The 55703-nt window shown below is 67.1% G+C and carries 57 protein-coding genes, 1 tRNA gene and 2 pseudogenes (2 of these 60 cut by a window edge); 30 read left to right on the top strand and 30 right to left on the bottom strand.

Features of this window, described 5'->3' with window-relative positions; translation table 11 throughout:
• Nucleotides 1-194: the 3' portion of a hypothetical protein gene (locus tag MXA07_RS04785; protein ID WP_247730909.1), read on the top strand. The gene continues 70 nt to the left of window position 1, outside the view; only the last 194 of its 264 coding nucleotides appear in the window; its start codon lies off the left edge, out of view; its stop codon occupies nt 192-194.
• Between the two features lie 385 nt (nt 195-579).
• Entirely contained in the window at nt 580-1236 is a 657-nt protein-coding gene (locus MXA07_RS04780; protein ID WP_247730908.1) for a DUF3800 domain-containing protein, read from the top strand.
• Nucleotides 1237-1714: 478 nt separating this feature from the next.
• Here MXA07_RS04780 and MXA07_RS04775 read toward each other — a convergent pair whose 3' ends face one another.
• On the bottom strand, nt 1715-1912 hold the full coding sequence (locus MXA07_RS04775; RefSeq protein ID WP_247730907.1) for a hypothetical protein: 198 nt from the start codon (nt 1910-1912) through the stop codon (nt 1715-1717).
• Between the two features lie 163 nt (nt 1913-2075).
• Here MXA07_RS04775 and MXA07_RS04770 point away from each other — a divergent pair, with 163 nt between their 5' ends.
• Nucleotides 2076-2699 (top strand): hypothetical protein, encoded by a 624-nt coding sequence (locus MXA07_RS04770; protein ID WP_247730906.1) that lies wholly within the window; start codon nt 2076-2078, stop codon nt 2697-2699.
• A gap of 99 nt (nt 2700-2798) precedes the next feature.
• Here MXA07_RS04770 and MXA07_RS04765 read toward each other — a convergent pair whose 3' ends face one another.
• The 4 genes from MXA07_RS04765 to MXA07_RS04750 form a co-directional block, all read right to left on the bottom strand.
• Nucleotides 2799-3395, bottom strand: coding sequence for a hypothetical protein (locus MXA07_RS04765; protein ID WP_247730905.1), 597 nt, complete (start codon nt 3393-3395; stop codon nt 2799-2801).
• Between the two features lie 136 nt (nt 3396-3531).
• Nucleotides 3532-3705 (bottom strand): hypothetical protein, encoded by a 174-nt coding sequence (locus MXA07_RS04760; protein ID WP_247730904.1) that lies wholly within the window; start codon nt 3703-3705, stop codon nt 3532-3534.
• Nucleotides 3706-3730: 25 nt separating this feature from the next.
• Nucleotides 3731-3937, bottom strand: a complete 207-nt coding sequence (locus MXA07_RS04755; protein WP_247730903.1) for a hypothetical protein — start codon at nt 3935-3937, stop codon at nt 3731-3733.
• A gap of 240 nt (nt 3938-4177) precedes the next feature.
• Nucleotides 4178-5182 carry a bile acid:sodium symporter family protein gene (locus tag MXA07_RS04750; protein WP_343217258.1) on the bottom strand — a complete coding sequence of 335 codons (1005 nt, stop codon included), beginning with the start codon at nt 5180-5182 and terminating at the stop codon, nt 4178-4180.
• Nucleotides 5183-5300: 118 nt separating this feature from the next.
• Between MXA07_RS04750 and MXA07_RS04745 the strand changes: the two genes are divergently transcribed.
• A complete protein-coding gene (locus MXA07_RS04745) occupies nt 5301-6065 on the top strand; it encodes a pirin family protein (protein ID WP_247730902.1) in 765 nt (254 codons plus the stop codon).
• Between the two features lie 135 nt (nt 6066-6200).
• On the opposite strand, the gene MXA07_RS04740 is transcribed toward MXA07_RS04745, so the two are convergent.
• Nucleotides 6201-6275, bottom strand: a tRNA-Arg gene (locus tag MXA07_RS04740).
• A 101-nt stretch (nt 6276-6376) separates the two neighbouring features.
• On the opposite strand from MXA07_RS04740, the gene MXA07_RS04735 reads away from it, so the two are divergent.
• The 6 genes from MXA07_RS04735 (at nt 6377) to MXA07_RS04710 (ending at nt 10393) form a co-directional block, all read left to right on the top strand.
• Nucleotides 6377-7138: a creatininase family protein gene (locus MXA07_RS04735; protein ID WP_247730901.1), complete on the top strand. Its 762-nt coding sequence runs from the start codon at nt 6377-6379 to the stop codon at nt 7136-7138.
• Nucleotides 7139-7302: 164 nt separating this feature from the next.
• Nucleotides 7303-7542: a PRC-barrel domain containing protein gene (locus MXA07_RS04730; protein WP_247730900.1), complete on the top strand. Its 240-nt coding sequence runs from the start codon at nt 7303-7305 to the stop codon at nt 7540-7542.
• A gap of 309 nt (nt 7543-7851) precedes the next feature.
• Nucleotides 7852-8421 carry an AAA family ATPase gene (locus MXA07_RS04725; protein ID WP_247730899.1) on the top strand — a complete coding sequence of 190 codons (570 nt, stop codon included), beginning with the start codon at nt 7852-7854 and terminating at the stop codon, nt 8419-8421.
• Nucleotides 8418-8837, top strand: a complete 420-nt coding sequence (locus MXA07_RS04720) for an RNA-binding domain-containing protein (RefSeq protein WP_247730898.1) — start codon at nt 8418-8420, stop codon at nt 8835-8837. The genes MXA07_RS04725 and MXA07_RS04720 overlap by 4 nt, the downstream gene beginning before the upstream one ends.
• Before the next feature lie 208 nt (nt 8838-9045).
• Nucleotides 9046-9987, top strand: coding sequence for a DUF7351 domain-containing protein (locus MXA07_RS04715; protein WP_247730897.1), 942 nt, complete (start codon nt 9046-9048; stop codon nt 9985-9987).
• A 76-nt stretch (nt 9988-10063) separates the two neighbouring features.
• Nucleotides 10064-10393 carry a DUF7344 domain-containing protein gene (locus tag MXA07_RS04710; RefSeq protein ID WP_247730896.1) on the top strand — a complete coding sequence of 110 codons (330 nt, stop codon included), beginning with the start codon at nt 10064-10066 and terminating at the stop codon, nt 10391-10393.
• A 183-nt stretch (nt 10394-10576) separates the two neighbouring features.
• Here the strand turns inward: MXA07_RS04710 and MXA07_RS04705 are convergent, their stop codons facing one another.
• The 3 genes from MXA07_RS04705 to MXA07_RS04695 form a co-directional block, all read right to left on the bottom strand.
• Entirely contained in the window at nt 10577-11974 is a 1398-nt protein-coding gene (locus MXA07_RS04705) for a signal recognition particle protein Srp54 (protein WP_247730895.1), read from the bottom strand.
• A 698-nt stretch (nt 11975-12672) separates the two neighbouring features.
• Entirely contained in the window at nt 12673-13170 is a 498-nt protein-coding gene (locus MXA07_RS04700) for a type II toxin-antitoxin system VapC family toxin (RefSeq protein ID WP_247730894.1), read from the bottom strand.
• 6 nt (nt 13171-13176) lie between these two features.
• On the bottom strand, nt 13177-13482 hold the full coding sequence (locus tag MXA07_RS04695) for a hypothetical protein (protein WP_247730893.1): 306 nt from the start codon (nt 13480-13482) through the stop codon (nt 13177-13179).
• A gap of 718 nt (nt 13483-14200) precedes the next feature.
• Between MXA07_RS04695 and MXA07_RS04690 the strand changes: the two genes are divergently transcribed.
• The 3 genes from MXA07_RS04690 (at nt 14201) to MXA07_RS04680 (ending at nt 16539) form a co-directional block, all read left to right on the top strand.
• Nucleotides 14201-14419, top strand: a complete 219-nt coding sequence (locus MXA07_RS04690; protein WP_247730892.1) for a type II toxin-antitoxin system HicB family antitoxin — start codon at nt 14201-14203, stop codon at nt 14417-14419.
• A gap of 61 nt (nt 14420-14480) precedes the next feature.
• Nucleotides 14481-14891, top strand: a complete 411-nt coding sequence (locus MXA07_RS04685) for an HIT family protein (RefSeq protein ID WP_247730891.1) — start codon at nt 14481-14483, stop codon at nt 14889-14891.
• 151 nt (nt 14892-15042) lie between these two features.
• On the top strand, nt 15043-16539 hold the full coding sequence (locus MXA07_RS04680) for a dihydrolipoyl dehydrogenase (RefSeq protein WP_247730890.1): 1497 nt from the start codon (nt 15043-15045) through the stop codon (nt 16537-16539).
• Nucleotides 16540-16708: 169 nt separating this feature from the next.
• On the opposite strand, the gene ftsY is transcribed toward MXA07_RS04680, so the two are convergent.
• The 5 genes from ftsY to MXA07_RS04655 form a co-directional block, all read right to left on the bottom strand.
• Nucleotides 16709-18016: a signal recognition particle-docking protein FtsY gene (gene ftsY, locus MXA07_RS04675; RefSeq protein ID WP_247730889.1), complete on the bottom strand. Its 1308-nt coding sequence runs from the start codon at nt 18014-18016 to the stop codon at nt 16709-16711.
• Nucleotide 18017: 1 nt separating this feature from the next.
• Nucleotides 18018-18473 carry a prefoldin subunit alpha gene (pfdA, locus tag MXA07_RS04670; protein WP_247730888.1) on the bottom strand — a complete coding sequence of 152 codons (456 nt, stop codon included), beginning with the start codon at nt 18471-18473 and terminating at the stop codon, nt 18018-18020.
• A gap of 248 nt (nt 18474-18721) precedes the next feature.
• Nucleotides 18722-19387 (bottom strand): translation initiation factor IF-6, encoded by a 666-nt coding sequence (locus MXA07_RS04665; protein WP_247730887.1) that lies wholly within the window; start codon nt 19385-19387, stop codon nt 18722-18724.
• A gap of 1 nt (nt 19388) precedes the next feature.
• On the bottom strand, nt 19389-19667 hold the full coding sequence (locus MXA07_RS04660) for a 50S ribosomal protein L31e (protein ID WP_247730886.1): 279 nt from the start codon (nt 19665-19667) through the stop codon (nt 19389-19391).
• Entirely contained in the window at nt 19667-19819 is a 153-nt protein-coding gene (locus MXA07_RS04655) for a 50S ribosomal protein L39e (RefSeq protein WP_247730885.1), read from the bottom strand. The genes MXA07_RS04660 and MXA07_RS04655 overlap by 1 nt, the downstream gene beginning before the upstream one ends.
• Before the next feature lie 598 nt (nt 19820-20417).
• On the opposite strand from MXA07_RS04655, the pseudogene hepT reads away from it, so the two are divergent.
• Nucleotides 20418-20750: pseudogene (gene hepT, locus MXA07_RS04650) on the top strand (type VII toxin-antitoxin system HepT family RNase toxin); the annotation flags it as partial.
• Nucleotides 20751-21017: 267 nt separating this feature from the next.
• Here hepT and MXA07_RS04645 read toward each other — a convergent pair.
• Nucleotides 21018-22121 (bottom strand): hypothetical protein, encoded by a 1104-nt coding sequence (locus MXA07_RS04645; RefSeq protein WP_247730884.1) that lies wholly within the window; start codon nt 22119-22121, stop codon nt 21018-21020.
• A 199-nt stretch (nt 22122-22320) separates the two neighbouring features.
• The gene (thpR, locus tag MXA07_RS04640) at nt 22321-22926 is read right to left on the bottom strand and encodes an RNA 2',3'-cyclic phosphodiesterase (RefSeq protein WP_247730883.1); all 606 of its coding nucleotides are present in this window, start codon (nt 22924-22926) and stop codon (nt 22321-22323) included.
• Nucleotides 22927-23031: 105 nt separating this feature from the next.
• Between thpR and MXA07_RS04635 the strand changes: the two genes are divergently transcribed.
• From MXA07_RS04635 to MXA07_RS04620, 4 genes are all read left to right on the top strand, one after another.
• On the top strand, nt 23032-23844 hold the full coding sequence (locus MXA07_RS04635; protein ID WP_247730882.1) for a tetratricopeptide repeat protein: 813 nt from the start codon (nt 23032-23034) through the stop codon (nt 23842-23844).
• Between the two features lie 23 nt (nt 23845-23867).
• Complete coding sequence (locus tag MXA07_RS04630; RefSeq protein WP_247731706.1) at nt 23868-24158, top strand: DUF424 domain-containing protein; 291 nt, start codon at nt 23868-23870, stop codon at nt 24156-24158.
• Nucleotides 24159-24325: 167 nt separating this feature from the next.
• On the top strand, nt 24326-25033 hold the full coding sequence (locus MXA07_RS04625; RefSeq protein ID WP_247730881.1) for a hypothetical protein: 708 nt from the start codon (nt 24326-24328) through the stop codon (nt 25031-25033).
• Between the two features lie 228 nt (nt 25034-25261).
• A complete protein-coding gene (locus MXA07_RS04620) occupies nt 25262-26137 on the top strand; it encodes a hypothetical protein (protein WP_247730880.1) in 876 nt (291 codons plus the stop codon).
• A 107-nt stretch (nt 26138-26244) separates the two neighbouring features.
• Here the strand turns inward: MXA07_RS04620 and MXA07_RS04615 are convergent, their stop codons facing one another.
• Nucleotides 26245-32601 carry an outer membrane protein assembly factor BamB family protein gene (locus MXA07_RS04615; protein WP_247730879.1) on the bottom strand — a complete coding sequence of 2119 codons (6357 nt, stop codon included), beginning with the start codon at nt 32599-32601 and terminating at the stop codon, nt 26245-26247.
• An 849-nt stretch (nt 32602-33450) separates the two neighbouring features.
• Here MXA07_RS04615 and MXA07_RS04610 point away from each other — a divergent pair.
• The gene (locus MXA07_RS04610) at nt 33451-33720 is read left to right on the top strand and encodes a thioredoxin family protein (RefSeq protein ID WP_247730878.1); all 270 of its coding nucleotides are present in this window, start codon (nt 33451-33453) and stop codon (nt 33718-33720) included.
• A 140-nt stretch (nt 33721-33860) separates the two neighbouring features.
• Nucleotides 33861-34658, top strand: a complete 798-nt coding sequence (locus MXA07_RS04605; RefSeq protein ID WP_247730877.1) for a hypothetical protein — start codon at nt 33861-33863, stop codon at nt 34656-34658.
• Between the two features lie 58 nt (nt 34659-34716).
• On the opposite strand, the gene npdG is transcribed toward MXA07_RS04605, so the two are convergent.
• The 8 genes and pseudogenes from npdG to MXA07_RS04565 form a co-directional block, all read right to left on the bottom strand.
• Complete coding sequence (gene npdG, locus MXA07_RS04600; RefSeq protein WP_247730876.1) at nt 34717-35385, bottom strand: NADPH-dependent F420 reductase; 669 nt, start codon at nt 35383-35385, stop codon at nt 34717-34719.
• A gap of 135 nt (nt 35386-35520) precedes the next feature.
• Nucleotides 35521-35778 (bottom strand): hypothetical protein, encoded by a 258-nt coding sequence (locus MXA07_RS04595; protein WP_247730875.1) that lies wholly within the window; start codon nt 35776-35778, stop codon nt 35521-35523.
• Between the two features lie 107 nt (nt 35779-35885).
• Complete coding sequence (locus tag MXA07_RS04590; protein WP_247730874.1) at nt 35886-36308, bottom strand: GtrA family protein; 423 nt, start codon at nt 36306-36308, stop codon at nt 35886-35888.
• Nucleotides 36309-37843, bottom strand: a pseudogene (locus MXA07_RS04585) (sulfatase family protein).
• A gap of 197 nt (nt 37844-38040) precedes the next feature.
• The gene (locus MXA07_RS04580) at nt 38041-39720 is read right to left on the bottom strand and encodes an FAD-dependent oxidoreductase (protein ID WP_247730872.1); all 1680 of its coding nucleotides are present in this window, start codon (nt 39718-39720) and stop codon (nt 38041-38043) included.
• 147 nt (nt 39721-39867) lie between these two features.
• Entirely contained in the window at nt 39868-40092 is a 225-nt protein-coding gene (locus MXA07_RS04575; RefSeq protein WP_247730871.1) for a hypothetical protein, read from the bottom strand.
• Between the two features lie 131 nt (nt 40093-40223).
• The gene (locus MXA07_RS04570) at nt 40224-41186 is read right to left on the bottom strand and encodes a TIGR01548 family HAD-type hydrolase (RefSeq protein WP_247730870.1); all 963 of its coding nucleotides are present in this window, start codon (nt 41184-41186) and stop codon (nt 40224-40226) included.
• A 115-nt stretch (nt 41187-41301) separates the two neighbouring features.
• A complete protein-coding gene (locus MXA07_RS04565) occupies nt 41302-41736 on the bottom strand; it encodes a UPF0146 family protein (protein WP_247730869.1) in 435 nt (144 codons plus the stop codon).
• Between the two features lie 42 nt (nt 41737-41778).
• Between MXA07_RS04565 and MXA07_RS04560 the strand changes: the two genes are divergently transcribed.
• Both MXA07_RS04560 and MXA07_RS04555 read left to right on the top strand, forming a co-directional pair.
• The gene (locus MXA07_RS04560) at nt 41779-42300 is read left to right on the top strand and encodes an archaemetzincin family Zn-dependent metalloprotease (protein WP_247730868.1); all 522 of its coding nucleotides are present in this window, start codon (nt 41779-41781) and stop codon (nt 42298-42300) included.
• Nucleotides 42301-42563: 263 nt separating this feature from the next.
• Entirely contained in the window at nt 42564-44237 is a 1674-nt protein-coding gene (locus tag MXA07_RS04555; protein WP_247730867.1) for a hypothetical protein, read from the top strand.
• A gap of 111 nt (nt 44238-44348) precedes the next feature.
• Here MXA07_RS04555 and MXA07_RS04550 read toward each other — a convergent pair whose 3' ends face one another.
• Nucleotides 44349-45125: an ABC transporter ATP-binding protein gene (locus tag MXA07_RS04550; protein ID WP_247730866.1), complete on the bottom strand. Its 777-nt coding sequence runs from the start codon at nt 45123-45125 to the stop codon at nt 44349-44351.
• A gap of 200 nt (nt 45126-45325) precedes the next feature.
• Here MXA07_RS04550 and MXA07_RS04545 point away from each other — a divergent pair, with 200 nt between their 5' ends.
• Together MXA07_RS04545 and MXA07_RS04540 are read left to right on the top strand one after the other, a co-directional pair.
• On the top strand, nt 45326-46069 hold the full coding sequence (locus tag MXA07_RS04545; RefSeq protein ID WP_247730865.1) for a hypothetical protein: 744 nt from the start codon (nt 45326-45328) through the stop codon (nt 46067-46069).
• A 144-nt stretch (nt 46070-46213) separates the two neighbouring features.
• Nucleotides 46214-46453 carry a glycine zipper 2TM domain-containing protein gene (locus MXA07_RS04540; RefSeq protein WP_247730864.1) on the top strand — a complete coding sequence of 80 codons (240 nt, stop codon included), beginning with the start codon at nt 46214-46216 and terminating at the stop codon, nt 46451-46453.
• A gap of 153 nt (nt 46454-46606) precedes the next feature.
• Here the strand turns inward: MXA07_RS04540 and MXA07_RS04535 are convergent, their stop codons facing one another.
• From MXA07_RS04535 to MXA07_RS04520, 4 genes are all read right to left on the bottom strand, one after another.
• Nucleotides 46607-48421 carry a ribosome biogenesis/translation initiation ATPase RLI gene (locus MXA07_RS04535; RefSeq protein WP_247730863.1) on the bottom strand — a complete coding sequence of 605 codons (1815 nt, stop codon included), beginning with the start codon at nt 48419-48421 and terminating at the stop codon, nt 46607-46609.
• A gap of 1 nt (nt 48422) precedes the next feature.
• Entirely contained in the window at nt 48423-48740 is a 318-nt protein-coding gene (locus tag MXA07_RS04530) for an EMC6-like membrane protein (RefSeq protein WP_247730862.1), read from the bottom strand.
• Nucleotides 48741-48900: 160 nt separating this feature from the next.
• Nucleotides 48901-49743, bottom strand: a complete 843-nt coding sequence (locus tag MXA07_RS04525; protein WP_247730861.1) for a hypothetical protein — start codon at nt 49741-49743, stop codon at nt 48901-48903.
• Between the two features lie 20 nt (nt 49744-49763).
• Nucleotides 49764-50309, bottom strand: coding sequence for a DUF7344 domain-containing protein (locus MXA07_RS04520; RefSeq protein WP_425492195.1), 546 nt, complete (start codon nt 50307-50309; stop codon nt 49764-49766).
• 204 nt (nt 50310-50513) lie between these two features.
• Between MXA07_RS04520 and MXA07_RS04515 the strand changes: the two genes are divergently transcribed.
• The 6 genes from MXA07_RS04515 to MXA07_RS04490 form a co-directional block, all read left to right on the top strand.
• Entirely contained in the window at nt 50514-50969 is a 456-nt protein-coding gene (locus MXA07_RS04515; RefSeq protein ID WP_247730859.1) for a hypothetical protein, read from the top strand.
• 102 nt (nt 50970-51071) lie between these two features.
• Entirely contained in the window at nt 51072-52010 is a 939-nt protein-coding gene (locus MXA07_RS04510) for a CARDB domain-containing protein (protein WP_247730858.1), read from the top strand.
• 180 nt (nt 52011-52190) lie between these two features.
• Complete coding sequence (locus tag MXA07_RS04505) at nt 52191-53357, top strand: signal peptidase I (RefSeq protein WP_247730857.1); 1167 nt, start codon at nt 52191-52193, stop codon at nt 53355-53357.
• Between the two features lie 118 nt (nt 53358-53475).
• Nucleotides 53476-54681, top strand: coding sequence for a DUF5305 domain-containing protein (locus tag MXA07_RS04500; RefSeq protein WP_247730856.1), 1206 nt, complete (start codon nt 53476-53478; stop codon nt 54679-54681).
• A 342-nt stretch (nt 54682-55023) separates the two neighbouring features.
• Entirely contained in the window at nt 55024-55317 is a 294-nt protein-coding gene (locus MXA07_RS04495) for a winged helix-turn-helix domain-containing protein (RefSeq protein WP_247730855.1), read from the top strand.
• A gap of 90 nt (nt 55318-55407) precedes the next feature.
• A protein-coding gene (locus tag MXA07_RS04490) for a hypothetical protein (RefSeq protein ID WP_247730854.1) crosses the window boundary here: on the top strand, nt 55408-55703 show its 5' portion. 127 nt of this gene lie beyond the right edge of the window; 296 of the gene's 423 nt are visible here — the first part of the coding sequence; it begins with the start codon at nt 55408-55410; its stop codon lies beyond the right edge, outside the window.

Genomic DNA, 55703 nt, shown 5'->3' with positions numbered 1-55703 from the left:
CGAAGCACAGCGTTCGCCTCGTCGCCTGTCACGAGGGCGCGAGTTCGGATCGCTATCGGGACGTGGAGACGTACGTCTGCGGCGATTGCGTCGCGGCGCTCGGGATGCTGGAGTTCGAGAGAGTGGAACCTGGTAGTCACACCGGGAAATCGGCCGAGGATCGACGCCAGCGGGTGTGGTCGGTCGGCGGGTGATCGATACGAGACGTTTCGATGGGGACAAGCGTGAACTCCTAAACCGACCCGTTCGATGTGGAGTGGTGCGGATACCGGAGGATGGGTAGTGTATGTTTGCGCCGGATCAGGTGAATTGCGGCGGTTTTTGAACCGCCACAGTCCTGGAGTTTCGGCCCTGATGAACTGGGCGTTCTGCTCTCCTGATGACATTCGGAAGTCGACCAGTGAACGAGGTGAATCGGGGGCTGCGTATCGATTGCGCTTCGTGACGTCCTGAACGTTATTCCGGTCGAACTCGAATACGAACACGATACTTGTTCGTTACTGGGATATCGCAATCATCGAGGGATACAGCGGTCCAATACATTTATCCGGGCTAGCTGTGAGACTCATATTATCCTAGATGCAAGGGTATGGAGATGTTTCGGGTCATTTTCGAGGCCTCATCCAGGGAGACTGCGATGTTGTCGTTGTCGGGGTGGTTTTCGGCGATCAGATCCAGGCAGGACGTTGTGCCAAGAAGACCGTTCGAAATATTCAACATGTCGAGGAAGCGAAGTGGAACGATCTGAACGAAACCCAAAAGCGACGGATTCTCGAGTGCTTTGAGGAGGTTCGCGGGCTGGAATTCGGGTATTCGCTCTTCACCAGAGAAAAATTACGCAGACTGGAGGACCAATATCTGCTCTATCAGGACGTGTCTTTTCCGCCGGACTGGGACTTGGCTCTCACTGGATACGCGTACGGGGAGCTCCTCCTGGAGTATGGGGCACTGGATGCCCGTCGAGTCATTTTCGAATTCGATCGCGTTGCGTCCGATGCACAGTCGAATTCAGTTGCAACACACATCGGGACATTCGTTCCTGAAGCAACTATACAGGTCGGAAGTTCGCATAACACGCCAGGAATTCAGGCCGCTGACTGCTTTGCCGGAGCCATCGCAGAGGACTATAAAAAAGAAACAGACTGGCTGTCGATTCTCGATTCGGAAACGATTACAGACTGCACGGCTGGCGCGCTTATTCAGTTGGAGAATGATCTCACATCTTACGACCGATAGATGGTTCTACTCGGTGTAATGCCGGTCCGTGATCGGCCTCCCACCCGCCAGCCTGCTAGATCGCCGGTCCATCAAACGTGGTTCGAGGATCCAGCAGACGAGGTGCTTTTAACACCTATGCGAGGTCATGGACCTCTCACGGCTTTATCGGTACTAGTCACTTGACTGGTACGGCCAATAAGCGTTGCGCTAGCAGACCAGTCTTTGAAAATAAACGCAGTTCCGAGAAGTGACGGACTCGATACTAATTGATAGGACAAAATTTCCCTCGAATGCATCATACCGACAGCTCTGGTTCAGGTCACTACGATCTACCGGTAGGATTCACGTCGCTTCGGTAGATTGTATCGTCGAGGTTCCGACAAATCGGTTTTTGAGGCCGGTTTCTTTAATGCCACTCCTGAGAGTATCTACCTGCGACCGCCATGGGGCCCGGCGGATACTCATGCCCCAGTGATCGGACCCTCGAACTGGGCAGTCAGGCGACCTGCGAACTACGATTCGAGACGTGCCGAAATCGGTCCAGGCCGATCATGATCACGAAGAAGAGGGGGGCTGCCACGATCAGATATCCCCACTCGATCTCGCCTCGATAGTACTCGAACGCGAGAAAGACGGCGAAGACGACGAGCGCCTGCCCGATCCGCTCGCTGAGCGTGCGCCCGACGAGTTCCATGCGAGCCCATTCGTCACAACCGTCAATGCAGTTTTGAACTGACGTCGAACGCGATGAACTCCGGGGCGAGAGGGGAACGTCGACGGAAACCGATACGGCGGTCGGCCGCAATGTTGGTGTATGACGGACAGAAGCGCCCGGATCGATCGAACGGAGGAGAGCGATGGCGACTGAGCCAGTCGAGACCATCACCAACTGGTGCGAGTTCGGCGAGTACCGGGCGTACATCCTCATGGCGATCGCGCGGAGAGCGCACAACGACGATCTCACCCACCGCGGGGAAGTCGTCTATCGGCGCGTCCTCTGCGACGTCGACGACGTCCAGGACCAGTACGACGACCTCCGCGCGTTAGTCGCCAGACACGACTACACGTTCCGCATCTACCTGTCGGTGAACGCGCGGAACACGCTCGACGCGTACTTCGACTTCCGCGAGGAGATGAACGGCTGGATCCACGACCTCGTCGCCGGCGACGACCACGCCATCCCGAAGCTCGGGAAGGTCGACTCGTACTGGAAGAGCGCGCTCCACAGCCCGGAAGCGCGAGACGACCGGTGCTTCCAGTTCGACGTCGACGACGTCACCGACGCCGAGATCGACGCGTTCACGGATGCGCTCGACTCGCAGACGACGGTCCTGTTGACCCGCGAGACGCCGAACGGCTATCACGTTCTCACGGAGCCGTTCGACTACACCGCGTGGGAGCCGCCGGTCGCGTACGACGACCTCGACACGGACGGCCAACTGTTCGTCGAAGAGATCGAAGCCCCCGGATCACTCGCGTGAGAACGGACCAGTCCGTCTCGCACCACCAGCACACCAGATAGGCAAACGCGTTCGTTCCGCCGGTGGCAGCGCTGGGCGAGGAATTTTCCAGCGGTTCGCTCACCTCACCCCGGCTCGCGTTGGCACGCGCCTGGCAGCGAAATCTATCCCAGCGGCGAACAACACGAACGTGATAGACACGGGAAATATAACGAACGGGAACACGGTCAAAATATCAGTATCACCGCGTATACCCAGTAGTTCCCAAAAGGTGTAGGTCATCGCACCGAACAATCCAATTATCGCGCCCACATTCCCCCGGGCTGTATAAAGGTACGCTGGGATCGCGGCCTGAAGTGCCATCGTCGGAACCACAAACACAGCAATCCAGACGAGATACTGAACTGCAAACACACCCGACGCAAACGCGTCGAACACGTACCGCGGGACGAAATAGGCAGCCCCGCAGAGAAGGATGTAGCTGACACTGCTGGCCGAAACAACCCCGTCTGGGCTGTCAGTTCGCGATAGTCCCGTGTACAGCACCGCGAGTGTGATTGATGCGAGTACCATCGAGACGGCCGCATCAGCGAGCCTGCTACCGAACACTGGGTCAGCCCCACCGAGCATCCTCTTCGGTTTGGTTCCGTTGGTGAACGGGACTATACGCCTTGCCGTTCGTGGTGACCGTTCCCGAACGGTGGATGATTCCCCCACACCCCTGCAATCGAGCGGGTTCCACTCGGCTTCGACGTGCCGTCCGACACCATCGAGACGGCCGCCCGTCTGGTGAAGACGCCGCGGACGATCGGTTCGCCACTAACCGTCGGGTGGCACCGCGACGAACCGACGTTCAGCGACCCGCAACGCCACCGCCGATGGCGGCGCCGCACTCGTTACACGCGACGAGGTAGAACCGCTTCGAGGCCTTGAAGAAGCGGGTCTCGGCGCCGAGATCGACGAATTCGACGTCGTCTTTCCCCGTGAAGTCTGTACCGCACTCCGAACAGTGAACGTTCGTTGACATAGTTGTCGAATTCCTCCTGGGTTCGTCAGTATCCGCCGCCCGCTCCAGCGGCCCCGGCTCGCTTATCCGAGGCTGCTGCGACGCCGCTTCCGATCGTCGCCCCGCAGTTCGCGCAATTGGCGACGTAGTAGCGTTTCGATGCGTTGACGAAGCCGATACTGGAATCGACGTCCCGGAACTCGAGATCCGCGGTCGATTCGAGCGGCGACTCGCAGTCTGAGCAGTGCGCCATGGCTGCCCGTTACCGAGAAGACAGATATTTGTTATGATGTGGAGTGGTGTGAAAATTGCTGGACGGTCGATCCGCATGCCGATTTGCCGACCGCAAAATGCCCTATCCGCGTGGGGTCGGACAATCCAGAGAGCGTTCGCGATCGGCTCGGCCAGATCGGTCGGACGGCAGACGCGTTCAGTGACGCCACCGAAACCGAGTCGGTGGCTGACGGGCTCGGTTGTGGCACCCGTCTGGCCGTTAGCCGGGACACGAGGCTGACTCGACCGGCTGTCGTCCCCACACGCTCGCAATCAGCCCGGAGCCGACGACGCCGATGAACGAGAACGCGAGGACCGTCGTGAGGACGTCCGGGTCCGAGAACCCGGTCGTCGCGACGAACAGCGCGATCGCCGCGTTTCGGGCCGCGGTCGTCGTTGCCAGCACCTCCCGAGTCTCCCGTGCTGGCCCACCGAGGCCGTATCCGAGCAGTAACGACGCGCCTACAGCGACGGTCGATAGCCCGAGCGTTCCCGTCCCGACGAGGGATACCATGCTATCGCTGTATACGACCACCAGCAACACGATCAGCCCGACGAACGTGACATCAGAGAGTCGCTGAACGAAAGGGTACACCCAGTCTGCAAGCGACGGGACGACGATCGACAGCCCGAGCCCCAGCAGTAGCGGGATCAGTTGGATGCCGAAAACCATCCGTCCGATGGCAAGGGGATCCACGGAAACATCGCCGGGAAGCAACAACAGCAAAGAGAGGGGAATCGTCACGACCGAGAGCAGACAGAGAATGGCCATCAGGCCGCTCGCGAACGCCACGTCGCTGTCGGAGAGCTCCGCGAGCTTCGGACCGAACGGTGCGCCGGGTGAGACCGCGAGCAACACGATACCGCCTGCGAACCCCGTCCCCACCGAGACCGTCCGGACGAGGAGGGCGGCGAGTAGCGGAACCGCGACGAGGTTCACCACTAGGGAGTTCGCGAGCAGCCGTCGCTTTCGGAGCGCGTCGACGAGCTGGCTGACGGAGAGCCTCACCCCCATCGAGACCATCGTCGAAAGCACGAAGACCGCCGTCACGACCTCCACGACCGCCGCTCCGGATGGTACGTCCATTCCCTTGGGCTCAGTAACGTAATTCGAATCTCGTCCATTTGCCTGCTGCGATTTCAGGAGGGTGACTCCCTGACACGTGATCGAAGCGAAGGACGACGCGAGCAGTACGACACAGCTACTCCCCGGTCCGCTATGCACTTTGGTTCTCCGCGTCCTCCCAGGGAGAATGCTGCCGGACGGAAAACACGCGGCCAGGGAGCACCGACGCAGACCGTCGCGCAGAACCCATATACGGCTGCGAGACCACACCGTGATAATGGACGATTCGCCGTCAGCACAGACCCAGCCTCGTATTTACACGGCACCCCGAACAGAGATCTCGCAGAATCAGGGCAAATTCCGGATCCACTTCGATTTCCCGGGGCGAGCGGTCCCGGACCACGACGACCACGGCTACGGGCCCCTCGCAACCGTCGTCGAGTCGTTCATGGATCCGGGGACCCTCATCCGGATGCACCAGCACCGCAACGAGGAGATCATCTCCTGGGTGCCCGACGGCGTGATGCGACACGACGACCGCCTGGGCAACGACCTCGTTACGGATTCCGACCACCTGATGGTGATGGGCGCCGGGAGCGGCTTCTGGCACGCCGAGGAGACGCTCGACGACGATCCGCCGCTTCGGATGCTCCAGATCTTCGTCCGGCCACACAGTCTCGACCTCGAGCCGGGCATCCAGCACGAACCGATTCCCGACCCCGTCGCGAACGAGTGGCGCCACCTGTTCGGCCCCGAGGGGACCGACGCCCCGCTGTCCGTCCGCAACGACGTCCACTGCTTCGACTGCCGACTCGACGCTGGTGCCACGGTTTCACTCCCGTCCCGGCCGGACTGGCACACCTATCTCTACGTCTTCGAGGGAGCCGTCGACGTCGGCGAGGCGTCCGTCGGGTACACCGAGAGCGCACTCGTGACCGCGGGCGGCGACGTCCCCGTCACCGCGACCGAAGACGCCACCATCGTCGCGTTTACCATCAACCCCGACGCACCAATCACGCGGCAGGGAACGATCGGCCGGTGACCGACCGGCGGCCGGCCACCGGTGGGTGTGCAGCCTGAAGGACGAGGGTTTCATCGAGAGATCGCACAGTCGGATGGTTACTCGATCCAACACGATCCTCTATTCGCTGCTCGCTGTCGCTCGCAACAGAATCAGCGGGCACGATGGGATTCGAACCCACGACCGTCGGATTAGAAGTCCGACGCTCTATCCGGACTGAGCTACGTGCCCTCGAACCGACGTTCCGTCGCCGATAGCATAAGCGGTAGGGATTCGGATCACAACCCCAGAGAGCCGGAAGACCGTTAGTCCCCGCCGTCGTGCTACCGTCCATGCACCTGCCGGAGCAGACCTGGCCCGAGGTGGCCGGGTACGAGGAGTCGATCGCGCTGGTTCCGCTCGGGTCGACGGAACAGCACGGGCCGCACCTCCCCGAGGGGACCGACCACATGATCGCGCGGGGACTCGCCCGCGAGGCGGCCGAGCGGACGGGCTACCTCCGTACGCCGACCATCACGGTCGGGGTGAGCGACCACCACCGGCAGTTCCCCGGCACGATGTGGGTCGACGCGTCGGTCTTCCGGGACTACGTCGAGAGCTTCACGCGGAACCTCACCTACCACGGGGTCGACCGCGTCATCTACGTCAACGCTCACGGCGGCAACGTCCAGCACCTTCGCGAGGTCTCGAAGCGCCTGCACAAGGACGGCAGAGCCTACGCGATCGAGTGGATGTGGGACGAGTCCATCCCGGAACTCGTCGACGACCTCTTCGAGACGAACGGGCCCCACGCGGGGCCGAAGGAGACGTCGATGGTCGCCTACCTGGAGGGGCTCGTCCGCGAGGACGAACTCGAGGCGGCTTACGAGGGCGGGATGGCGCCCGTCGACCGCGAGACGTTCACGCGAAACGGCGCACGGGTCTTCCACGACGCCATCGAGAACTCGGCGAACGGCGCCTTCGGCGACCCGCGCGACGCTTCCGCCGAGAAGGGCGAGCGACTCTTCGAGGCGGCGGTCGACCAGCTCGTCGACCTCGCCGAGTGGGTGGCCGCGCGGCCGCAGGAGGATCTCCTCCCCGCCGAGCGCGTCTGAGGGCCCGACGAATCAGACGACAGCGTCACCAGTGCGCCGGCGGGCGTCGGTCGAGACGAGCGACCCGACCGGGCCATCCCGTCGACGGACAACCGCCCCCACCTGAACGACCTGCGCCTGCGGCTGGGAGGTTCAACCGTGTGCTGCCTGTCGATCCGGGTGCAATGTCCGCAAACTACACCGACGACGATGAGGGAAAGCGCGTCGTCACGAGCGACGGCGACGAGATCGGCATGGTCAAAGAGGTTCGCGGCGGGTCGCTCCACGTCGATCCGGACCCCGGCATGACCGACTCGATCAAGGCGACACTCGGCTGGGGTGACGCCGACGAAGGGACGTACGAACTCGACGACAGTCAGATCGAGTCGGTCACCGACGACGAGATCCGACTGAGTCGGATGTAACGCGCGGCAACCGCTCCCTAACTCCTGACACACCACGACCTCGGCTCGCGATCCGTTCCGCTCCGGGGGAACTCGCCTCCAATTCCGGGAGGCGATCCGCCGCCGTTCTCGAGAAGAGGGCCACGAGTGACGCCGAAGAGTCGATGCTCGAGTCGACACGCGGACGTTCCATCACGGTCGTGAGACGCGACCGTCCCTCGTGGTCCGCCCGTTCGATCGCAATTCGTTCGAAACGGGCCGCGTCCGTCCGAACGCAACGCGACGGCGAACCCACAGCCCTTATGCTCGTCTCGCCAGTACCGAGAGCCAATGCACGTCATCGGAACCGTCGGGTTGCCGGGCAGCGGCAAGGGCGAGGCCGCCACGGTGGCTCGCGAGGCGGGAATTCCCGTGGTGACGATGGGCGACGTCGTCCGCCAGGAGACCGCGGATCGCGGGCTCGACCCGTCGAAAGATCACGGGGCGGTCGCCCAGGCGTTGCGCGACGAGAACGGCCCGACAGCGATCGCCGAGCGCTCGCTGCCTATGATCCGGGATCGACTGGAGGCTCACGAGACGGTCCTCGTCGACGGGATTCGCTCCGAGGCCGAAGTCGACGTCTTCGAAGACGCGTTCGGCGAGGCCTTTACCCTGCTCAGCATCGAGGCGCCGTTCGAGCTGCGAGCCGAGCGCCTCACGGCGCGCGGGCGCGACGCGAGCGAGGCCGACGGCGGCGAGTCGCTCGAGGCGCGCGACGAACGCGAACTCGGCTGGGGGATGGGCGAGGCGATGGATCGGGCCGACGCGGTCGTCGAAAACACGGACTCGCTCGAGCACTTCCACGAGCGGGTCCGCGAGATCCTCGAGACGGGACCCGAGGCCACGGTGACACGGGAATGAGCGACGACGCGACGGTCTACCGAGTCGACGTCGAGGTGACGGCCCCGATCTACGACACGGAGGTCACCGATCGGGTCGTCGACGCCGTCGAAAACGTCTTTCCGGAGGCGTCGGTCGAGACGAGCCACGGCGAACTCCGGGCGACGGCCCACTCGCTCGAACACTTCTCCGAACTGCTCCACCGCCAGGAGATCCTCGATACGGCTCGCAGCGAGTTCTTCGCGAATCGCGACGGGCAGACGTTCTCCTTCTCGCTGAAGAAACAGCCGGCCCTCCACGGCCGCGCGACGTTCGCCGTCGGCGAGCCGGACGAACTCGGCGAACTCGACGTCCGCGTCCGGGTGGACGAGCCGTCGCTCGAGGCCTACGTCGACCACGTCGCACCGCCGACCGAGGACGGCAGACCGGTCGAGTGAACCGACGAACGCGCCGACGCGTCGTCCGCTCGACCCGAATTCGGTAGCGAGACGACCCCCTCACAGCCTATAGGCAAGGGGGTGCAGATCCGGTCCCCGATAAACACATACCGACATCGATATATAGGGAGACGAGTTCCGGATCACCGACGTATCAGGCCGTGTATCGACCCGAACGTCTATACTCCCCCACTGTCGAATTCAGTACATGTTTTCGGACGACGAGGCGGATCGGTGGGCGATCCCGCCGACCGAGGCCTTCTCGGTCCTCGGAAACGAGATTCGCCTGGGCGTGCTCTGGGCGCTCTGGGAGGCCGACGAGCCGAAGTCCTACGCCGAGCTCCGACGTCGCGTGGCGCCGGAGGACCACGGGAATTTCGGGTATCACCTCGGGAAGCTACGCGATCAGTACATCGAGAAATCACCGGAGGGGTACCTGTTACGCCAGCCGGGTGAGCAGGTGATTCGCAGCGTTCTGAAGGGGTCGTTCACCGACGATCCGTCCATCGAGCCGGTGACCGTCGACCGGGAGTGTGCGTTCTGCGGGTCGCCGGTCCAGGTGAGCTACGAGGACGAAACGCTCACCGTCAGCTGCACCGGCTGTCCCGGCCTGATCGGCGGGTCGCGCCCCGACGGGACGTTCATGAATTACGAATTCCCGCCGTCCGGACTCGCCGGCCGGTCGCCGGCGGAACTCGTCGACATCGCCCACCTCCACTACGATTCGAAGATCATTCCGATGCTCAACGGGATCTGTCCGGAGTGTGCCGCCCAGGTCGAGGCGACGTTCGAGGTCTGTTCCGACCACGAACGCGACGCGGGACTCTGTTCGACGTGCGACCGTCGCGACGAGGCGTGGGCGGTGCTTTCGTGTGACCACTGTGAATACGAGCGCCTCTCGGTGGTCTGGTCGTGCGCCTTTTACCACCCGTCGGTCGTCACCTTTCTCTGCGATCACGGCGTCGACGACCTCTTCTCCTTCCGAGAACTCCTCTGGGAGGATCCGCGGATCGTCGGGAACGTTCGCACGGAACTCCTCGGTCGCGATCCGTACCGGTTCCGGGTGGTGCTCGCGATGGACGACGAACGGCTCGCCGTCGAACTGACCGACGATCTGGAGATCGACGCCGTCGACCGGTCCGCTCGCTGAGACGGAAGGTGAATAGATGCTAACAGTAATCGGGTACGGATCATCTATTTGCAATGCAGATCCATAATGGTAATCTATGCCACGCGTCGCCACCGAACTCGATATCCGGACCGTCTGCACCCTCGTCGGTGCCGAGCGTCGCCAGCGAGTTCTCGAATACCTGCAGTCGGCGGATGGGGTCGTCCGGACGGGAGACGTGGCCGAGTCGGTCGCCACCTCGATCGACGTTCCCCCCTCGGAGGTAGAAACGCGCCTGATACACGACGACCTGCCGAAATTCGCTCGAGCGAACGTGATCGAGTACGATCCGCGACGCGGGACGGTCGAGCCGACCGGCCGCGTCGAGACGCTGTGCGAGGTGACGAGTGCGATCCAGGAAACGATCGAGTCCCAGGTGAGGGTCTAATTGGCCCTCCCGATCGGGTCCGCGGCCGTCAGACCGAGTCGAAACGGCTCTGCTGGCGCCAGTTCGAGACGCGCAATCGATGGTCCGAGGCACGCGGCTCGTGGCGGAACCACGCGGCGAGGACGAGAACGGTAGTCGCGGATAGCGGCGCCCGCGGGATCGGAGAGCGGGTGGGCCTGCAGTTCAGCCGAACGGGCCGCCGCCCATGCCGCCCATCCCGCCGCCACCGCCGCCCTGCTGTTGCATCTGCTGCATCATACGCTGCATCTCCTTCTCCGAGCCCATGCCCTGGAACTGCTTGATGGTCTGTTCCATCATCTTGTACTGCTGGAGCAGTTCCCGGACGGACTCCTCGCTGGTGCCCGACCCGCGGGCGATGCGCTCGATCTGGCTGGCGCCGATGGCGCGCGGATACTCCTTTTCCGCGTCGGTCATCGAGTCCATGATGACCTGGAACGTGTGCATGCGTTCCTCGGTGACGTCCATCGCGTCGTCGGGCAGCTGATCCTTGATCCCGCCGCCCATGCCGGGGATCATGTCCAAGACCTGCGAGAGCGGGCCCATGTTGTTCATCGCCTCGAGTTGCTTCTGCATGTCGTTCAGGGTGAAGTTGCCCTGCAGCATCTCCTCGGGGTCCCAGTCGTCCTCCTCGATGTCGGTCTGCTCCATCGCGCGCTCGACGCGCTCGGCCAGCTGGCCGAGGTCGCCCATCCCGAGGAGGCGGGAGATGAAGCCCTCGGGCTCGAAGCGCTCGATGTCGTCGACCTCCTCGCCGGTCCCGAGGAAGGCGATCGAGGAGTCGGTCTGGTCGACGGCCGCCAGCGCGCCGCCCCCTTTCGCGGTCCCGTCTAACTTCGTGATGACGACGCCGTCGATGCCGATCGAATCGTCGAACTCGCGGGCCTGATCCTTCGCGCCCTGCCCGATCGCGGCGTCGAGCACGAGCAGGGAGGTGTCGGGCTCGACGACGCCCTCGATCTCCTCGATCTCGGCGATGAGGTCGTCCTCCAGGGCGTGGCGACCCGCGGTGTCGACGATGTGAACGTCGGCCTCGGACGTCTCCTCGAGGCCCTGTCGGGCGATCTCGACCGGATCCTCCGCGTCCGGGTCGCCGTAGAAGTCGACCTCGGCGCGGTCGGTCATCTGCTGGGCCTGGTCGTAGGCGCCCGGCCGGAACGTGTCGGTCTGGATGACTGCCGGCTTCAGCCCCTTCGTCGAGAACCACCAGGCCATCTTCGCCGCGGACGTCGTCTTCCCCGACCCCTGCAGGCCGGCCAGCAGGATCGTCTGCTCCTCCAGGGGCAGTTCCGTCGACTCGCCGATGAGGGCGACGAGTTCCTCGTAGACGATGCGCAGGATGAAGTCCCGCGCGGGCGTTCCGGCGGGCGGCTCTTCCTCCAGGGCCCGCGTCTCGATGCTGTCCGAGAGGTCCATCACGAGCGAGACGTCCACGTCGGCCGAGAGCAGCGATCGCTGGATCTCCTTGACGACCGACTGGACGTCCTCCTCGCTGATCCGGGACTTCCCGCGGAGGTCGTCCAAGGTCCCCCGCAGCGAACTCCCGAGGTCGTCGAGTACCATTTGCTGGAGGTACGGGGTGACGCCGTTAAAGGCTTTTCTCGCGCGGGTCGGTGGTGTTCAATGAGGAGCGTGACGAAGTGAGGCGGTGGCAATCTCGAGTGAGATATCAGAAACCGACCGCCTCCCTGGATGCACCAGCAAGATCGACTCGAGCATTGTAACGCGAAATGCGACGTCTCGGCTGGGTACGAAACTCGCCAGTCAGCTTCAGCCGACTGGGCTGTCGCTGGCAAATACGGTCTCGAGTTCTCGACGGCGCCAGCTGACAGCTCGCCACCATCACTATCAGAAGTCCGTCCTCCCCCAGTTCGCCGGCACGGACGAGCAGTGCTGCCATCGATGGGGTCGATGACTGGACTCGCGGTGACTACCGGGTTGCTCGCGACCCAGCGGACTACCCCCCAATTTATCGCCGTCAGTGAGTCCGAGCTCAACGCCCGGACGATATTCTTCGATCGATTCGGATTCCGACCGCGGAGAATCGCCGGCCTGCTGGCGACATCGATGTGCCATCCAGGTCGTCTTCGAGCCGCGGTTACGGATCGAGTCCGAGATGATCGACGGACGACCCGTTATTGCGCTTCAGGAAACCGCGGCGTTCGCAACCGGGTACGACGGAACCATCGAGTCCGCACCCGACACGGTCCGGATGTACGACGTCATCGACACTGACGCGAGCAACCGCATGGAGCACTCGATTAGTCCCGACTCCGATACGGAAGCGTTGTGACGTCGAATGCATCGTAGTGCCGGTCATACGTCACGATATGATCGATATCCAGGGCATCCATGTGGGTGGCCACGACGAAATCGGTGAAGGAGGCACCCAAATCGGTCCACTCCACGAACGTCGCTTTGGCGTCGTCGAAGACGGCCCCGGAGACGGATTCGAACTGATAGACCGCACTATCGTCGAGGGTCGCCAGGAAGGATGCTGCATGCTGCACCGATGCCTGTTTTTTCAGCCGCGTTGCAGCTTCGTCAACGATGTGGTCGTTGACGACGAGCCGACGATACGGGAGGTCACCGTCGCGAACGAACGCCATAAACGCCCGCGAGACCGGGTGCATTCTATCGGACGGATTGAACAGGGCGTACAGGAACTTCGGACCGACGACGACCTGATGCCGGACGTGGCCCGGACGAAAATGCTCGGCCGTGACCGTCCCGATCGTGGTCTCGACTGGTTCGGCCATGCGATATCAGGATTTCGCGGACGGGTCGTCGGCAAGCGTGAAATCCTCGCCGCTCCACTCCTCGACGAGATCATCTTCGTCGCGAGCGTCGGTCTCCGCCGACGCTGCCGGAGCGTCCGCGAGCTCGTCGAGGACGGTGAACGCCCGGTCGGCTGGATCCGCTCGCTGTTGTCGCTCGATCCACTCGATCAGCGCCTCGCGCCCGGCTTCTTTGAGCGACAGCCCATTTTCCGTTGCGAACTCCCGGAATCGATCGTATTCAGTTTCATCCAGTTCGGTTTGAACGTGCTTGGTGTCGTCGGAACTGCTCATTGCGATTCAGGTAGGTGTTCGCTCGTATGACCTCATGGACTATAAAATGTACTCATGTCTAATCTCATGGACCGATACATTCGAAACACAGCGAGGTGCTATTTGTCCGCAGGTAACAGGATAGAAGCGAATGAGACCGAATGGTTCCCGTCGAACATTCCTGAGTGGAGTACTGGCAGCTACGACGGTTGGTATCGCCGGCTGTTCGGCGTTTTCCAGCACTGCCAGTGACGACGAAACGGCGAGTTTGCGATGTACGACATCGACGCCGATCGAGTACCGCCGCTTCGAACGACCAGAATCTCGCTCGAAGACGGGAATGCCCTCCTCCGAGTGGAGTTGAACGAGTCAGAAATACGAGAGAGGGATGCGACAGTAGTCAACGCGTACACTCCACAAGCAGAACGTCGAACACCGCTATATACGCTCCCCATTCACGAGGGCGACGTCGGACCGGCAGATCGAACGGGTGACGACGGCGTCGTGACCAAGTTCACGTACGTCGATCCGCTACCGGTCAGCGGCCAATTGCGCGTCGAGGTTCAATCGGCAAGCGGGGACGTGCTCGCCTACCGACAGTTCGACTCCGAATGTCGGTAGTTCCCTGTCGCCCCAACATCCCACGATTACCACTGCCATCAGCATCGAAACGCCGAAGCGTTCGATCGCTATGCACCAGACCGACATCCATTTCCACGGACCGAGACAATTGTCACGTATGGCAGATGACGCCCCAGACGACTCCTCGTCGACGCCCGGCACAGCCGTCGAGGCGGGCATCTCGATCACCGTCGAGGACGGACTCTGGATCGCCGACGACGAGGAGACCGGCCTCTCGAGCCAGGGCCCGACGAAAGCCGACGCCCTCAGGAATCTGGCCGCGACCCTCGAAACGGTCGAGGAAGGCGAAACTGACGACGGGGACGACTGGCTCTGAGCGGGCCACCAGACAGGTTGGGGTGGGACAAACCTATGATTACCCGGTCGTACAGTCACGTATGGAAGGGGGTTGTCCGTTCTGTGCGATCGCGGCCGGCGAGCGGGCGGTGGCAGAACTCTACCGAACCGAGGACGCCGTGAGTTTCCTCGACGAGAACCCGGCCGCGACGGGGCACGCGCTGGTCGTTCCGACGACACACTGCGAGGAGCTACTCACGGCGGCCGACGCGATCCGCGACCCCGTCCTCGACGCCGTCGGCGAGGTGGCCGATCGCCTCGACGCCGTCCTCGATCCGGACGGCTTCAGCACGTTCTATACCTCGGGCCCACTGGTGGGGACGGTCGATCACGCCCACGTCCACGTCGTTCCGCGCGAGACCGACGACGGGATCGGCCTCTCGCTCGATCGCCGCGAGCTCGACGACGAGCACGCGGCGGCGCTGGCGGAGCGGGTTCGACGGGTCGATTGAGGATCGAGTTCGCCAGCTCGACTGCTGGCCGGACTGGGACGTCTCCGTCCGGTACTCGACCACCGGCTTGTCGCCGTCTCGATATCCGTCCGGCCACCATCTCGATCACCCGCTGTCACCTATTTGCGCGCGGCCGTGGTGAGACGACCGTATGCGCACGTTCGACGTCGTCGTCCTCGGCGGCGGCTCCGGCTCGCAGGTCGCGACCGCGGCGGCGAAGCAGGGATTCGAGGCGGCCGTCGTCGAACCGGGGCCGATCGGCGGCGCCTGTATCACCCGGGGTTGCGTCCCCTCCAAGGGACTAATCCACCGGGCGGATCTCTGTGAAACGATCCGTCGCGCCGATCGGTTCGGCGTCGACGCTACCCTCGACGGGATCGAATACGGGGCGGTCGTCGATCGCGTCCACGACACCGTCTTCGAGAAGGCCGATCGAGCCGCGGAATCGCTCGAATCGACTGAGAACGTCACCCTGTACGACGCCGCCGGCCGCTTCGTCGACGACCGCGAGATCGAACTCGACGGCGGGGACGCCGACGGGGAACGGATCCGCGGCGAGCACGTCGTGATCGCCGTCGGGGGCCGGCCGGTCGTTCCGCCGATCGACGGCGTCGAGGACGTGGAGATCCTCACCAGCGACGACGCGCTCTACCTCGATTCGGCGCCCGACAGCCTGGCCATCGTCGGCGGCGGCTACATCGGCGTCGAACTGGGTCACTTCTTCGACGCCGTCGGGGTCGACGTCACGATCGTCGGGCGGAGCGACGTCCTCGTCCCCCGGGAGTCGCGCGCGGTCAGCGAGGCCGTCACGCGCTCGCTCTCCGACCGGTGTACGGTCCGCGCGGGCCACGAGGCGACCGAGATCCGGGCGAGCGACGACGGCGGACGAGTACTCCTTGCAGAGCCCGCGACCGAGGGCGGGGATGACGACGATGCCAACGGCGGAGAGGCGATCGAGATCCGCGCCGACGAGATCCTCCTCGCGACGGGCCGCCGGCCGAATACCGACGACCTCGGGCTGGACGCGACGGGGGTCGAGACGACGGACGACGGCCACGTCTCGACCGACGAGACGCTCGAAACCGACGTCGACGGGGTCTGGGCGCTCGGCGACGTCCTCCCGGCGGATCCCTTCAAACACGTCGCCGATCGCGAAGCGGAGGTGGTCGGTACGAACGTGCTGGCCCGGCTCCGCGAGGACGGTGGCGAGCGGGGAAGCGATCCGGAGACGATGGACAGGGACGTCGTTCCGCACGCGATCTTCACCGACCCGCGCGTCGCCAGCGTCGGCCCGACGCCGGCGGCGCTGGACGAAGACGATATCGAGTACGACGCCGTCCGCGTCGGGTACGACGTCGCGCCGCTGGGGCTGCTCCTCGACGAGCCGGAGGCGTTCGTGCAGGTCCTTACGGCCGCGGACGGCGAATCGATCCTCGGCTGTCACGTCGTCGGTCCCGACGCGCCCGTCCTGATTCAGGAGGTCGTATCCGCGATGACCGTCGGCGGTGGCGCGGTCGAGGACGTGCTGGACCCGATACACGTCCACCCGGCGCTCTCGGAGGCCGTGCTGGGCGCGTTCGCCGCATGTGCGTCGCGAGAAATTTCGACCGCCCCGGACTGGCGGGACGTCGGGTCCGAATCGGAGTGACCACCGTTCAGCGCGATCGATCAGGGGGACGCGCGAGCGATGGGGCGCCGCCGTGCCGGCCGAAGCGGTCGACTGAGTCGACAACGCTTCGGTCGAGCGACCGGCGTGTCGACGAGTGACGCGTCGCCTCGAAGAACCGCGAGTAGGGGTCAGTCTGCCGACGGGCGAGTTACTCCTCGGCGAGCAACCGATCGGCCAGTTGCTCGGGGTCGAAGCGCTCCAGATCGTCGTACTCCTGGCCGACGCCGAGGAAGAGAATCGGTTTGCCCGTCACCTGCGCGATCGAGATCGCCGCGCCGCCGTTGGAGTCAGCGTCGGCCTTCGTCAGGATGGCCCCGTCCATTTCCACGGCCTCGTCGAACTCGCGGGCGCGCCTGACGGCGTCCTGGCCCGCCACCGCCTCGTCGACGAACAGCGTCATGTCCGGGTCGACGACGCGGCCGATCTTCTCGAGCTGGTCCATCAACCCCTCGTCGGTGTGGAGGCGGCCGGCCGTGTCGCCGAGGACGACGTCGACGTCGTTCGCCTCGGCGTACTCGACGGCGTCGTAGAGGACGGCCGCCGGGTCGCCGCCCTGCTGGTGGGAGATGAGTTTGGTCCCGCGCGCCTCGGCGTGTTCGGTAATCTGCTCGTTCGCACCCGCGCGGTAGGTGTCGCCGTTTGCCATGACGGTGGAGTAACCCCGCTCTTCGAGCCAGCGGTCGAGCTTGGCGATCGAGGTCGTCTTCCCGACGCCGTTGACGCCGGTGAAGACGATCACCAGGGGCTTTTCGGCCTCGGCGACCCGCTCCTCGACGTCGAACTGGCCGACGCTGATCACGTCGACGATCGCCGTCCGCAACGCGTCCTCGACGACCTCGCCGGTCGACGTGGTGAACGTACGGGTCTCGCCGACGAGTTCGTCGCGCATCGTCTCGACGATCTCGTCGACGACGCCAACCTCGACGTCGCTCGACAGCAGCGCCAGTTCGAGCTGGTCGAGCGGGCCCTGCAGGTCGGCCTCCTCGATGACGAATCGACCGCGGGCGAGCGAGGCCGCCTTGCGGCCGAAGCCCGCGGAGCGCTCCGAGGTTTCAGCCTCGCCGGCCGAGCCGATGAGACCGGAGCTGTCGGCCGAATCCTCGGCGTCCGCGGTTGGTTCTGCGTCTGCGTCGCTCGTCGCGGACGTCTCAGTAGACGCCGTCGCCTCCGAGGACGCTGTCGCTTCGGCGGATTCTGCCACCTCCGGGGATTCGGACGTCGCACCCTCGGAGACCGCACGCTCGGCCGCCGACCCCGCGGACGCGGACTCCGCGGTTGCGTCCTCGGTGTCCGCGGCCCCGTCTTCGGGCGCTGCGACGCCCTCGGACCCGGCCCCGTCGGCGGAGTCGGCCTCCTCGGGCGCCTCCGATGCGGGGAGTTCCTCGGCGTTCTCGTCGGCGACGTCTTCGGCCTCGGAGCGGAAACTCCCGAGCTTCTCCTTCAGGTTGTCGAACATGTCACTCGTCGGGCTCGGACTCCCCGCCCATGCCGCCCATCTGCTGCTGGAGGGCCTGCTGCTGCATCTGCTGGGCCTGCTGTTCGAGCTCCGAACTCTCGGATTCGAGGTCCGCGATGCGGTCGTTCACCTCGTCGATCCGGTCGTCGAGGTTGTCCTTCTTCCGTTCGAGCGTCTCCGTCGCGTGCTCCTGATCGAACTCGGCGGCGTAGTCCGCGCCGAGTTCGACGATGACCTCGTCGATATCCTCGACCGTCGCGCGGACGTAGGCGCCGCCGCCCAGCGGGACCTGAACGGTCGAGCCGGTTTCGAGCGTCTCGACGGCCTCGATCGCCTCGTCGATCGCCGATTGCTCCTCGCGGATCCCCTCGATCGTCTCCTCGAGGCTCGTGATCGACTCCTGGATCTCCTGGAGTTCCTGCGATAGGGCCTGCAGTTGCTGTTGGTTGGCGCTCATCGCCGGGTCACCTCGCTCGGGCTGGGTTGGTGATTCGCCGCGAACGCGCACGTCGCTGAGTCGTTCATACTCGATCATCCGGCAGGCAGGCGGAAGAATGTTCCCTTCCGGGGCCACGGCGCTCGGTCCAGCGGCGGACGTATCGAACAGTCTGACTAGCAAACGCGCAGGAGGCCTTCGGGAGGGGCCCGCCGATACACCGTACTGTCGGTGTCAGTCCGCAGAAACACGTCACTCAGTTACCCGCGTTAGTCGATGTAGCCGAGCGCGTCCTCGATGCGGCCGAGTTCCGGCCCCGTGGTGTCCTCGCCGACGACGTAGCCGGCCGCGTTGGCGAGCAGCCCGGAGCCGACCAGCGGCGCGCCGTAGTTGATCGTCCCCACGTCGGCCCGGACGTCGAGCGTCTCCTCCAGCAGATCGAGTTCCTCGTCGGTCGACTTGGGGTGACAGAGGACCCCCTCGTCGGTCGCGACGGCGGCCGTGCCGACCGTCCGAACGCCGGCGAGGTCGCCGCGTTCGACGGGGACGTCGAGGGTGTCCTCGACGGCCTGTACCGCCTCGCGCGAGAGCTCCGGGTGGACGTACGCGCCGGACCCGTTAGCGAGGACGACCGTGCCGGCGGCGTTGATCTCGCCGGGAAGCGTCCCGATCGGGACGTCGACGGCCTCGGCCAGGCGCTCGCGTTCGTACTCGTAGAGCCGGTTCGAGACGAGCAGGCCGTTCTCGTTGCCGGTCGCGAGGACGCCCACCGTGGACGAGCCGCCGATGGTCGTCGGGACGGCGCGCACGTCGAGCTCGTCGGCGATGGCGGCGACCTGCTCGTCGTCGGCGTCCGGCCGGACCAGCAGGTACTCGCCGGTCGCGACCGCGAAGACGCCGACGTACGCGGAGCCGGCGAAGGAGGCGCGGAGCAAGTTACTCGGCGAACTCGGCTTCGACAACCGGTTCGCCCTCTTCGTCGAAGCGTGCGGCCCGAACCCGCAGCTTCCGCGGCGGGTTCGCCCGGCCGTCGGCCCAGATCGCCTCGTTGATCGAGGGATCGAGGCGGACGACGTCGGTCTCGACGGCGAAATGCTTCGCCAGGTGCTCGCGGACGATCTTCATCGCCCGGTCGGCGGCCTTGTGGTTCGGTGCGGCCTTCACCTCGCGGAGCGGGACGGTGACGACGCGCTCCTCGAAATCACTCGCGCTCATTATTCGTCGGTGTCGTGGCGCCGCCAGTTGCGTCGCTTGGGGTTTCGCTGCGTGTCCATGTCGGTCTTGAGCATGACCCACGCCGGGACGCGACTGTTCTGGTTCTCGAGTTTCGCCAGGCGCTTCTTCTTGCCCTTGGACTTCTTACCCATAGTGCCCGACTGTTGCCCACCCTCGGTTAAAGGCTTGTCCATCCCGCGTGCGTCCGGCCCGGCCGGACGGATTGCCCGACTCCCGGCGGTTTCGAGGATCTCAGTCTGTTCAGAACGAGAAAACGCTCGACGGAGTGCCGACGACCCTACTAACTGACGGAAGTCATCGAGTATTCGGGCGCGACGTTGCGTCCATCTCGGTTGGCGACGAGCCCTCGTGCGCAAGCGATAGATCGCGCCCGTTGGCAGATAACGCGTCGCAGTACTGTTGCAGTCTGCATGCGAAACGCCCTCGAACAATGGCGCCTTCGGCGCGGTTCGCTGCCGAATGCTTTTATCACAGTCCGCTTAGTGGGAGGTATGCCCACGGACCTGGATGATAACGCGACTCGTGAGGCGGTGAGAGACGTTGGCCGATCATCCGATCGACGTGGGGATCCTGTTCGGTTCTCGGGCGCGCGGTGACGCCCACGCACGTTGGGGACGACGAATCCGTCGACCGATTGCGGGAATCCCTCGCTGTCGAACGTGACGACGATTCCCGGTCGCCGGCCGAACGATTCGACGAGATTCTCGAAACGATCGACGAGCACCTCGCATGACGCTTTCGGACGCCGACATAGAGCGCGTGTTGACAGCCGCAAAGACCATCGAAGAAAGCGTCACCATCCTCGCGGAGTACCAGTCGATGGATCGAAGGGCGTACAAATCCGATCGAGTTGCCCGGGACGTGGTCGAACGGCGATTCGTGAAGGCGACCGAGGCCGCACTCGACGTCGCGCGGACGATGGTTCGTGCCGAATCCGGGTCCGTCCCCGATACGAACCGCGAGATGATGCAGTCGCTGAACGATGTCGGAATCGTCGCGGCTGAACCGTCCGAAGCGATGGCCCAAGCGGCTAGCTTTCGGAACGTACTGGCTCAGACCTACGGAGACGTTATCGACGACGATATCGTATACAACAGGATCTCGATCGATATCGAAGGTTTCTGCACGACGTTCGTTCGTACCTCGACGAAACCGGTGCGTTGTGACCGATCCGGTACGCAGTATCCGTCTTTTTTGACCGGTGGCCACCACGAAGAGGGCGAGTTCGTCGGTCCACTCGTGGTCGGCGACGGTGGCGATTCTCAACGCGTTGCAGGTAGTGGGCGATCCAGCATTCGGTCGAGCGGCGTCGTGTGCGCGTTCGCTGGTTCATCGCAGCACTCGGTCTGCGTACCGGCAGACCGCCGCCGTCGTCGCCGCCGAGAGCGCCGTCTCGTGGCGCCAGGCTACCGCACCGTCCGACTCGGGTTCCGCCCTTGCCGGTCGCCTCTCAACGCAGCCGCGTCCGGGCCAGCGCGTGTCTCCGGGCGCGGTTCCCGCGAGGCCGCCGCCGAGGCGCCGAAGCGGGTCGATCCGTTCCGAGCGACCGGCGTAGGCCGTCGCCATCGGGGAGACGACGCGGACGTCCGGTTCCGGCGCCGCGACCGACCCGAGCGCGTGCTCGCACGGGGCCCCAGCGACCGCCTCGGCGTCGGGCTCGGAGAGAAAGGCGTGAAGCGCCTCGTGAATCGCCATGTTCTTCGTCACCGCGCGGCCGTCCCAGCCCTCGGTCGCGCCGACGTTGACCACCGCGAACGAGGACCGCTGATCGCCCATCCCGACGGGCGCCGCGTCCGGCAGCACCCGCCCGTAGCCGAGCTGGTAGTCGAACGGCCCCCACCACAGCAGTAGGTGACACACGGGCGCGTCCGCATCGCCGGCCGACTCGACCGCCCCCCGAAACCGATCGTAGAGCCGTTCTGCCGGCACGACGGCGTCGAGTGGCGACGGCACCGCGAACGGGGGACCGACGGACGAGCCGCGATCGACCGCGACGTCGAGCCACTCGCGGCCGGTGTCGCTCGCGTACGCCTTGATCTCGCCGAGCGCGGCTTCGATCGCCGTCGCGGCGGCTTCGTGCGCGCTCGTCCAGTCCGAACCCAGCGCGCCGGGGCCGTCGCGCAACCGGCCGTACACCGGCGTCGGGCCCGCGTACAGCCGGACGGAGAGTGTCGCGGCCGCTTCCTCCGACGCTGCCGCGGCCGAGCCGGCCCCCGGCGCCACGATCCCCGTCGTCCCGGCCACCGCGCCGAGGACGGTCCGACGAGAGCAGCACCGCGGCGGCGAGTCAGCTTCGGCCTCGCCGTCACCGATCGTTTTCTGGCCGTCGTGCGCCCAGTCGGCAGCCGTCGCTCGATCGCTCTCCGTCTCGGTGCTGCCGCCCTCGTCGCCGCCCCTCGTCGCGCCCGATGGATCCGTCTCACGCGCCCCCATGCCGGGGAACCCGACACCGGCGAGTTGCTTTATCCCTGCACCGGTACAACGGGATTACCGTCTCGTCGCGGGGTGAATTCTCCGGGTACGGAGAACGAACAGGTCGCAGCGCGACGGAACGGACGATACTCTGGACGGGACGCGACCGAATCCACGCGGGCGCACGCCGAGGCGACCGTGCGCCGTCAGCCCGCGTCGCTCACTCGAGCGAAACCGACGAAACGGTCTCGTACACGGGACCGTCCGGCGTCAGCGTACTCTCTTTCAGGCGCAATTCCGAGACGGTCGCCTCGCCGACGATCGGTCCGCGCTCGCCCGGGTGCTGGGCCGCGAGCGCGTCGGAGTCGATCGGCTCCCAGTCGGTGACCAGCTCCTGGACGAGGTCCTTACCGCCGGCGTGTTCCATCCGGGCGAGCGTGACGTGGGGCATGAAGTCGTGCGATTCCGGGTCGAATCCCATCGCCGTCGTCCGGGCTTCGACCGCCTCGTGCAACTCGGTGAGTTCCCGCCCACCGTCTTCGACACCTAACCAGAGCACCGAGATGTACGAGAGATCCGGAAAGACGCCGAGGCCGCCGAAGGTGGCGGCAGAGGGGGAGACGCCGGCGTCCTCGACGGCCGCGGCCAGTTCGCGTTCGATCGTCGAGACGCGCGCCGGGTCGACCTCGCCGAGGAACTTCACGGTCACGTGAGCCTGTTCGGGGTCGGTGAACGACAGCCCCGACGCGGCCGAAAACGCGTCCTGAACGTCGGCGATCGCCGGCGCGAGAGCGTCGGGGAGGTCGACGCTGACGAACAGTCGCATGTGAGCGCGTTCGACCGCGACGCGCTTGAACGCACCGCCGCCGGTCCAGACGGACGACCCATCGTGTCGCAGGTCTTAACCCGCCGGGCCGCCTACGGCGCGATAATGACCGACGACGAGGGAGACGACCGGCATCGCTTCTCCGAGGGCGCCGGCTTCGACGAGTCTTACGACGAGTTCGACCTCGATCCCCCGGAACTCGCCGTCGACCCCGGGAAGGTCGACCCGGTCGACTCCCGGGCCGTCTCGGACCTGCTCGACGAGCGACAGCTCTCGACCGAGGACGTCGAGTCCGAAGAGTTGCTCGACGTCGGCCTCAACTACATGCAGATCAACCGCTTCGAGCAGGCGACGGAGGCCTTCGAGCGCGCGGCGCGCTTTACCGAGGACGATCGGCTCGCCCAGGAGGCCTGGACGAACAAGGGCGTCGCCCACGCCGAGTTAGCGGAGTGGGACGAGGCCATCGGCGCCTACCGCGAGGCGATCAACGTCGTCGAGGCGACCGAGGTCGAGACGAGCGAGGACGAGACCTCGAACACGCGCTCGGCGAGCGAACACGCCGCGACCGCCGAGAGCAACCTCGCCTTCGCCCTCTGGGAGTACGGAGAGACCGCCCAGGCGCTCGAACACGCCGAACGGGCCGTCGAGCGCGATCCGCGCTTCGCCGAGGGCTGGTACAATCGCGCCTTTTTCCTCCAGGAACGCGGCCTCTCGGACGAGGCGCTTCGCTGCATCGACAACGCGATCAGGCTGGGTATGCGCACGTCGCAGGTACTCGAGGAGAAGGCCCGCATCCTCGAGGACCTGGGCGAGTACGACGAGGCCGAGCGCGTCAGCGAGGAGGCCGACCAGCGCCGGGAGGAAGCCGAGCAGCGACTGATCGACGACGAACAGGACGCCGCCCGGCTCGACGAATGAGCGACGGATCGGGGTCCCCGTCGCTGATTCTCACCGAGCGCCGGACGCCCAAAGGCGTACTCGTCGCCGCCTGCGACACCGAGGTCCTCGGCGAGACGTTCGAGGCGGACGGGATTTCGCTGACCGTCACCGAGGAGTTCTACGGCAGCGACCCGGTCGACCTGGCGACCGCCCGCGACGCCCTCGCGCGGGCCGACGTCGCCAACCTCGTCGGCCACCTCGCGATCGAGGTGGCCGTCGACGTCGGCATCGTCGACGAGGCCAACGTGCTGGAGGTCGGCGAGACCGTCCACGCGCAGGCCCTTCGGATGTGATCGTCTCGGCGACGGGACGCGTTCGAGCAGCGTTGTGCGAACAGCGGCCGCGTCTGCGTTCTCGTCATCGAAATCCACCCGTCGTGTACTGATCGCGACGGCGATATCGGTTCAGCAACGTCATTCGTTAAATTTTTACGGAAGACCAGTGGTAATCCACATGGACCATGTCCCGAAGCGATGTCGACGACGGCACCGGGGAGAAACGACCGGCCCGACGGAGCGTGCTGCGCTCGATCGGGGCGACAGGCGCTGCGGTGACCGGAACGGCGGCAGCCGGGTCCGTCGCAGCCGCCCCGGACGAACCCACCGCGTTCATCAAGACCAACGCCACCCAGTCGCGAGCTCGGCGGGCGTTTCGCTCCGAGCGCGGACGGAAACTGCTCGAACAACTCGCAGACCGCGGGCACATCGAGTCGGCCGAGTTCGACGCGCTGCGCGTCGATCGCGTGACGGCCGAACAGACGACCGGCCTCGACGTGCTCACGACCGTCGAGGCACAACACAAAGAGCACGGGCGAGTCGCGGGATTCGTCGCCAAACTGGAGAGCGACAGGTTCGACGGACCGATCACCGTCAGACTGTTCCCGGAAGCCGGGATCGCCGGTGCCGTCGCCGATCGGGGCGGCGAACGGCTCGTTCTCAGTCCCGAGTACGACGGCTGGACCAGGAAGGCCGACGCCGAGCCGATGGACTGTAACGGGTGTTCCGGCTGGACCGAGCGCTGTGGGAGCAACGACTGTGATTGCGGTCGGTACTGCAGCGATTACGACGACATGAACAGTAAATACCTGGCGCACAAGACCTGCAGCGACGGCACGGTCTACTGTGACAGCCACGAGTGCTGGCTGTGCTGTACGTGCTCAAACTGGTGATCCGCCACGCGAACGAATCGGACGCCTGACCGACGCGGCGACGCAATACCGGGCCGAACGACCGTTCGGACGACGAGGCGATCTCGTCGACAATCGACGCGCTGTGCCCGTTCTCGGTTCGCCGACCGGTATCACGGTCGCACGTGCCACCGGCCGGCGTCGCCCGCTCGGGAGCGCGAAACCGACGAGGAAGCCACCGAACAACAGTTCGCGATGTTACAGCGCCCGATGGATCTGCCCGCAGCCGATCGGCGGTGTCTCGACGAGCGTCGCGACGCCCTCGAGGAGGACCTGGATCGCATCGTCTCCGCCCTGCTCGCGGAGATTCCCCACGAGCCGCTGCGGGAACAGGTCGAATTGCTCGCGTTCACCCCCAACGACGCGCTCCCGAAGCGGCGGCGTCGACCGAAGTGGGAAGTCGCGTTTCTGGTCGACGGGCTGGCTCGGGCGTTCGGCGTCGACGGCCAGCCCCGGGACACCGTGCTGGGGTTTTCGCTCTGCATCAACGAATACTACGACATCTTCGACGACGTCGTCGACGGCGACGTCGCCGACGGTGCGCGCGGGGAAGTCGTCGCCACCTGGCAGGTCATGTTTCCGCTCTGTGCGCGGCTCGTCCACCGGCTCGGCGACGACGCCGTCGAGTACTGGACGGAGCTGGGGATGGGGCTGATGGAAGCGCCGCTGGCCGGCGTGTTGACCGATCCAGGTCTCGATCCGTACCTCGAGATCGTCGAACGGCAGGGCGACCTGTTCGGGTTTCTCACGGGGTTGTGTGCCGTCCTCGGCGACGAACCGACCCCGACGGTTGAACGGGCAGAGCGCATCGGTCGATCGTTCTTCGCGTTCGAGCAGTTTCTCCTCGACGGCGAACAGTACGGCGGCGGCGAGACCGAGGGGTGGAACCTGTTCGCCCTGGCCGGCACGAACGAGGCGATCGACAGGCTGGTCGAACGCCGAATCGCGTACGAGCGAGCGTGTCGGATCCTTCCCGAGCACCAGCAGTCGACGCTTACCTCCCTCGTCGCGGTGGATCTCGATCGCTGGCGCGAAACGGTGCTCGACGGTGGCGACCGGCCGGATGGCGCGAGCGGATCGAGCTGATCTCCGGACCACCAGCCGACGGTGGCCGCCGGCCGCCGCGAGGCGGTGTCCGTCAAAGAGAACAACGGGGCAGCAGAGTCGTGATCGTCCAGATAAGGGCCTGGTGATCAGCCCCCGATGCCGACGATCCGCTGGTGAATGGCGGTCACGTCGGCCGGGGTGATCTCGCCGTCTCCCGTCAGGTCCGCACACGCCGGGTTGACGAAGCCCGCCGGATCGAGTCCCGCGATGTGACGCAGGGTTAGCGTCGCGTCGAGCGACGTGACCGTTCCGTCGTCGTCCACGTCACCCGGGGTCGAACAGGCCGTCTCGATCCCGATCGCACCCGACCGATACACGTCGGGCTGGATGGTGACGGAGCCGGCCCGAAGCTCGGTGGCGGCCGCCTCGAAGGAGAGGGCGGTCGAATTGCCGGCCGCACCGACGGCCTCGAACGAGAGGGAGGCCACGGTCGGCGCATCGACGGCGTCGTCCCCGCTGACGGTCAGGGTGACCACGCCGTTGCCCGCCTCAACGGCGGGGTCGGCCAGGTCGACGCCGGTCGCGTTCTCGAACGCGACGACGTCTGCGTCGTAGTGGATTTCGGCGGCGTACCCCGTGATACCGTCGCGATCCGTTTCGAGGGGAATCGTCGCGACCTCCCCCGCGGCGACGCTTTCATTGCCGAGTTCGACGACGCCCGCCTCGGCCTCGATCGCGACGGAGGCGGTAGCGGTATCGTCCTCGCTGCTGACGGTCACGGTGCCGGTGCCGGCGTCGCCCGCCGCAGTCTCCCAGACGAGCGAGCGCTGGGTCGAGTTGCCCGGCTCCAGCTCGACGACGGTCGCGTCCACGACCGTCCCGTCGAAGTCGACGAGTTCGATCTCCTGATCAGTCGGCCCGCCTTCGACCGAAGCGTTCGGCTGGTCGGATTCGATCGCGACGTCCACGACGAGGTCGTCGCCTTCGGTCACCGGCGCGTTGGTCCCGACGATCTCGACGTCGAACGTCGGCGCCCGTTCGACGGTGATGGGTTCGGTCACCGCGTCGGTCGTCGTCGCGATCGTCGCGGTGACGTTGCCGGCTTCGGCCTCGGCGGGAGTCCAGGACAGCGCGACCGTCGCCGTCGATCCCGCCTCGACCTCGGCGACCGTCTCGGCGACGACGTCGTCGTCGATCGCGAGCGAGACGGTATCGGTCAGGTTCGTCTCGCTGGGATTGGCCAGCGTCGCGTTCACCGCGACCGATTCGCCGACGGTGACCGTCTCCGGAATCTCCACGGACGCGAGTTCGACGACGGGCGCGAGTTCGACCGTCGCCTCGGTCACGTCGTCGGGATCGACCGTGAGCGGTCGCTCGACCGGCTGGAATCCGTCGCGATCGACCGAGAGGGTCCGGTTGCCCGCCGGGGCCCGAAACGCGGCCGTGCCATTTTCGGCGGTCGCCTCGCCGACCCCGTCGACGAACACCCCAGCGTGGGCGAGCGGGTCGCCATGGTGATCGATCACGTCGATCGAGACCGACCCGTGTTCCGGAACGACCGGCCCGACCTCGTCCTCGAACACCGCCGACGAGCGGTCGGTCTCGACCGCCGAGGAGTCGGCGACGAATCGGACGGGGTCGCCGTCCTGGAGACCCGAAAGCGGAATCGAGACGCGCTCGAACGTCGTCTCCGACGGCCCCGTTCCGTCGAGTTCGACGGTGGCGTTACCGTATTCCACGGTCTCGTTGCCCGCGGAATCGACCTCGACGGCCCTGACCGTCGCGGTCGTCGGCAGCGATCCGCGGTTGGCGACGTCGATCCTCGCCTCGAGTCGGCCGTCAGCCTCGACGTAACCTGCCGGCCCGTCGACCGCCAGATCGGCGGCGAAGAGGGGCGTTCTGAGCGTCCGGTTCGCGATCGCCGCCGGGTCGAGATCGCCCGCGGGGTCGATGACGAACCGTCCGACGGCCGAGGCGTTCACCGACGTCGGATCGACGGTGAGGTTCGCCGTCGCAGTGCCGTCGACCGGCACCGCATCGACCGCGAGATCGAACGTCTCGTTGCCGTACTCGAGTGCGACCGGCACGGACTCGGCCGGGATGTCGCCCCCGTTCGCGACGGTGACCGTGATCGTCCCGTTGCTCGCGTTCGCCGCGGCAACGGTCGTCTCGACGTCGTCGATCCGCAGGGCCGGGGTGCCGGTCGTGAGGGACGTCTCACTCGGCAACCAGCCCTCCCGTTCGGCGAGCACGTCGGTCCCGCCCGCGCCGGACGGGTCGACGGCGACCGAGAGCGTCCCGCTCTCGTCCGCCGTCGCGTCGAACGTGCCGGTCGCCGTCTCGTTCGGTGCCAGCGGCCCCACCGCCGCGGTCGCGATCGTCTCGTTCGCCGACGAGAGCACGACCGGAACCGTTCCGTTACTCGCGGTTTCGCCGACGTTTCGAACCCGGTACTCGACCGACAGGGAGTCGCCCGCGGTTACGTTGGACGGCGCGTCGGCGGCGACCGAGAAGTCCGGGTGGAAGTCGTGCCTCGCCACGAAGATGTCGTTTTTCGTCTCCGGACCGAAGTCGGACGCGGCGTGAATCAGGCTGAACGAATCGCTCTCGAGCGCGGCGTCGGAGTGATAGAGGGAGATATTCGCCTCGGGACCGCCGACCACGCGACGATCGACGACCCACTCGCCGTCCCGGGCGAACCGATAGGCCAGGTCCGGGGCCGGCTGGGTCTCGGGACGGCCGCGATAGGTCAACAACGTCTCGTTGCCCTCGACCTCGAGCGAGAGTTCCTCGAGTCCGGTCATATTGCCCGCCAGCGGGAGCGACTCGAATCCGTCACCGTCGTGATAGGAGAGGTTCGGTTCGTCGAGCGGGCCGTCGACCCAGGCGAGCTGACCGCCGTCCGCGTCGTGGTCGACGTACTGGCGGCTCTCGTTGCGGAACTGCTCCTCGTAGGTCCCGTTACCGGAGACGGTCCCCCGGACGACCGCGCCCCGCTCGGTGCCGTTGACCTGGGGTTCGTAGTACGAAAGGTCGAACCCGTCGTCGGTCGCACCCACCGCGGGCGACATGGCGTCCGCGATCGCGCCGCGCTCGATCACCCCGCTGCCGTCGTGGACGACGTACTCGACCGAGCGATTCTCGTAGACGGTGCGGTTCGCGTCCGGATTTCGCTCCCAGGCGACGAGCCACCGATCGTCGCCCGCGGCGACGACCGGCGCGTGCGTGAGGTCGTCGCTGTCGGTCACGAGCGTCGGCTCGCTCCAGGTGTCGCCGTCGTACCGGGCGATCGCGATCTCCTGGTGCGGATAGACGTCTTCGGGACCGGAGGCGTTTATCGCTTCGAGGTCCGCGTCGGTTTTGGTCCAGGCGAGGAGTCGGTCCCCGGTTTCGTCGCGCACCGCGATCGACGGCGTCGCGTCGTGGCGCTCGTCGTCGGTGAGCAACACGGGGTCCCCCCAGTTCGAGCCGTCGTGCGTTCGGACGACGATGTCCCGGCCCTCCAGGGTCGATCGGTTCTCCCCCTGGGAACTCCAGACCGCGACCGTCTCGCCGCCGCTGGAGGCGATCGCGGGTTCGGTGTCCTGGTACGGCCGGTCGGTGAGTCGCGCTGCGGTCGTGGCACCCGTGGTGCCGAGGGCCGCGCCGGCGGCGTCGGCGGACGCTTCGTCGACGGTCGGGACGCCCGGAAGCGGATTCGTCCCGCGCCTGTCCTGAAGCCGCCAGTCCCCCTCCTCGATCTCGGCAATACCGGGATCGCCGTTTTGGAGCGCCTCGATCGTCGCTGCAGATTCCGCGCCGAAATTGGCGCTCGCTTCCGGCCAGATGATCGAGAGCGATTTGGTGAACACGGTCGCGTCGAGCTTGCCGTTGAGGAATCCCTTCACGGAGATATTACCGCTCTGGAAGGCGAGTCCCGGGGGCAAGTCGAACGTCGCCTGCGAACCGAGTTCGAGGCCGGCCGTCGCGGAGAGGTCGACACCGGGTGCGACGTTCGTTTGCGCCCGCGTCGCACCCGTTACCCCGGCCTTCCCGACGAAATCCCAGTTGCCGGTGCCGTCGGCGACGAAGTCCGTGCCGACCTGACCGCCGATAATCACTTCGATCCGCTCGCGAAGGACCGGCGGCGAGAAGGGGAACACCCGTTCGAGCCCGGCGAGGAAGTAGATCTTGGACTTCTTCGCCAGTCCGTTCCCATCGAACCGGAGATCGGCACCGCCGCCGCCAAGCACTTTGTTGCCGGCGACCTCGGTTTTGCCGGTGATCTCACCGCCGAGATCGATCGTGCCCGACGGAACGGTGGCCCCGATCGCCGTTTTCGCCGTGAGATCGAATCCGAGGTCGGTCCGCCACGGCGTCAGCGGACCGAGCTCGTCGTACTCGTTCGCGTCGTCGACCAGCACGAGTTCGAAGAACGTCATCCGCACCGTCGGGATCAACGATCCGGATGCGCCGTCGTAGGCGACCCGGTCGGCGATGGCGCGGGGCGCTCCCCGGTCGCCGACGTCCAGCAGAAACTGGACCGAGGATGGGACGCTGACGACGTCAAGCGACGTCGTCTCCGACGCCTCGTTGCCCGCCGCGTCCGTGGCGGTGATCGTCGCCGTCGCGTCGCTGTCGAGCTCCGAGGTGTCGACGACGACCTGCCAGACGTCGTTGTCCGCGTCGATCTCGCTTCCCTCGAAGGTCGATCCCTCGAGTTCGACGGTCACCGATTCGACCGGTTCGACCGACCCGACCCGGACGCGATAGAGGTTCTCTTCGGTGACCGACTCCAGAATGCGCCCGCCAAGCGCGTCCGCGTAGTCACGGATCACGATCGCGGTGTCGTCGACCTCGATCGTCCTCGTCACCGTCTGCCCGTTCGCGCTCGCGGACACCTCGTAGGTTCCCGCCTCGTCGTACCGGTGGGAGACGGCGAGGCCGCTCGCCGTCTTCCCGTCGCCGAAGTCCCACTCGACGTCCTCGCCGGGCAGGCAGGCCCGGAACTGGACCGGTGCGGCGATCGAGGGGTCGTCGGGGCGAACCAGAATGTCGGTTTCAGCGCACACCTGGAGCATGTGGGTCACTGACGTCCCCCCGCCGGCGTGCTCGATCGTTCGACGGTCCTGGACGGTCCCGTAGCTGGCTTCGACCACGTAGGTGCCCGCCTGAAGCGGCACCGACCACGACCCCTCGTCGTCAGTTCGGGTGGTCGTAACGGTCTCACCCTCCGGGGTTCTGATCTCGACGTCGACGCCCGGAAGGGTTCGGTCGCGGCCGTCCACGACGATCCCGGTCACGGACGGATCGGGCGAACCGTCCCAGCCCGCGTGGTGGCCGAGCGTTCCGAGGCTCACGCGCGAACCCGTCGAGTCGCCGTCCGCCGGATCGTCAACGACGGTCGGCGAGGAGTAGACCGCCCTCCCCGTATTCACCGACCACTCCGCCGTCCCGGTTTCGGCGTTCACGGCGTAGACGCGATCGTCGACGGAGCCGACGTAGACCGTCCCGTCTGCGACCGTCGGCGTCGACCGGATGAACTCGCCCGTCCCGAACGACCACCGCTGGCTGCCGTTCGCGGCGTCGATCGCGTAGAGTCGCCCGTCGTCGGAGCCGACGTAGGCGGTCCCGCCGTCGATCGTCACCGACGAACCGCCCCACGAGCCGGCGTCGGCCGACCACCGCTCCGTTCCCTCGGCGGCGTCGATCGCGTACACGTCGTTGGAACGAATGTACACCGTTCCCCCGACCACCGTCGGAGACGCGTAGATCCGGTCCCCCGTGTCGAAGGACCACAGCTCCGCGCCGCTCTCGGCGTCGATTGCGTAGACGCTGTTGTCGTACGATCCGACGTAGACCGTGCCGTCGAAGACCGTGGGCGACGACCGAACCCAGTCGCCGGTCTCGAACACCCACTGCTCGGTGCCGCTCTCGGCGTCGATCGCGTGGACGTTGTTGTCTCTCGCGCCGACGTAGACCGTCCCGTCCACTACGGTCGGCGACGAATAGATTTTGCCGCCGGTCTCGTACGACCACGACTCGGTTCCGTCGGCCGCGTCCAGTGCGTGCACGGTGCCGTTTTTCCCGACGATGTCGTATGAGCCGACGTAAACGGTCCCGTCTACCACCGTCGGCGAGGAGAACATCTCGCTGTGTTCCGTCCCGGCCTCGAACCGCCATCGCTCGGTACCGGTTGCCGCGTCGATCGCGTACACGTTCGCGTCGTCGTCTGGGACGTACACCGTCCCGCCGACGACGGTCGGGGAACTCAGTATCCCGTTTTCGGCCTGGAACGTCCAGCGGACGTCACCCGAGTCCGCGTCGATGGCGTACAGTTCGCCGGTCTGGGACCCGACGTACACCGTCGAATTGGCAGCCGCGCTGGCCCCGTCGGAGCCAGCGCTCCGTGCGGCGAGCCTCGCCGCCAGATCTGCGGTCGTCCCGGCGGCCTCGACCGTCGCTGCCGGCTCGAGTACCGAGTCTGCCGGCGCGTGCGTTCCGTCGGTCCCGGTGCTCGTCACACCAGCCTCGTCAGCTGTTGCCGGCGCGTGGGCCGCAGTGGCGACACCAGCAAGTGCCGCGATTCCGACCATCACGACGAGTGCCGCGAGCACCGCGCTCCCGCTCGGTCGGCCCCGTGATACGCCCAGCATCCCTACGAACTACCTCCGCAGTTCACTTCGGGCGAACGATGCGTCGTACCGTAAGGAATCCGTACACTGGGGAAGAGCGCCTCCGACTCGTCCCACAAAATTCCGCACCTGTCGAGGAGGTTCGCAGTGACCATTACCATATCTTGACGCTCACTGAAACATGCATACCGACGCATAAATTAGTTACTATTCTAACTCTATTTAACTTGAGGGAAGCCACATTTATGCTAGTGATCGGAATCGGGGGTCGCACGCTGAGCCGTACGAATCGGATGTGCAGCCGGGGACGACGTCAGTCAGTGACCGTCGATGGCTGTGCGACGTCTCGGTGGTCGAAGGGTGGCGGACGGGAGTACCCGCCGCGATAGTAGCGGGCGCCCGCTCGCATATCCACACATCGAGGAATCCCATGACACCCGCCCACGGTTGAATCCGTGGGCCTTCTCCTCGTTTCGCTGTAACACGATGGCGAATCCGCCGGCAGGACAGCGTCGTCGAACCACGACACAAGGTAAACTGCATCGGGGCTCGGCCCGGGGGCAGGCGATCGCCTGCGCCTGGAGACGCCATTCCGGGTCGCGCGTCGGCAACCACTCCGGGTCCGCGTAGTAGATCACCGTCAGCTTGTGCGTAGCCGTCCCGACCGTCACACGTATCGGCAATGGACGCGTGCTGGGAAACCCTTATGCGCGACGCGCGGGAAGCTGGAGGTACGATATGACTGTCACGCTCAAGGACTTCTACGCGGACTGGTGTGGGCCCTGCAAGACCCAGGATCCGATCCTCGAGGAACTCGAAGACGACTGGGACGGGCGCTTCGAGGTCGAGAAGGTCAACGTCGACGAGGAGCAGGACGTCGCCAACGAGTACCAGGTCCGGTCGCTCCCGACGCTCGTCGTCGAGAACGACGACGGCATCGTCGAGCGGTTCGTCGGCGTCACCCAGCGCGAGGACATCGAAGACGCGCTCGAGTCCGCCGGCGCGTGAGATCGCGGACGCTTTTCGATGGGTGTGACGGGACTCCCGCAGCCGCGGCACCGCCCACGCGGCGCTGCCAGGGCTGCCCGAACGCCGCCAGCCGACGAGCGACCGGTACCGAGTAGTGTCCGTCCACCAACCGGCCGAATATGGCCCCAGCACCGAATCGAACCCACGACCTCCTCTGTGCGACGTTCGCCGGCCCGCTCGCGTCCACCCTCGAGCTGATCCTCCCCGCAGCGACCGCAGCCATCGTCCACGTCGACGCGGCCGAACTGGAACCGCCGCCGGACGGCGGCGACTGCCGTCGCACGTGGCGGTCCGTCAGGCCGCAGCTCGAACGGCTCCCCGAAGCGGATCGAACCGCGACGACCGCGTGGCGGTGGGACCCGACGAGCGACGCGGGGCGAGCGGTGCTGTTCGACCTGGTATCGCTCACGGACGGCGGTACAGGCGCCTACTTCGTTCGGGAACTCGAACTCCGGATTGGCGGCGAGCGGGTACTGACCGCGGTCCCACACCACCTCGATGCGGGCCTCGATGCGACGCGGTGTGGATCGCAACTCGGGCGCGAGGGGGTCGTCGATATCCCCGACGAGGCGGCGTGTCTGGTCCCAACGAAACCCGCCGCCGAGTGGGTCGTCGACGATCGCCGGTGGAAGCTAGCGGCTGGATCGCTCTGCGTCGAACGACGCGACGGCCGACGAGCGGGGTGCTACGATCTCTCGAACCTGCAGGCAGTTTCGATCGCAAGCGACGGAACGCTCGAACTCTCGTGGGACGCCGGGCCCGTCGGCGACGACGCAATCGGCCGCGCGCTCACGTGGATGCTGAACCGGATATACAGGCCGCCGACCTCCGTGCCGTGTCCGGATCGCGAACGGGCGGAGACGGTCCGGGCGCAACTGCAGGAGATCCTCGACGCGTACGACGGTCGAGAACTGTAGTCACGAACGGACGTCGGTTCGCACGCCGCCCTCGTCGGCGCGCGCGTGGTCACCCGTTCTAGATCCACTTCGCGCCGACGTCGTGCATGTCGTCGTTGTACCGCGCGATGTTGATGACCAGCGGGGTGACGCTCTCGACTTCGGCGGCGTTCGCGATGGGGCCGGCGTCGAGCGCCCGGATCCCCTCGATGTCCTCGGCGAGCCCGCAAACCGTCCGCTTGGCGTCTGCGTCGTCGCCGACGACGAGCGTGTCGAGGTCGAACTCGACCGTGAGGTCGGCGAGTTTGCCCGCGGCGAGGTTGTGGAAGGCGCCGACGACCGGGACCGCGTCGGGCGCGCGCTGGGCGACGAGCGCGGTGACGCTGCCGGTGCCCGGCGGATTGTAGTGCATGCCGTCCTCGTCGCCTTTCATCCCGACGGCGGGGGTGACGAGGATCGTCTCCGAATCGAGCGTGTCGGCGACGGCCTCGACCGTATCGCCCGCGTAGTACGGCGGCACGGAGAGGACGACCACGTCGGCCCGATCGGCCGCCATCTCGTTCGCGAAACCCTTCAGATCGCCGTCGGCGCCCGCGTCGGCCAGGCGCCCCTCGTAGGTTTCGACGGCGTCTCTGGCCTTCTCCGGGTCGCGCGAGCCGACGAGAAGTTCGTGGTCGGTGTCGCGCGCCCACCGCAGCGCCAGTCCCTCGCCGATGTCACCCGTTCCGCCGAGTAGCGCGATTCGCATGTCAGCCACTCCGGGCGGCCGTCCCATAAATCGATTGAAGCGTGCCAGCCATGCCGCCGTCAGTGACATGCGGGCCGGCCGACCAGCGTCTACGGTGGACCGGCGTCCAGCGTCGGCGGTGGTCACGAACCCAGGTCACGGCGCGTCTTCCTCGTCGGGCTCCATCGCCGCGCCCATCCCGCCGTCGTAGGCGTCGCGCTCCTCGATCTCGCGAATGCGCCGGGTGAGACGCGTCGCCAGGTCGGCCGCGGTCTCGGTGTCGACCGCCCCGCGCGAGCGGGCATCGGCGAGGTCCGCGCGCGCCGACTCGAGCAGGGTGACGGCCTCGTCGGCGGGTACCTCGGCCGCTCGATCCAGCGCGGACTCGACGCGTTCGATCGGATCGTCGGGCATACCGAACGAACGACGGAAGCGGTCTTGATGGTGGTCACCGCCGCGGTCTCGACCCACGACGACCGCCGGCGCGATCGCCCGCGACGCGGGGTCGCGACGACCCGCGGTCACCCCCACGTCCACGTGGCGTCGAGGACGAATCGATAGACGCCGCTGAGGACGATCGCGACGCCGTTCGCGATCAGGTACGGGATCGTCACCCACTCGACGAACGCGAAGAGGAGGCCGAGCTGGATGGGAATCGCCGTCCCGCGAACGACGTTCGTCTTCACCAGCCCGACGAGGTAGTCGACGGAACCGCTGTTTTGCGCCGCTCGAAACGTCCAGGCGTTGTTGAGCACGTACGAGAGGACGATCGTGAGCTCGATCGCGATCAGCGCCCCGAGAATGTAGTGCACCCCGACCCGATCGACGAACGCCCAGAGCAACGCCAGCTGGACGATCGCGGCGAGCAGGCCGACGACGAAGAACCGTCTGAGCTGGGTCGCGTACGGGCCGACGACGACGCTCCGGAGCAGGCGCCTGATCATCTATCGGTAGCCCAGGGCGGAGAGTCGAGACGCGAGGTCGTCGTCGAGATCCTCGTCGTCCCCGTCCTCGGCCGGTCCCTCGTCGGTCTCGTCGTCCGCAAGGATCATCTCAGCGTGCGCGCCGACGAGGGGAGCGAGGTCGTCGATCGCGTCGGCGGCATCGGGCGTCGGATCCGCCGCGAGGTTCGTCTGCTCGCCGGGATCGCTGGGGCGGTGGTACAGCTCCCGGTCGCCCGTCTCGACGTTCTCGATGTAGGTCCACTCGTCGTCGCGCGCGCTGACCAGGAGGTCGCCGTCGTCGAGCGAGCGCGGGATCGGCTGCGAGGTGACCTCTTCGCCGCGGACGGTGACCGAGACGATCGGCTCGTCGCGCGGCGCGGCCTCGCCGCGGACGCTCGGCAGGAGCGACTCGCCCGTCCACGGGTCGGGCGCCTCGACGTCGAGGAGGTCGGTCACCGTCGGCGGAATCGCGTCCAGGCCGACCGGGTCGGCGACCCGGTTCCCATCGACGCCCGGCACGTCGACGAGCAGCGGAACGTTGATGAGTTCGTCGTAGAGCTTCGGATAGTGGGCGAGGTGGCCGTGCTCCTGGAACTCCTCGCCGTGGTCGCCCGCGACGATGACCGCCGTCTCGTCGTCGACGCCAGCCGCCTCCATCGTCTCGAGGATGCGACCGACGCTCGCGTCGACCTGCCTGACCGCCGCCTGGTAGAGCGTCCGCAGATCCGAGCGGGTGCGATCCGAGACCTCCCAGCCGAGTCCCGTCTTGGTGTGGGCCAGCAGCATCCGGTGCGTGCCGAGGCGGTCGTCGGTCACCTCGCGGATGTACCGGGGCGCCGGCGTGTACGGCGTGTGGACGTCCATGTAGTGGACCCAGAGGAAGAACGGGGCGTCGGCGTCCTCGACGAACGACTGCGCCGCGAGTTCGACGTCGAACAGCCGGGAGGTGTCGAGAAACGGCCGGTCGTCGGTCTCCCCGCGGAGTTTGGCGGCCAGCCGGCGGAACGGCGACGTCGCCAGCTGAACCCACGCTTCGACGGTCGGATGGGTCGCCAGGTACCGGCTGTAGATGCTGGAGCCGACCTCCGCGACGAACGCGTCGAACTCGTCGAATCCGTCGTCGTAGCCCCAGTAGGAGGTGAGAAAGCCGTTCGCCGCGTTGAACCCGCCCGTCGCGACCTCCGCCTCAGAGAGGGCGCTCGCGAGCGTCGGCGAGTCCGGCACGCCGATGTCGTCGCCGTCGGCGAACACCGGCCGCGACGCGAGCATCGAGGGGAACGAAAACGGCGTCCAGTTGCCGGTCGCGAACGCCTGGTCGTACACCGTTCCGCGCTCGGCGATCGAATCGAGCACGGGCGTGTGTCGATCGTCGTCGTACGGTCCGATCGCGTCGGTTCGCAGCGAATCGATCGTGATCAGGACCACGTTCGAAACCGACGCGTCATCCGTCATGAATAGTGATGGGACCCACTATCGCGCGTGTCGCTTCCGTTTTTCTGCGTGTCGAATCCGGGCAAGAGAGTGGTCGAAGCCATAATTGGTTCGGTTATTGGAAATCACTATACATAATCCGCTAGGTTTCCGAGATTGGTAGCCCAGGTTTGGTATTTTGATCGAAAAACTGTTTCGGTTCACAGCAACCGGCGCCGTGACGCGTTCGGTGCCGGGCGATGGCCGGGTCAGACGGGTTCCGGGGGAGAATCAGGCCGGGATCGGGGCGGTTCCCGACACGTCACGGCCGCTCCTCCGACGGTAGTTCGTCCGTGGCCGGGCCCTCGATCACGCGACCGTCGGGTTCGAACCGGGAGCCGTGACACGGACAGTCCCAGGTCCCTTCGCCGTCGTTCCAGTCGACGACGCAGCGAGCGTGGGGACAGACGGCCGACACCGCGCGGAGCGTCCCCGATTCGTCGCGCGAGATGGCGACGGGACGGCCGCCCTCGCGAACGACCGTTCCCTCGCCCGGATCGAGTGCCGGACGCGACGAGCGCAGGAGGGCCCGCAGCCAGTCCGTGGCGAACTGCCCCGCGACGTCCGCGTTCTCCGACGCGACCCGGCCGATCGAGGCCGACGGGGTGAATCGTCGCGGATCGTACAGCGAGGCGAGCGGCGGGTCCTCGCCGTCGATCGACCGGGCGAGCAGGCTGCCCGACACGGTGCCGCCGGTCATGCCCCACCCGCCGAACCCGGTCGCGAGGAAGACGTTGCGCGCCCCGGGCCCCGCCGGGCCGACGAGGGGAATCCGATCGGCGGAAACGTAATCCTGCGTCGACCAGCGGTAGGCGACCTCGCGGACGTCGAAGCGGGTTTCGGCCCACTCGCGGAGCCGCCGGTACCGCTCGCGCGTCGAACCGCCCTGTCCCGTCTTGTGGTTCTCGCCGCCGACGAGGACGAGCGTCTCGTCGGGCCCCTCGTGCGTTCGGACGGACCGGTACGGGCGGCTTCCCTCCGGCGGACGGTAGTACATTCCGTCCGGCGGATCGCCGTCGATCCGGAGGGCGAGGACGTACGACCGCTTCGGAACGAGGCGGGCGAACAGGCCGACCCGATCGAGGAGCGGAAACCCCGTCGCGAGCACCACGTACTCGGCGGTCACCGTCCCCGCCGGCGTCCCGACGCGGGGCGACGCGCCGGGGTCGACGCCCTCGACCCGCGTCGACTCGTGAACGCTGACCTCGCCCCGTTGGCGGGTACCGACGACAGGGTCGCCGGGGTCGCCCTCGCGTTCACCCGGGTCGTCGCCGTCCTCCGCACCCGGTTCGCGGTCGTCGCCGTCACGGTCGACGCCCGCGAGCGTCGCCTCGAGGTCGACCGCCGGATCGACGAGGGCCGCTGCCAGCGCGCGCAGGTAGCACGCCGGATCGAAACAGGCCTGGTCGTCGAATCGCACCCCGCACTCGGCGGCTTCGTACGGCGGAACCGACGTGACGAGCGACGCCGGGAGGCCGACGGACCGAGCGGCCTCGACCTCGCGCTCGATCGCCCCGCGATCGTCGCCGTAGACGTACGCCGGCCGCCGTCGAAAGCCGCAATCGTCGACGCGGTCGAGCGCCTCGACGCGCTCGGCGACCGTCGCGATCGCCCGCTCGTTCGCGTCGGCGTACTGGCGGGCCCGCTCGATCCCGAAGTCCCCGCGCAGCGCGCGGTACAGCAGGCCGTGCTGACTGGTCACCTTCGCCGTCGATCGGCCCGTCGTTCCCCCGGCGATCCGGTCGCGTTCGAGAACCACGACGTCGTACCCCCGGACGGCGAGCTCGGCCGCCGTCGAGAGGCCGGCGATACCGGCACCGACCACGACGACGTCGGTCGACGTCGATTCCGAGAGGGGTTCGAACGACGGCTGGAAGTCGGCCAGCCAGGGCGAGGTGTGCCGGCCGGGCGGCGACTCCGGCTCGGACGAATCGTCGGCCATGGCGTCGCCTACGACGAACAGCCCTCTATAACTACCCGGACAGCGGCGGTCGTAACCGTCGAGTTGCCGGGCGCGCCTGGCGGCGGGGATCGAGACGAACGCTCGCGCTCGACCCGATGGTGACCGCCGGGACCGGAGCCGGAGGGGTCACTCCGTCGAATCGAGGAGCCGACCGCCGAGGAGTCGCGCCTCCGAACGGGACAACTCGACCGATATCGTCCGCGTTCTGGTATTCGGGCCCGACGCCTCGAGCGCCACCGTGATCGACGAGCCGGGTTCGACCGCGGCCGCCACGTCCGCGTCGATTCGCGCCCCGTCGGACGCGACGGTGCCGTCGGCGCCCTCGATCACGCGATGGAGATTGATACTCATACCACCCCTTCGTCGGGGAGGGATAAACCGATCAGCCACGCGGAGTGAAAGTGAACGACGCCGGTACGCGCCGACGGTTCTGCGCGTACCGGCAGGAGCGACGCGGCGTCGGCGGCGTCGATCGATGCAGACTATTCGAGCAAGTCGGGAAGTGCGTTGACGGACTCGCAGACCGCCGCGGCACCCGCGTTCGCGTACGCGGTGCGGCCGTCGTCGCCGGTCAACCCGCCGGTGAGCACGCCCACCCCGTGGTAGACCCGGCGGGCGTCCGCCTCTGCCGCGTTCGTCGCCGTCCGCACGTCGTCGAGCGTATCGCCGACGAAGGCGACCGCGTCGGCGTCGAGGCGCTCGGCGAGCGTCGTGAGCGCGGCGGGGTGCGGTTTGCCCTCGCCCCAGTCGTCCATCGTAAAGCGGTGCGCAGCTGGAATGCCGTCCAGACCGACCCGGCCGAGCGCGATCTCGGCTTCGGCCTCGGGGCGGCCCGTCAGGATGCCCAGTTCGACGGTCGACTGGAGCCACTGGCGCGTCCCGTCCGCGAGGATGACGGGTTCGTCGTGGATGAAGCCGCGCAGGTCGGACTCGCTCGCGGTCGGTTCGCGATCGCTGCCGACTACCGGCGCGTCCGGCTCGACGTCCGTCACGCCCGGTTTCGGCGGCACGGACGGTTCGCCGCCCTCGAGCGTTCGATAGAGGTCCGTCCCGAGGTACAGCGCCTGGAAGACGTCGCGGAGGTGCTCGCGATCCCAGCGCTCTTCGACCCGCTCGAACGCGCGGGCCCCGAGGGCGTCCGTGACGACGGCGACGGCCGCGTCGAGGCCGCCGCCCCGGTGTTCGATGGCGTCGGTGTAGGCGTCGATCGAGTCGTCGTACCCCTCGGCGCTCGCGAGGACGTACAACGCCAGCGCGTACGTCAGCTCCCAGTCGTTGTTGAACCCCCCGGCGTCCTTGAACGCCTGGACGGCCGAGCGCGGCACTGATCGGCCGTGGACGCGTTCGACCGTCTCGACGATCGCCCGGCGATAGGAGCCGGCCACGTCCACCAGGACGCCGTCGATATCCAGGACGACCGCGTCCGCGGCGAGCGAATCGGTCATGCGTGTTCCTCGGAGTGCTGGCGAATAAAGCCACCCGATCGGCCGCGGGGACGATCCCCGTCGACGAGCGGGCAATCGGTCCAGCGGCGACCAACGGGTCGGCGCAGCGACCCACTCAGCCCGGCGGCGGGTCTGCTCCCTCGCGGACGAACAGCGGTTGCGAGTCGAGCGAGCGTCGCTCGACGGGGACCTGCGGCCGATCGGCGCCGAGCGTGGTGAAGAGCGCGTCGGCACCGACGCGGTCGGCGAGGGCCGCGAGCGGGCGGTGTAGCTCCGGCGGCAAGTTCAGCGCGTAGATCGCCGCCGCGTCGGCGTAGATCGACGAGTCGGGATCGACGACGTCGTCGCGGACGAACCGGACGCCGTCGGGCACCGCGCGCTCGTGGACATCGGTCGCCGTGACGTCGACGCCGCGCGCCGCCAGCGCCGCCGCGACGTCGGGGCGACGGCCGATCCCGACCTCGACGACGCGATCGTAACGCGAGAGAACCGCGACGAGTTCGGCGTCGGCCCGCCGATCGGTGCCGGAATCGCCAGCATCTGGGGGCATTACGGCGGGATGTTTATGGCGAACGCACTCATAGCCGTCGTCATGCACGTCGACATCGTTCCGGTCGGAGAGGTGTCCGCCACGGTCAAGCGGGCCGCCTCGTCGGCGTTGCGTTCGGTCTACGACTGCGAGGTCACGATCGGCGAGTCCCAGTCCATCCCGAACGGCGCCTACGACGCCGGCCGGAACCAGTACAGCGCGGAGAACTTCATTCAGCTGGCCGAGCGCGTCGGTCGCGGGGAGAAGAACATCGCCATCACCCCGAACGACCTCTTCTACCGCCGGCGCAACTACGTCTTCGGCCTGGCCTATCTCGACGGCAGCGGCAGCGTCGTCTCGACCTACCGCCTCCAGACCAGCTCCGACGGCGGCTTCTCGAACAAGAGCGCCGCGGAGATCGTCGAGGATCGCATCCGCAAGGAGATCGTCCACGAGATCGGCCACACGCGCGGACTCGAACACTGCGAGAACAACCGCTGCGTGATGAACTTCTCGCCGACCGTCCGCGAAGTCGACATCAAGGAAGAGACCCTCTGTGGCAGCTGTAACCGCCAACTAGGGTAAGCGAAGTCCGAACGCGGCGCCGGGTCACACCGGCCGGCGGCGCGAGGCGACGGCGGACGGCGATCCGAACGTTTTTACCGTCGAACGTGACAGTTCGAACAAATGGTTTCCCGACAGGGACGCGGCCCCTCCGCCCGTCGACGCTGGCCCGAAGCGGGGGAGGCAGCACCCGATCGATCCCGTGCGGTCGCAGTACGGACGTCGGTCCCCGCGGGCGGGAACCGAGACCGGCCGGCAGCCAAGTCAAGTGGTGGTGCGTCCCGATGAAGCCGGGCGTCGCGGCGCTGGTCGCCCGGACCGAGGTCCGGCGAACCCTGCGGATCGTCGCCGGCGACCGGACGAAGCTCCTCCTGATGGGACTCGTCGCGCTGTTCGCGCTCGGTCCGATCACGCTGCTCGGCGTGCTGGCGATGCCGCAGGCCGGCGAGGCGGTCGCGGCCGGCGCGGTGTCGGACCTGGGCGGATTCTCCATCGCGAACGCCGCCGCCGGCGCCGCCGCGGTCGCCTGGCTCGGCGCGACGGTCGTGGCGACGGTCCGAAGCGTCACCTCGTCGTCGTCCGTCGACGAGCCCGCCTGTCTCCTCCTCTCGACGACGACCGGAACGGCGGTGTTCGGGCTGGTCGGCGCCGAGGTACTCCTGTTTTCGATCTGGCTCGGTCCGCCGGTCGCCCTGCTCGCCGGGGCGTTCGCCTACGGCGCCGGCTCGGTCGTCCCGGTCGCCGCGGCGTTGCTCGTCCTGGCGCTGATTCTGCTCACCGCGCTCCCCGTCGGCTTTCTCGTCGGCAGCTGGATTCGCCACCTCCTGACGAGCTACGAGCCGGTCGCCCGCTATCGAACGATCCTCTTCGTCCTCGTGGGCGTCGGCTACTTCGGGGCGATCACGACCGGCTGGTTCGACCGGCTGCTCGTCGTCGCGTTCGAGACGCTGGGCGGGACCCCGGCCGGCTGGCCGGGCGCGTGGCTCCTCCTGGCCGTCCCGGGCGTCTCGCCGTCGGCGGTCGCGCTCGTCGGGAGTGTCCTCGGCGCCGCCGTCGCGATTCCGGTCGTCCTCGCCGCGGGGGTCGCCTCGGCGCGGGTTCACTGGTTCGCGGATCCGGCCAGGAGCGAGGCGACGGCCGGCGAGGTCCGCTCGTCGGATCGGCTCGAGGGACTGCTCGCGGGTGCCGTCGACCGGGCGACGCGAACCGTCGCCGTGACGACCATCCGGCGGACGAGACGGGCGCCGGTGCAGCTGCTCTACGTCGCCTATCCCCTCTTCGGGGCGATCTACTTCGTCGAAGAGATCATCCGCATGGGCCGGCTTCCGACGACGTTCGCCGTCTTACTCTGCGCGTACGTCGTCTGGGGGGCGGGCGCGCTCTTCTCGCTCAACGTCCTCGGCGACTACGGGCGCGCGCTGCCGGGCGTGCTGACGACGCCCGTCTCCGGGCGACAGGCCGTCGGCGGGACGATCCTCGCGAGCGTGCTCGTCGCTGCGCCGGTCGGACTCGTCGTCGCCACCCTCGTCGGTCTCGTCAGTCCGCTCTCGATCAGGTCGACGGCGCTCCTCGTGACCGCGACGGTCGTCGGCGTCGTCGCGAGCCCGGCGCTGGGCGCCGGGATCGGGACGGTATTCCCCCGCTTCGGCAGCGTCCGGATCACGAGCAACCGCGAGGCCGTCATGCCGGGCAAGGCGGCGTTTCTCACCTACACGATCGCCCTCGCGCTCCCGGGCGCGGCGGCGGCCATCCTCTCCACCGACGGCGGCGCGGCGCTCGTCGCCGACGTGGCGACGGCCCTCGGGCAGCTCGCGCCCGGTCCAGCGTACGCCGTCTCGGCCGGCGCGGTCACCGTCGGAGCCTGGGCCGTCCTCGGCCTCGGCCTCCTGGCGCCGATCGTCTCGGTCCTCTACGCGATCGAGACCTTCGACCGGTTCGACGTCGACCGCGACGGGTGAGGCGAGGCCCGCGTCGGTCGCGGCGATTTACTCGGCGTCCCAGAGTACGCGGTCGGCGAACGCGACCCACGCGCTGACATCCGACGACGGCCGTCGCGGTCGAGCGCTCCGTCACTCGGCTTCGGCCACTGGCGCGTCGGGTTCGCGCGTGATCGAGAGGAACGCGTCTTCGAGGGTACCACCCTCGCCGGCTTCTGCCTCCGCCGCGAGTTCGGCGGGCGATCCTTCCGCGACGAGTTCGCCGTCGTGGATGACGCCCACCTCGTCGGCGAGTTCCTCGACGACGGGGAGGATGTGCGTCGAGAGGAAGATCGTCATCTCGCGGTCGGCGAGTTCGGCGATGGTGTCGCGCATCGTCCGGGCCGCCCGCGGGTCGAGGCCGCTCGTCGGCTCGTCGAGAAAGGCTACGGCGGGTTCGTGCAGCACGGCCTGGATGACGCCGACCTTCTGGCGCATCCCCTTCGAGTAATCCGAGATGCGCTTGTCCGCGTCGTCGGCCAGGTCGAAGCGATCGAGCATCGCCTCGATGTCGGCCCGGGCCCGCTCGGTCGGGAGTTCGCGCAGGCCAGCGACGTACTCGAGCTGTTCGCGGCCGGTGAGTTCGTCGTACAGCGGCGGCTCTTCGGGGAGGTAGCCGATGTGGGGTGTGACCGCCGGCCGGTCCGTGATCGACTGGCCGGCGACGCGGGCGGATCCCTCGGTCGGGCGGGTGAGCGTCGTCAGCATCTTCATCGTCGTCGTCTTGCCCGCGCCGTTGGGCCCGAGAAAGCCGTACACCGTTCCCGATTCGATCGTCGTCGTCACCGACGAGACGGCCGTCGTCTCTCCGTAGCGCTTCGTGAGGCCGTCCATCTCGATGGCGGGCGCCGCGGCGGCGTCGGGGGACATACGCGACCCTCCGTCGGCCCGCTACTAAATCACTTGGATCGTCGACGTGTCGTGGGGCGCCGGCAGCGACGACGGCCGGTGAAGCCGACACCCGAATGCCGAGGTCGGCCGCCATCCGTCCTCCGTCGACTTCGATGGAGCCAGGGATTTACCCGTCGGGGTCGTACGGGAACCAGAACCGGACGCATTCGGACCCGACCATGACGGAACGAGACGACGTGGAGATCGAGATCGACGACGGCGCGCCGGCGAACGAGCGGACGGAGTCGCGCCGAGACGGGTCGTCGAGCGACGTGGCCGACACCGCCACGCCCCATCGACGCGACAGCGCGCTCGCCGACGAACTCGGTCGCGTCGACGTGATGACGACGCCGGAGGGTCACGTCGAGGCGACGGTCACCGACGTCGTCGACGTCGACGGTCGGACGGTCCGCCTCGCGGTACGACTCCCCCACGGTCGCGAGACGACCTTCGACCTGGAGAAGCCGATCCCCTGGTCCGACGAGTACCTGCTGGCCAGGATCGTCGCGGCCGCGGGGTACGACGCCGCGTCGATCGACCACGTCGTCGGCGAATCCGTCTACCTCGAGCGCGTCTCCGACGACGATCCCGAATCGATCTCGTGGTGGTCCGCATCGGCCGCGGAACTCGGACGGGCGGCGGCCGCCCGACTCGCCGAGCGCTACGACCTTCGGGTCTCGACGACGGGCGAGTGGCGGCTCGTCGATCCGCGCGAGCGCGCGGACGCGACGGCGGACGCGCCTCGATCGGGCCGGTGGCGCCCGGTCGCGGTCGCCGCCGCCTTCCTCGGCGGACTGGTCGCCGTGCTCGGCGCCGTCGTGGCCGCGACCGGGAGTCTCGCCGTCCCGACGACCGCCCTCGGCGCCGCGCTGCCGGGCCTGGTGCTACTCGTGATCGCGCTCACCGTGCTCTGGCGGGCGTAGCGGGGGCTAGCCGTCTCACGCCGGCCACCACCGGGACGACGTCGATCCGGTCGACTGCGATCCCGTCACGCATCCGTGTTGACAGTTCACCTGGACGTATAATCTGTCCGTACGTTTATCCGCGTCAGGAACGTACGTACGCGTATGGTACGAGACAAACTCACCCTCGCACTGAGTCGAGCCCGCTACGCAGCCATCGGCGCGGCCGTCGGCGCCGGGATCGGCGGCCTGTTCAGTCGCAGCGCCGCCAGTTCCGGCGCGGCGCTGGGCGGCATGCTCGGCGCGGTCGTCGGCGAAAGTCGCGTGACGACCAGGAAACGCATCGACGAGTGGCGCGAACGCGGGAAGGAACGCGTCGAATCGGTTCGCGGCGAAGCGGAGTGAGGGCGATTCGTCGTCAGAATCAATTCGATCTAACGCCGATCGACACATCGACCGACTGGCGGAACGACGGGATCGAGCCGAGACCCCACGCGGGTCGGCCGACCGATTGACGTGGCGTCGTTCGTCTACCGTAGCGGATCGGCATCGACCGACTTACGGTGCGTAGTAGTACTCGCCCTCGCGCTTCTGTTCGCGGTCGAGTTGCGAATCGGGTTTGTTGATCCGCGGGCGAGAGGTCCGTTCGTCCCGGCGGAACGTGATCTCCAGATTCGCCAGGAAGTCGTTCATGCCGCCGCGCATCGACTGGGGCCGACCCGCGTGGCCGGAAACGGCGGGTTCGCCGTCGAAGACCATCAGGCGGTCGGCCAGCAGGTCGATCATGTAGATGTCGTGGTCGATGACGAGGACGGTCGCGTCCTGCTGTTCGGCGTACCGGCGGATCGCCCGCGTCGCCTGGACGCGCTGTTCGACGTCGAGGTGCGCGGAGGGCTCGTCGAGGAGATAGAGATCCGCGCTATCGGAGAGACACGCCGCGATCGCGACCCGCTGGCGCTCGCCGCCCGAGAGGTCGTCGAGGTTCTGCTCCATGATCCGCTCTAACTGCAGCGGCCCCGCGATTTCGGTGTTCCAGTACGAGGAGCCGAACTGGTCGGTGATCGACGAGAGGAAGGCGTCGACGCGCATCGGCTGGTCGATGGTGACGTACTGCGGTTTGTAGGAGATGTCGAGGTCGAGTTCCGCATCGCCATCGGTGGGCTCCAGTTCGCCGGTCAGCAATTTCGCGAAGGTGGACTTCCCGATCCCGTTCGGACCGACGATTCCCAGTACCTCGTTCTCGCGGATCTCGCCGCTTTCGACGTCGAGGGCGAACTCGCCGTCGCCGTAGGACTTGCGGAGATCCGGGTAGGAGACGAGCGTGTCGCCGCGGCTCTCGGTCCGCGGGGCGTGTTCCTCGAACTCGATCCGGTCGGGCCGGACGCGCATGTTCTCGTTCTCCAGATAACCCTTGAGGTACTCGTTGATGCCGTTGCGAACGGACTTTGGGTCGGTGATGACGCCGTACGCGCCGGGTTCACCGTAGGCGACGTGGAGGGTGTCACAGAGCAAGTCGAGGATGGCCAGGTCGTGTTCGACGACCAGCATCGACTTGTCGTCCTCTTCGGCGAGTTCGCGGACGAGTCGCGCCGCGGTCACCCGCTGGCCGATGTCCAGATAGGGCGAGATCTCGTCCAGGAAGTAGAAGTCGGCCTCGCGGGCGAGCGCCGCCGCGAGGGCGACGCGCTGGAGTTCCCCGCCGGAGAGGTCGTCGATGGCCTGGTCCATCACCGGCCGGATCGAGAGTCGGTCGACGAGATAGTCGAGTTCGCCCCGCTCGTCCGTGCGTTCGAGCAATTCGCGCGTGTTGCCGTCGAACTGGGAGGGAATCTGGTCGACGTACTGGGGCTTTCTGGCGACGGTCACGTCGCCGTCGCGGACGTCGGCGATGTAGTCCTGCAGTTCCGTCCCGCGGTAGGCGTCCAGCACGGCCTCCCAGCCGGGCGGGTCGGCGTACTGTCCGAGGTTGGGTTCGAGTTCGCCGGCCAGGATGCGAACGGCGGTCGTCTTCCCGATGCCGTTCGGACCCAGGATGCCGGTGACCTGACCCTCCTGGGGGACCGGCAGGCCGTACAGCGAGAAGGCGTTCTCGCCGTAGCGGTGGGCGGGGTCGTCCTGCAGCTCCTGCGGCAGATTGATGATCTCGATGGCGTCGAACGGACACTTCTCGACGCAGATGCCGCAGGTCTCGCCCAGACAGATCTCCTCGGAGATGCGAACCTGTTCGGGCTGGCCCTCGTCGGCCTCCTCGCCACGAAGCGTGATGCACTCCTTGCCCGTGCGGTTGGGCGGGCAGTAGTTCTTGCACTCGTAGTTACACCGGTCGGGCTGGCAGCGATCCAGATCGACGACGGCGATGCTATCGTCGGCCATGTCAGTTGAAGACGGATTCGGTCAGCAGGATGCCCCAGGTGACGAACCAGAACGAGAAGATCATAAACGAGATGAAGAAGTAGTGTTTGAACCCGAACTCCTCCTCGTCGTAGAGGCCGGCCACCTGCACGATCAGGTACTGGGCGACGATCGCCCCGACGGCGATGGCCAGGCCCAGACTGTTGCCGGCGGCGGCCTCATCGGCCCCCACGACGACGTAGGAGAGGACGCCGGCGGCGACGCCGAAGAGCGAACAGGAGGCGGTCACCCCGATCGACCGGAGGTGCTCGCGCCGTTCGCTGATCGTCGAAGTCGACATACGCGGACCTGCGTGGTGCGTGGTCAAAAGCCGTTCGGAGTCCGCGTGGCGGCGAGCTCGCTCGCGAGACGGACCGGAACCGGCCGCGACGCGGCGGACGGGCGACGGTCCTCGAGGCGGGTCGGGCGCGCGGTCCGGCGGCACCGACGGCCGTTTGCGCTCAAGAGCCGACCGTCACGCGATCGCTGTCGGATCGACCCCGATCGTCGGCGTACGTCACCGTCTCGCTCCCGGAATCGAGCACGTTCAGGTTCGAGAGCCGGATCTCGACGGTCCCGCTCCCGCCGCCCTGCTGGACGTACGTCAGTTCGCCCGTCGACGGGTCGAACCCGACGTCGCGTGCGCTTCCCCGGACCACGGTTACGTCCGCATCGGTGACGTTGCCGTAGTCGACCAGCCCGGCGTCCTGGAGCGCGGAGACGTCGATCGTCACCGCGTCCTTGTTCTTGAGCGCGCTCCCGTCGAACGTGAACGTCTGGGCCGTATCGCTCGTCGCGAGGTCGCTCGCGTCGAAGGCGACGGGACCCGTTCCACCACCGCCGGTGCAGGCGTAGTCGAAGGTACGCGAGTACGAGACGCCGGTGATCGAAAGGCCGGGACCGGTCGCGTTCGCCGTCACCGAGACGGTCGCCGTTCCTTTGCCCCCGCCGGCACACGTCATCTCGAGGCCAGTCGACTCGCCCGGGGCGAGCGTCGCGGCGAAGCCGTTCTGAGTGAACGCGAGCGCGCCGTTCGGATCGTCGACGATCGTCGCCTCGGTATCGAGCGTCTCGAAGGTCACGCCCGCGTTGTTCGCGATCTCGATGACGTCGGCGTCGGCGTGCTGATCGGGCGTTTCGCCGGTCGAGTAGATCGAAAGCATCGCCGTTTCGGTATCGGCGGTGGTGACGCCTACGCCGCGATCCGCACCGAGCGAGGCGAAGCCGAACGCGGGGCCGGACAGCGCCAGGGCTCCGACCACCACCAGCACCAGCCCCAGTCTCGAGAGCGTCGCCCCGGACATGATTCGTGTTCAAGCCCCCGTTACGGCGGCCGGTCGATCTCCCCCAGTCGGTAGCGCCGACTCGACAGCACGTGTGCGAGCGCAGAGATTCCGACGGCAGCCAGGACGATCATCGCCCAGCCGAGCGTCGGGACCGTGCTCGTCGGCACCAGCCCGATCCAGACGCCGGCCAGGACGGCGGAGCCGAGCGCGCTGAGTCCGAGGTAGTAGACGCCCCAGGGGATCGAGTTCCCGGGGACGATGTCGAGGTAGACCTCGAGCTCGGCCGCCTCCTCGGTCAGTTCGACGGAGTGGTCCTCGAACTCGATCACGTTCGCGCGTTCGAGCGTGGGCAGGTGCGTCTGCTGTAACGCGGTGTACACGCGCTTTCGCTCGGCCGAGGTGAGCGCCGCGATCTCCTTCTCGAGCTCCCAGGCGGCGACCTGCTCGGCCAGCTCGCCAAGCGTCACCGGGCCGTCCGCCTGCTTGCAGTAGTGGATCGCGTAGCGCCGACGGCGATTGCTCAACAGGTCGAAAACGTCGCCGCGTCGTGACGATTCCGTTCGTGTCAGTCCTCTCACCCTCACACCCCCGTGTGCGGATCGAAGTGTATGCCCGTCCGCTACAAATATATTAGGGCCAATGGCCGTTATTTGTTTGGAAATATGGCCTCAAGTAGGCCTTGAACTTGGTTCTACGAGAGCTATCCGTTTTCCGGTTGCGCAATACAAAGGGAGTGGGACCCATCGGATCGATCAACGCCACCGGGGGGTGGTGGATGTACCATGAACATGAATCGACGCAACGTGTTAGCGGGATTGGGTGGAATCGTGGCGGGCGGCGGCGCACTGCTCGGAACGGGCGCGTTCAGTACCGTCAGCGCGGATCGAACGGTCACGGTCAGTACCGCGGACGACGACTCGGGGTCGGCACTCGTCGGGTTCAGCCCGACGAGCAGTTACGCGAGCGTCTCCAGCGGGACGCTGCAACTCGACCTGAGTAACGTCAACCTCGACGCGACGGTCACGCTGACGGGTGTATTCGACATCGTCAACAATCACAGCGCACAGATCGCGCTCAACTCGCCGTGGACCGTGAGCGCGAACGGGATCTCCGTGACGCTCACACCGGGCAGTTCGACCGTCGCATCCGGTTCGAGCACCGCGGTCGACGTCGAGATCGTCACCGACGGCGCGGCTTCGGGGGCCTCGCTGAACCAAACCGTCACGATCGACGTGACCGCGTAACCGACAGCACCGAAGCGCGTCGCGCTGGGGGGCGCGAACGCTCGTCACGAGCGGGCGTCCGGGGAACGGACGGAATCGTAGAACCGCGTTTCGACAGTACCGATGGGAGCACTCTCTGGGGGATGGGTCCGTGCGCTGGTCCTGCTGCTCGGTTTCGCCGTCGTCGCGTCGGTCGCGACCGTTCCGGCGGTGGCCGTCGAGCGCGACGATACCGACGACGAGAGCGGCGTGTCGCTGTCGCCGGCGAGCGAGTACGCGACGATCGAAGACGGCGAGCTCACGCTTCGGTTCGACGACCTCGCCGACCGGGCGACCACGACCGCCCACGAAGTCTTCACCGTGCGCGCTAACGCGCGACGCGATCTCTGGATCGATCACGACCGTCCGGGGATCACGTTTTACGTCGACGAAACGCCGGGGAGGCCCCTCGACGAGACGAATGCGCTCCGGCTCGAACCCGGCGAGGTGCGCGCCGTCGGCGTCGAGATCGACACCCGGACCGCGGCCTCGGGTCCGCAGACGTTCACGATCGTCACCCGAGCGCCCGGGGCGTCGCCCGGGCTACCTCCCGGCGGACCCGAGATTCCGCCGGAACCGCCGGGCGACGGCGACGGACCCGAAAAACCGGTCGAACCGGTGCCGAGTCGGCTGACGGTCACGGCCGTCTCGGTCGAGCGGACCGACGTCTCGGTCGGCGAGACCGTCTCGGCCACCGCGACCGTGTCCAATCCCGGGAGCGAGCGAATCGAGGAGGTCCTCGGGATGGCCGTCAACGGCGTTCTCCTGGACGATCGGCTCGTGTCCGTGGCGCCGGGCGAGCGACGGACGGTGACGTTCACCTGGCAGGTCGAGCGCGACGGCACCTACGTCGCCTCGATCGGCGGCGTCGCCGCGGCGACCGTCACCGCCACCGAGCCCGCAGCCCCGGCGTTCGGCGCGTCCGAACTCGCCTCGCCGCTCGCCGTGACGATAACGCCGCCGGCGGCGCTCGCCCTCCTCGTCCTCCGCTCGCTTATTCGTCGTCGAAAGTTCTACGATTAACGACGGATAGGGTTTTAGAATGTAAACGAGTTGTGTTCAAGGGAGTGTTGAAATGAGATAGAGAGGGTTGCTCGCCATAGAAGCTAAATCCTAGTGGACCGTCGCAACGCACGTTCCAGACCGTTCGGTGGGGGCCGAACGGGGGTGGAAGACGGAGATGACGGATGAGGATTGGGGATAATGGACGGATGGGGATACATCGACCGGACGATCGGGATCGGGATCGCCGTCGTCGTGGCGGCGCTACTGCTGGGTCACGTGCTGGGCCAGCCGATCCTGCTCGGGTACGTCGCGTCGGGGAGCATGGCGCCCGAACTCGCGGCCGGCGACGGCTTCGTCGCCGTGCCGGACGGCGTCTCGGGGGAGATCTCCGAAGGCGACGTCGTCGTCTTCGAAGCGCGCGAGGTCAACGAGGGGGAGCTGACGACCCACCGCGTCGTCGACGTGACCGACGAGGGCTACGTTACCAGGGGCGACGCGAACCCGTTCACCGACCAGGACGCGGGCGAGCCGCCGGTGACCGACGGGCAGGTCGTCGCCACGGCGCTCCGCCTCGGCGGGGGCGTCGTGACGATCCCGCATCTCGGAACGATCGCGATGGAGATCGGCGCGGCCGCCGACGCGCTCGCGGGAACCGTCTCGGGCGTCACCGGCGGCCCCTCGGACGGTGGCGGAGCGGGCGCGCTGCTCGTCGGGATCGGGATCGTCCTCGCCGGCTTCGGGTTCGTCCTCGATCGGGCGGGGCCGGCTCGCCGGGACGCCGAGCGGTCCTACGCGCGCGAGAACGTCCTCAGCGTCTGGACGGCGATCGGGCTCGTCCTGCTCGTGCTCGTGACGCTCGCGACGGCCGCGATGGTGATCCCGTCGGGGACCACCGCTTACGACGTCGTGAGCACGGACCGGCCGACCGACGATCCGCAGGTGCTCGCGCCCGGCGAGACGGGCGAGCTGACCCGCGTCGTCGACAACGCCGGCTGGCTGCCGGTCGTCGTCCGGACGGAGGCCGCCAGTCCCGGCGTCACCGTCGAGCCCGCGACCCGGACCGTCGGCCCGAGCGCGCAGGCCGAAACGACCGTCCAGCTCGCGGCGCCGACCGCGGAGGGACGCTATCTCCGGACGGTCAGCGAGTATCGCTACCTGCTGGTCGCGCCGCCGGGCGTGCTCGTCGCCGCCCACGACGTCCATCCGTACCTCGCCGTCGCGGTGGTCGACGCGGTCGTCGTGGGGGCGACGGTCGCGCTCGTGCTGGTCGTCTTCGGATCGGGCGACCTCAGACTGCGGCGGCCGGGAGACCACGTCCCGGCCGCCAGGCGACTCCACAGGCGGGTGCGACGATGGATCGGCTGATCGAACGACCGGGAGAGACACGCATGACAGGACACACGAATCGAGTTCGCGAACGAACGGCGGTCGACGGGGGAATCGAGGCCCGACCGGGGGCGGACGGGCACCGGGGGGACGCGACATGATCGGCGACGCGCGCATCGACCTGCTGGTCGCCAGGTACGGCTCGCGACTCGTCCTGGCGCTGGCGATCGTCGGCGTGCTGGCGCTGCTGATCAGCGGGTGGGCCGTGGCGACGCCGCACGAGCGGACGACGACGCAGGAGATCGATCGCGGTACGGTCGAGACGACGGTCGGAACGAGCGCCGTCGTCGAGTCCGACGGACTCTGGAGCGAGGGCACGGTACTCTCCGACGAGCCGGTCTACCTGCGAAACGCGACGTCGACGCTGACGCTCGAACCGGAAACGAGCGTCCCGTCCGAGGCGAGTGCGGTCGTCCACGACGTGGGTCTCCGTCACGAAGCGGTCCGCGACGAGTCGGTCTTCTGGGAGCGAGAGGAACGGATCGCGCGGACGCAACCGACCGTCGAGGACGGCGTGGCGACGAGCGAGGCGACGATCGACCTCGAAGCCGTCCTGGCCGACCGGCGAGCCGTCGAGCGCCAGGTCGGCGGCGTCGGCAGCGTCCGGACGATCGTCGTGGTCGAAACCCGATACGAGCTGGGCGCGAGCGCGGAGTCGGTCGACGTCGAGACGGAACTGGTCGTCACCGACTCCGCCGCCTGGCTGGTCGAGCCGACGCCGTCGGCCGCCCAGCCCCACACGGAGAGCCGGACGGTAACAGAAACGGAACCGCGAAGCCCGGCGTTCGTGGGCCTGTTCGCGCTGGTGGGGACACTCGGTCTCGGCGCCGCCTGGACGCTCGACCGGCGCCGGCCCGTCGACGAGCAGGCGGCGCTCCGGGCGCTGCACGAACGGCGGTACGCGGAGTGGATCTCCCGCGGGTCGATCCCGATGTGGATCGGCGACCACCACATCTCCCTCGAGACGCTCGAGGACGTCGTCGACGTCGCCGTCGACACGAACAACCGCGTCGTCCACGACCGCCAGCGGGGCCTCTACGCGACGGTGACCGACGGCGTCGTCTACTACTACACCGACCGCGGCCTCTGGGAGGAGACCGCCTGGCCGGATATCGATCTCGACGAGGAGGGCGACGACGAGTTCACTCCGCCGCCCGCCGGGCGCGGACCGGGGGCCGGCGGGCCGGGCCAGTCGACGTCCGAAACCGACCGATCCCGGATCGAGCGGGAGGCAGGCGGCGCCACCCTCGAACCGCCGGCGGACCTCGACCCCTCGGACGAGGACGCCTGGCACAGAATCTAGGCACCGATCCAGCCAGACCGCCGCGTCTCTCCGCGGTCGGGGTCCGTTCTGCGATCCGGGCGCGTCCCACGACTCTGCCTCGTCCGGCCACCCGAATCCGATCACGACGAAGCCGAGCAGCGACGGAGCCGTTCCGCAACTCGGTTCCGATCGGCGAAACCGATTCGATCGCTGATCGTCACCCCAGCTGCGTCGCCGGCCGATCCCGGCTTGCTGGAATCGGTGCCGTTCCGCCACCTGTCTCGATTTGAGAATCCGACGGTACCGGCCGCCTTCGGCCCAGATCTTCCACCAGCGGAAGTGAGTCAACTTTATGCATCTGGAGAGTTTCGAATCGTAACGATGGACGGAATCGACGCGGACGACCTCTCGGATTGCCCTCCGAGCGCCAAGCTGGTGTACAAGGTGCTCGAGTACGACGGCCCCCTCACGCAGAAGCAGATCGTCGAGGAGTCGATGCTCTCGGCCCGGACGGTCCGCTACGCGCTCGAACGCCTCGAGGAACTCGACATCGTCGACGAGGGGATCTACTTCGCCGACGCGCGACAGAGCCTCTACCGGCTCGAAGAGCCGGTCGCCGCCGACGGCGGTCTCGACGACTCGCCCCCGGCGGAAGACGCCTGCTGCGCCGAGTGAGCTGCCGGTCGGTCATCGGCACGAACCCGACGGGGGCGTCGGTCGAATCGAGTCGCCAGGATTATTGCGCCGCTGTCCCCGCTATGGTCCATGCTCGATAAAGAGCGACTGCCGCGCTGGGGGTGGCTCACCGTCGGACTCGTCGCCGCCGCGTTCGCCTCGAACGTGCTCAACGTCGCGCTGGTCACCCTCGGGGTCCTCTCCCCGGAGTACGGCGCCGTCACCGTCATCGCGTCGATGGCTCCGGTGATGATCTACGTCGGCGTCTGGTACGACGAGGAGCGCCAGCACTACTGGCACCACGACCGCCTCCGGGTGGTCGCCGACGTCGCGTTCGTCGTCCTCGGCGCGGTCGCCGGCTCGACCGCCGCGCTGCTCGCCATCGG

This window comes from Halovivax limisalsi (genome assembly GCF_023093535.1).
GTDB classification, from domain to species: domain Archaea; phylum Halobacteriota; class Halobacteria; order Halobacteriales; family Natrialbaceae; genus Halovivax; species Halovivax limisalsi.
This window is presented reverse-complemented; position numbering and strand designations above follow the sequence as displayed.

Bases quoted from the DNA above. Each gene is read 5' to 3' on its own strand.
- MXA07_RS04695 (WP_247730893.1), bottom strand. From the start codon at position 13,482: ATGAGCAGTTCCGACGACACCAAGCACGTTCAAACCGAACTGGATGAA.
- thpR (WP_247730883.1), bottom strand. From the start codon at position 22,926: ATGCGACTGTTCGTCAGCGTCGACCTCCCCGACGCTCTCGCGCCGGCG.
- MXA07_RS04545 (WP_247730865.1), top strand. From the start codon at position 45,326: ATGACGGAACGAGACGACGTGGAGATCGAGATCGACGACGGCGCGCCG.
- MXA07_RS04680 (WP_247730890.1), top strand. From the start codon at position 15,043: ATGCGCACGTTCGACGTCGTCGTCCTCGGCGGCGGCTCCGGCTCGCAG.
- MXA07_RS04690 (WP_247730892.1), top strand. From the start codon at position 14,201: ATGGCAGATGACGCCCCAGACGACTCCTCGTCGACGCCCGGCACAGCC.
- MXA07_RS04780 (WP_247730908.1), top strand. From the start codon at position 580: ATGCAAGGGTATGGAGATGTTTCGGGTCATTTTCGAGGCCTCATCCAG.
- ftsY (WP_247730889.1), bottom strand. From the start codon at position 18,016: ATGTTCGACAACCTGAAGGAGAAGCTCGGGAGTTTCCGCTCCGAGGCC.
- MXA07_RS04595 (WP_247730875.1), bottom strand. From the start codon at position 35,778: ATGCCCGACGATCCGATCGAACGCGTCGAGTCCGCGCTGGATCGAGCG.
- MXA07_RS04625 (WP_247730881.1), top strand. From the start codon at position 24,326: ATGTCCCGAAGCGATGTCGACGACGGCACCGGGGAGAAACGACCGGCC.
- MXA07_RS04535 (WP_247730863.1), bottom strand. From the start codon at position 48,421: ATGGCCGACGATAGCATCGCCGTCGTCGATCTGGATCGCTGCCAGCCC.
- MXA07_RS04710 (WP_247730896.1), top strand. From the start codon at position 10,064: ATGCCACGCGTCGCCACCGAACTCGATATCCGGACCGTCTGCACCCTC.
- MXA07_RS04530 (WP_247730862.1), bottom strand. From the start codon at position 48,740: ATGTCGACTTCGACGATCAGCGAACGGCGCGAGCACCTCCGGTCGATC.
- MXA07_RS04725 (WP_247730899.1), top strand. From the start codon at position 7,852: ATGCACGTCATCGGAACCGTCGGGTTGCCGGGCAGCGGCAAGGGCGAG.
- MXA07_RS04540 (WP_247730864.1), top strand. From the start codon at position 46,214: ATGGTACGAGACAAACTCACCCTCGCACTGAGTCGAGCCCGCTACGCA.
- MXA07_RS04565 (WP_247730869.1), bottom strand. From the start codon at position 41,736: ATGCCCCCAGATGCTGGCGATTCCGGCACCGATCGGCGGGCCGACGCC.
- MXA07_RS04635 (WP_247730882.1), top strand. From the start codon at position 23,032: ATGACCGACGACGAGGGAGACGACCGGCATCGCTTCTCCGAGGGCGCC.
- MXA07_RS04715 (WP_247730897.1), top strand. From the start codon at position 9,046: ATGTTTTCGGACGACGAGGCGGATCGGTGGGCGATCCCGCCGACCGAG.
- npdG (WP_247730876.1), bottom strand. From the start codon at position 35,385: ATGCGAATCGCGCTACTCGGCGGAACGGGTGACATCGGCGAGGGACTG.
- MXA07_RS04590 (WP_247730874.1), bottom strand. From the start codon at position 36,308: ATGATCAGGCGCCTGCTCCGGAGCGTCGTCGTCGGCCCGTACGCGACC.
- MXA07_RS04550 (WP_247730866.1), bottom strand. From the start codon at position 45,125: ATGTCCCCCGACGCCGCCGCGGCGCCCGCCATCGAGATGGACGGCCTC.
- MXA07_RS04505 (WP_247730857.1), top strand. From the start codon at position 52,191: ATGGACGGATGGGGATACATCGACCGGACGATCGGGATCGGGATCGCC.
- MXA07_RS04735 (WP_247730901.1), top strand. From the start codon at position 6,377: ATGCACCTGCCGGAGCAGACCTGGCCCGAGGTGGCCGGGTACGAGGAG.
- MXA07_RS04755 (WP_247730903.1), bottom strand. From the start codon at position 3,937: ATGGCGCACTGCTCAGACTGCGAGTCGCCGCTCGAATCGACCGCGGAT.
- MXA07_RS04555 (WP_247730867.1), top strand. From the start codon at position 42,564: ATGAAGCCGGGCGTCGCGGCGCTGGTCGCCCGGACCGAGGTCCGGCGA.
- MXA07_RS04770 (WP_247730906.1), top strand. From the start codon at position 2,076: ATGGCGACTGAGCCAGTCGAGACCATCACCAACTGGTGCGAGTTCGGC.
- MXA07_RS04655 (WP_247730885.1), bottom strand. From the start codon at position 19,819: ATGGGTAAGAAGTCCAAGGGCAAGAAGAAGCGCCTGGCGAAACTCGAG.
- MXA07_RS04620 (WP_247730880.1), top strand. From the start codon at position 25,262: ATGGATCTGCCCGCAGCCGATCGGCGGTGTCTCGACGAGCGTCGCGAC.
- MXA07_RS04700 (WP_247730894.1), bottom strand. From the start codon at position 13,170: ATGGCCGAACCAGTCGAGACCACGATCGGGACGGTCACGGCCGAGCAT.
- MXA07_RS04730 (WP_247730900.1), top strand. From the start codon at position 7,303: ATGTCCGCAAACTACACCGACGACGATGAGGGAAAGCGCGTCGTCACG.
- MXA07_RS04580 (WP_247730872.1), bottom strand. From the start codon at position 39,720: ATGGCCGACGATTCGTCCGAGCCGGAGTCGCCGCCCGGCCGGCACACC.
- MXA07_RS04570 (WP_247730870.1), bottom strand. From the start codon at position 41,186: ATGACCGATTCGCTCGCCGCGGACGCGGTCGTCCTGGATATCGACGGC.
- MXA07_RS04645 (WP_247730884.1), bottom strand. From the start codon at position 22,121: ATGGGGGCGCGTGAGACGGATCCATCGGGCGCGACGAGGGGCGGCGAC.
- MXA07_RS04510 (WP_247730858.1), top strand. From the start codon at position 51,072: ATGGGAGCACTCTCTGGGGGATGGGTCCGTGCGCTGGTCCTGCTGCTC.
- MXA07_RS04500 (WP_247730856.1), top strand. From the start codon at position 53,476: ATGATCGGCGACGCGCGCATCGACCTGCTGGTCGCCAGGTACGGCTCG.
- pfdA (WP_247730888.1), bottom strand. From the start codon at position 18,473: ATGAGCGCCAACCAACAGCAACTGCAGGCCCTATCGCAGGAACTCCAG.
- MXA07_RS04575 (WP_247730871.1), bottom strand. From the start codon at position 40,092: ATGAGTATCAATCTCCATCGCGTGATCGAGGGCGCCGACGGCACCGTC.
- MXA07_RS04775 (WP_247730907.1), bottom strand. From the start codon at position 1,912: ATGGAACTCGTCGGGCGCACGCTCAGCGAGCGGATCGGGCAGGCGCTC.
- MXA07_RS04685 (WP_247730891.1), top strand. From the start codon at position 14,481: ATGGAAGGGGGTTGTCCGTTCTGTGCGATCGCGGCCGGCGAGCGGGCG.
- MXA07_RS04760 (WP_247730904.1), bottom strand. From the start codon at position 3,705: ATGTCAACGAACGTTCACTGTTCGGAGTGCGGTACAGACTTCACGGGG.
- MXA07_RS04720 (WP_247730898.1), top strand. From the start codon at position 8,418: ATGAGCGACGACGCGACGGTCTACCGAGTCGACGTCGAGGTGACGGCC.
- MXA07_RS04605 (WP_247730877.1), top strand. From the start codon at position 33,861: ATGGCCCCAGCACCGAATCGAACCCACGACCTCCTCTGTGCGACGTTC.
- MXA07_RS04745 (WP_247730902.1), top strand. From the start codon at position 5,301: ATGGACGATTCGCCGTCAGCACAGACCCAGCCTCGTATTTACACGGCA.
- MXA07_RS04610 (WP_247730878.1), top strand. From the start codon at position 33,451: ATGACTGTCACGCTCAAGGACTTCTACGCGGACTGGTGTGGGCCCTGC.
- MXA07_RS04495 (WP_247730855.1), top strand. From the start codon at position 55,024: ATGGACGGAATCGACGCGGACGACCTCTCGGATTGCCCTCCGAGCGCC.
- MXA07_RS04705 (WP_247730895.1), bottom strand. From the start codon at position 11,974: ATGGTACTCGACGACCTCGGGAGTTCGCTGCGGGGGACCTTGGACGAC.
- MXA07_RS04560 (WP_247730868.1), top strand. From the start codon at position 41,779: ATGCACGTCGACATCGTTCCGGTCGGAGAGGTGTCCGCCACGGTCAAG.
- MXA07_RS04515 (WP_247730859.1), top strand. From the start codon at position 50,514: ATGAATCGACGCAACGTGTTAGCGGGATTGGGTGGAATCGTGGCGGGC.
- MXA07_RS04660 (WP_247730886.1), bottom strand. From the start codon at position 19,667: ATGAGCGCGAGTGATTTCGAGGAGCGCGTCGTCACCGTCCCGCTCCGC.
- MXA07_RS04525 (WP_247730861.1), bottom strand. From the start codon at position 49,743: ATGTCCGGGGCGACGCTCTCGAGACTGGGGCTGGTGCTGGTGGTGGTC.